49 protein-coding genes and 1 riboswitch (1 of these 50 cut by a window edge) are annotated in these 57671 nt (G+C 52.8%); of the genes, 32 read left to right on the top strand and 17 right to left on the bottom strand.

Going from position 1 to position 57671, the window contains the following annotated elements:
• On the top strand, window positions 1–183 hold the end of the coding sequence (gene yjeH / locus EVX52_RS15195) for an L-methionine/branched-chain amino acid transporter (RefSeq protein WP_129991609.1). 1068 nt of this gene lie to the left of the window's left edge; only the last 183 of its 1251 coding nucleotides appear in the window; its start codon lies off the left edge, out of view; the stop codon is at window positions 181–183.
• Window positions 184–248: 65 nt separating this feature from the next.
• Here the strand turns inward: yjeH and ubiK are convergent, their stop codons facing one another.
• The gene (gene ubiK, locus EVX52_RS15190; RefSeq protein ID WP_129954499.1) at window positions 249–521 is read right to left on the bottom strand and encodes a ubiquinone biosynthesis accessory factor UbiK; all 273 of its coding nucleotides are present in this window, start codon (window positions 519–521) and stop codon (window positions 249–251) included.
• A gap of 132 nt (window positions 522–653) precedes the next feature.
• Window positions 654–829, top strand: a riboswitch (FMN riboswitch).
• Window positions 830–961: 132 nt separating this feature from the next.
• Here ubiK and ribB point away from each other — a divergent pair.
• Both ribB and ygiD read left to right on the top strand, forming a co-directional pair.
• The gene (gene ribB, locus EVX52_RS15185) at window positions 962–1615 is read left to right on the top strand and encodes a 3,4-dihydroxy-2-butanone-4-phosphate synthase (protein ID WP_129991608.1); all 654 of its coding nucleotides are present in this window, start codon (window positions 962–964) and stop codon (window positions 1613–1615) included.
• Window positions 1616–1865: 250 nt separating this feature from the next.
• Window positions 1866–2654, top strand: coding sequence for a 4,5-DOPA dioxygenase extradiol (gene ygiD, locus EVX52_RS15175; RefSeq protein WP_129954631.1), 789 nt, complete (start codon window positions 1866–1868; stop codon window positions 2652–2654).
• Window positions 2655–2715: 61 nt separating this feature from the next.
• Here the strand turns inward: ygiD and EVX52_RS15170 are convergent, their stop codons facing one another.
• From EVX52_RS15170 to tolC, 3 genes are all read right to left on the bottom strand, one after another.
• A complete protein-coding gene (locus tag EVX52_RS15170; RefSeq protein WP_129991607.1) occupies window positions 2716–3876 on the bottom strand; it encodes a glutathionylspermidine synthase family protein in 1161 nt (386 codons plus the stop codon).
• A 9-nt stretch (window positions 3877–3885) separates the two neighbouring features.
• The gene (locus EVX52_RS15165; protein WP_129954505.1) at window positions 3886–4557 is read right to left on the bottom strand and encodes a DUF1190 family protein; all 672 of its coding nucleotides are present in this window, start codon (window positions 4555–4557) and stop codon (window positions 3886–3888) included.
• 185 nt (window positions 4558–4742) lie between these two features.
• Complete coding sequence (gene tolC / locus EVX52_RS15160) at window positions 4743–6239, bottom strand: outer membrane channel protein TolC (RefSeq protein WP_269154566.1); 1497 nt, start codon at window positions 6237–6239, stop codon at window positions 4743–4745.
• 224 nt (window positions 6240–6463) lie between these two features.
• Here tolC and nudF point away from each other — a divergent pair, with 224 nt between their 5' ends.
• The 6 genes from nudF to EVX52_RS15130 all read left to right on the top strand — a co-directional run bounded on the left by nudF (window position 6464) and on the right by EVX52_RS15130 (window position 11705).
• A complete protein-coding gene (gene nudF, locus EVX52_RS15155; RefSeq protein WP_129954510.1) occupies window positions 6464–7096 on the top strand; it encodes an ADP-ribose diphosphatase in 633 nt (210 codons plus the stop codon).
• Window positions 7096–7521, top strand: a complete 426-nt coding sequence (locus EVX52_RS15150) for a DUF1249 family protein (protein WP_015695861.1) — start codon at window positions 7096–7098, stop codon at window positions 7519–7521. Before nudF ends, EVX52_RS15150 begins: the two co-directional genes overlap by 1 nt.
• Before the next feature lie 27 nt (window positions 7522–7548).
• On the top strand, window positions 7549–8379 hold the full coding sequence (gene cpdA / locus EVX52_RS15145) for a 3',5'-cyclic-AMP phosphodiesterase (protein WP_129954512.1): 831 nt from the start codon (window positions 7549–7551) through the stop codon (window positions 8377–8379).
• Window positions 8376–8957 carry an esterase YqiA gene (gene yqiA, locus EVX52_RS15140; protein ID WP_129991606.1) on the top strand — a complete coding sequence of 194 codons (582 nt, stop codon included), beginning with the start codon at window positions 8376–8378 and terminating at the stop codon, window positions 8955–8957. The genes cpdA and yqiA overlap by 4 nt, the downstream gene beginning before the upstream one ends.
• Window positions 8958–9072: 115 nt before the next feature.
• A complete protein-coding gene (gene parE, locus EVX52_RS15135) occupies window positions 9073–10968 on the top strand; it encodes a DNA topoisomerase IV subunit B (RefSeq protein ID WP_129954516.1) in 1896 nt (631 codons plus the stop codon).
• Between the two features lie 125 nt (window positions 10969–11093).
• Window positions 11094–11705, top strand: a complete 612-nt coding sequence (locus EVX52_RS15130) for a hypothetical protein (protein WP_129954518.1) — start codon at window positions 11094–11096, stop codon at window positions 11703–11705.
• An 84-nt stretch (window positions 11706–11789) separates the two neighbouring features.
• Here the strand turns inward: EVX52_RS15130 and EVX52_RS15125 are convergent, their stop codons facing one another.
• Window positions 11790–12095, bottom strand: a complete 306-nt coding sequence (locus tag EVX52_RS15125) for a putative quinol monooxygenase (protein ID WP_129991605.1) — start codon at window positions 12093–12095, stop codon at window positions 11790–11792.
• Window positions 12096–12125: 30 nt separating this feature from the next.
• Entirely contained in the window at window positions 12126–12713 is a 588-nt protein-coding gene (locus tag EVX52_RS15120) for an NAD(P)H-dependent oxidoreductase (RefSeq protein ID WP_129991604.1), read from the bottom strand.
• Window positions 12714–13043: 330 nt separating this feature from the next.
• Between EVX52_RS15120 and parC the strand changes: the two genes are divergently transcribed.
• The 3 genes from parC (at window position 13044) to ftsP (ending at window position 17823) form a co-directional block, all read left to right on the top strand.
• Entirely contained in the window at window positions 13044–15317 is a 2274-nt protein-coding gene (gene parC / locus EVX52_RS15115; RefSeq protein WP_129954524.1) for a DNA topoisomerase IV subunit A, read from the top strand.
• Window positions 15318–15534: 217 nt separating this feature from the next.
• The gene (locus EVX52_RS15110) at window positions 15535–16272 is read left to right on the top strand and encodes a 1-acylglycerol-3-phosphate O-acyltransferase (RefSeq protein ID WP_129954525.1); all 738 of its coding nucleotides are present in this window, start codon (window positions 15535–15537) and stop codon (window positions 16270–16272) included.
• 135 nt (window positions 16273–16407) lie between these two features.
• Window positions 16408–17823 (top strand): cell division protein FtsP, encoded by a 1416-nt coding sequence (gene ftsP / locus EVX52_RS15105; protein ID WP_129954527.1) that lies wholly within the window; start codon window positions 16408–16410, stop codon window positions 17821–17823.
• Window positions 17824–17889: 66 nt separating this feature from the next.
• Here ftsP and dkgA read toward each other — a convergent pair whose 3' ends face one another.
• Window positions 17890–18714 (bottom strand): 2,5-didehydrogluconate reductase DkgA, encoded by an 825-nt coding sequence (gene dkgA / locus EVX52_RS15100; RefSeq protein WP_129954529.1) that lies wholly within the window; start codon window positions 18712–18714, stop codon window positions 17890–17892.
• Window positions 18715–18840: 126 nt separating this feature from the next.
• Window positions 18841–19881, bottom strand: coding sequence for an NAD(P)-dependent alcohol dehydrogenase (locus EVX52_RS15095; protein WP_129991603.1), 1041 nt, complete (start codon window positions 19879–19881; stop codon window positions 18841–18843).
• Window positions 19882–20187: 306 nt separating this feature from the next.
• On the opposite strand from EVX52_RS15095, the gene EVX52_RS15090 reads away from it, so the two are divergent.
• Entirely contained in the window at window positions 20188–21123 is a 936-nt protein-coding gene (locus tag EVX52_RS15090) for an AraC family transcriptional regulator (protein ID WP_129954632.1), read from the top strand.
• A 9-nt stretch (window positions 21124–21132) separates the two neighbouring features.
• Here the strand turns inward: EVX52_RS15090 and EVX52_RS15085 are convergent, their stop codons facing one another.
• The 5 genes from EVX52_RS15085 to EVX52_RS15065 form a co-directional block, all read right to left on the bottom strand.
• Window positions 21133–21792 (bottom strand): DedA family protein, encoded by a 660-nt coding sequence (locus tag EVX52_RS15085; protein WP_129954533.1) that lies wholly within the window; start codon window positions 21790–21792, stop codon window positions 21133–21135.
• A 213-nt stretch (window positions 21793–22005) separates the two neighbouring features.
• The gene (gene metC / locus EVX52_RS15080; protein WP_129954535.1) at window positions 22006–23199 is read right to left on the bottom strand and encodes a cystathionine beta-lyase; all 1194 of its coding nucleotides are present in this window, start codon (window positions 23197–23199) and stop codon (window positions 22006–22008) included.
• A 177-nt stretch (window positions 23200–23376) separates the two neighbouring features.
• Complete coding sequence (locus tag EVX52_RS15075; RefSeq protein ID WP_129954537.1) at window positions 23377–24669, bottom strand: TRAP transporter large permease; 1293 nt, start codon at window positions 24667–24669, stop codon at window positions 23377–23379.
• Between the two features lie 12 nt (window positions 24670–24681).
• Entirely contained in the window at window positions 24682–25194 is a 513-nt protein-coding gene (locus EVX52_RS15070; protein WP_129954539.1) for a TRAP transporter small permease, read from the bottom strand.
• A 56-nt stretch (window positions 25195–25250) separates the two neighbouring features.
• Window positions 25251–26228: a TRAP transporter substrate-binding protein gene (locus EVX52_RS15065; protein WP_129954541.1), complete on the bottom strand. Its 978-nt coding sequence runs from the start codon at window positions 26226–26228 to the stop codon at window positions 25251–25253.
• 522 nt (window positions 26229–26750) lie between these two features.
• Between EVX52_RS15065 and exbB the strand changes: the two genes are divergently transcribed.
• Together exbB and exbD are read left to right on the top strand one after the other, a co-directional pair.
• Window positions 26751–27677: a tol-pal system-associated acyl-CoA thioesterase gene (gene exbB, locus EVX52_RS15060; protein ID WP_240783478.1), complete on the top strand. Its 927-nt coding sequence runs from the start codon at window positions 26751–26753 to the stop codon at window positions 27675–27677.
• A 9-nt stretch (window positions 27678–27686) separates the two neighbouring features.
• Window positions 27687–28121: a TonB system transport protein ExbD gene (exbD, locus tag EVX52_RS15055; protein WP_129954545.1), complete on the top strand. Its 435-nt coding sequence runs from the start codon at window positions 27687–27689 to the stop codon at window positions 28119–28121.
• 71 nt (window positions 28122–28192) lie between these two features.
• Here the strand turns inward: exbD and garD are convergent, their stop codons facing one another.
• Window positions 28193–29764 (bottom strand): galactarate dehydratase, encoded by a 1572-nt coding sequence (garD, locus tag EVX52_RS15050; protein WP_129991601.1) that lies wholly within the window; start codon window positions 29762–29764, stop codon window positions 28193–28195.
• 550 nt (window positions 29765–30314) lie between these two features.
• On the opposite strand from garD, the gene EVX52_RS15045 reads away from it, so the two are divergent.
• The 5 genes from EVX52_RS15045 to EVX52_RS15025 all read left to right on the top strand — a co-directional run bounded on the left by EVX52_RS15045 (window position 30315) and on the right by EVX52_RS15025 (window position 36099).
• Window positions 30315–31661, top strand: a complete 1347-nt coding sequence (locus tag EVX52_RS15045) for an MFS transporter (protein ID WP_129991600.1) — start codon at window positions 30315–30317, stop codon at window positions 31659–31661.
• A 62-nt stretch (window positions 31662–31723) separates the two neighbouring features.
• Window positions 31724–32494 carry a 2-dehydro-3-deoxyglucarate aldolase gene (gene garL / locus EVX52_RS15040; protein ID WP_129954551.1) on the top strand — a complete coding sequence of 257 codons (771 nt, stop codon included), beginning with the start codon at window positions 31724–31726 and terminating at the stop codon, window positions 32492–32494.
• A 10-nt stretch (window positions 32495–32504) separates the two neighbouring features.
• On the top strand, window positions 32505–33416 hold the full coding sequence (gene garR / locus EVX52_RS15035; protein ID WP_255466764.1) for a 2-hydroxy-3-oxopropionate reductase: 912 nt from the start codon (window positions 32505–32507) through the stop codon (window positions 33414–33416).
• A gap of 118 nt (window positions 33417–33534) precedes the next feature.
• Complete coding sequence (locus EVX52_RS15030) at window positions 33535–34674, top strand: glycerate kinase (protein WP_129954555.1); 1140 nt, start codon at window positions 33535–33537, stop codon at window positions 34672–34674.
• A 117-nt stretch (window positions 34675–34791) separates the two neighbouring features.
• Window positions 34792–36099, top strand: coding sequence for an amino acid deaminase (locus EVX52_RS15025; protein WP_129991599.1), 1308 nt, complete (start codon window positions 34792–34794; stop codon window positions 36097–36099).
• A gap of 65 nt (window positions 36100–36164) precedes the next feature.
• On the opposite strand, the gene barA is transcribed toward EVX52_RS15025, so the two are convergent.
• Window positions 36165–38915 carry a two-component sensor histidine kinase BarA gene (barA, locus tag EVX52_RS15020; RefSeq protein ID WP_129954559.1) on the bottom strand — a complete coding sequence of 917 codons (2751 nt, stop codon included), beginning with the start codon at window positions 38913–38915 and terminating at the stop codon, window positions 36165–36167.
• A gap of 63 nt (window positions 38916–38978) precedes the next feature.
• Between barA and rlmD the strand changes: the two genes are divergently transcribed.
• The 5 genes from rlmD to eno all read left to right on the top strand — a co-directional run bounded on the left by rlmD (window position 38979) and on the right by eno (window position 46841).
• Window positions 38979–40349: a 23S rRNA (uracil(1939)-C(5))-methyltransferase RlmD gene (gene rlmD / locus EVX52_RS15015; protein WP_129991598.1), complete on the top strand. Its 1371-nt coding sequence runs from the start codon at window positions 38979–38981 to the stop codon at window positions 40347–40349.
• A 9-nt stretch (window positions 40350–40358) separates the two neighbouring features.
• Window positions 40359–42596 carry a GTP diphosphokinase gene (relA, locus tag EVX52_RS15010; protein ID WP_129954563.1) on the top strand — a complete coding sequence of 746 codons (2238 nt, stop codon included), beginning with the start codon at window positions 40359–40361 and terminating at the stop codon, window positions 42594–42596.
• 76 nt (window positions 42597–42672) lie between these two features.
• Window positions 42673–43476, top strand: a complete 804-nt coding sequence (gene mazG, locus EVX52_RS15005; RefSeq protein WP_129954565.1) for a nucleoside triphosphate pyrophosphohydrolase — start codon at window positions 42673–42675, stop codon at window positions 43474–43476.
• Between the two features lie 347 nt (window positions 43477–43823).
• On the top strand, window positions 43824–45461 hold the full coding sequence (pyrG, locus tag EVX52_RS15000) for a glutamine hydrolyzing CTP synthase (protein ID WP_013573994.1): 1638 nt from the start codon (window positions 43824–43826) through the stop codon (window positions 45459–45461).
• Between the two features lie 75 nt (window positions 45462–45536).
• A complete protein-coding gene (gene eno, locus EVX52_RS14995; RefSeq protein WP_129954567.1) occupies window positions 45537–46841 on the top strand; it encodes a phosphopyruvate hydratase in 1305 nt (434 codons plus the stop codon).
• A gap of 87 nt (window positions 46842–46928) precedes the next feature.
• On the opposite strand, the gene EVX52_RS14990 is transcribed toward eno, so the two are convergent.
• The gene (locus tag EVX52_RS14990; protein WP_205951610.1) at window positions 46929–47729 is read right to left on the bottom strand and encodes a MurR/RpiR family transcriptional regulator; all 801 of its coding nucleotides are present in this window, start codon (window positions 47727–47729) and stop codon (window positions 46929–46931) included.
• Window positions 47730–47933: 204 nt separating this feature from the next.
• On the opposite strand from EVX52_RS14990, the gene EVX52_RS14985 reads away from it, so the two are divergent.
• From EVX52_RS14985 to queE, 3 genes are all read left to right on the top strand, one after another.
• Window positions 47934–49487, top strand: a complete 1554-nt coding sequence (locus EVX52_RS14985; protein ID WP_129991597.1) for a PTS transporter subunit EIIC — start codon at window positions 47934–47936, stop codon at window positions 49485–49487.
• Between the two features lie 8 nt (window positions 49488–49495).
• A complete protein-coding gene (locus EVX52_RS14980) occupies window positions 49496–50185 on the top strand; it encodes an N-acetylmannosamine-6-phosphate 2-epimerase (protein WP_205951611.1) in 690 nt (229 codons plus the stop codon).
• A gap of 97 nt (window positions 50186–50282) precedes the next feature.
• A complete protein-coding gene (gene queE / locus EVX52_RS14975; protein WP_129954633.1) occupies window positions 50283–50954 on the top strand; it encodes a 7-carboxy-7-deazaguanine synthase QueE in 672 nt (223 codons plus the stop codon).
• Window positions 50955–51084: 130 nt separating this feature from the next.
• Here the strand turns inward: queE and queD are convergent, their stop codons facing one another.
• Window positions 51085–51444 (bottom strand): 6-carboxytetrahydropterin synthase QueD, encoded by a 360-nt coding sequence (queD, locus tag EVX52_RS14970; protein ID WP_113877448.1) that lies wholly within the window; start codon window positions 51442–51444, stop codon window positions 51085–51087.
• A 168-nt stretch (window positions 51445–51612) separates the two neighbouring features.
• Between queD and EVX52_RS14965 the strand changes: the two genes are divergently transcribed.
• From EVX52_RS14965 to EVX52_RS14950, 4 genes are all read left to right on the top strand, one after another.
• Window positions 51613–52608, top strand: coding sequence for a hypothetical protein (locus tag EVX52_RS14965; RefSeq protein ID WP_129991596.1), 996 nt, complete (start codon window positions 51613–51615; stop codon window positions 52606–52608).
• Between the two features lie 335 nt (window positions 52609–52943).
• Window positions 52944–54746 (top strand): NADPH-dependent assimilatory sulfite reductase flavoprotein subunit, encoded by a 1803-nt coding sequence (gene cysJ / locus EVX52_RS14960; protein WP_129991595.1) that lies wholly within the window; start codon window positions 52944–52946, stop codon window positions 54744–54746.
• Window positions 54747–54891: 145 nt separating this feature from the next.
• The gene (gene cysI / locus EVX52_RS14955) at window positions 54892–56628 is read left to right on the top strand and encodes an assimilatory sulfite reductase (NADPH) hemoprotein subunit (protein WP_129991654.1); all 1737 of its coding nucleotides are present in this window, start codon (window positions 54892–54894) and stop codon (window positions 56626–56628) included.
• A 24-nt stretch (window positions 56629–56652) separates the two neighbouring features.
• A complete protein-coding gene (locus tag EVX52_RS14950; RefSeq protein WP_129954579.1) occupies window positions 56653–57390 on the top strand; it encodes a phosphoadenylyl-sulfate reductase in 738 nt (245 codons plus the stop codon).
• Window positions 57391–57671: the final 281 nt, after the last annotated feature.

Genomic DNA, 57671 nt, shown 5'->3' with positions numbered 1-57671 from the left:
TTATGCATGCTGTCGGGTACCCGGATTCTGAAAGGGCGCTCAAAATGGATGGCGATGCTGGGTGCTGTATTGTGCTGCGGATTGCTGGCTATGGTCGGCTGGAAAGCACTGTACGCGGTCGTGGTGTTTGCAGGATTGTGGCTGTTATTACCCCGTGCTAAAACAGTATTCCGCATACAATAAACCCGATTTTACATAATGAAAGAGCCTGCCAGGCAGGCCCTTTCTGTTTACACAACTCGTAATAATCAGGCCGGATCTTGCGGTTTTTCCGCTTCTGCCTGTTTGCCTTCCAGCACGGACAGGCGTTGTTCCAGCGCGGCCAGTTTTTCACGCGTACGCAGTAAAACCTGGGTCTGAACGTCAAACTCTTCGCGATTGACTAAATCCATGCGGCTGAACTGCGCCTGCAATACCTGACGGATTTTCTTCTCGGCATCCTCACCAAACTCACGGATCCCTTTAGGCATTGATTCGTGAACCTGGCGGGCAATTTGTTCAATTTTTTTCGGGTCAATCATGTTATTTCCTTTTCTAGAAGGAGGTGCTTTTCCATAGTGTAATCGCTGAGGCCGTTTCTATAAACCTTCAGGGGCACTAATTGGCCAAACCGCAGGATTGCCCTGTTGATTTATTGGCGCTATAGTTGTTTTGCTTATTCTCAGGGCGGGGTGAAAGTCCCCACCGGCGGTAAACCACGGAATATCGGAAGCGTTATAATCCCTTCCATGTGGAAGCCCGCGAGCGCTCAATCCTTCGGGATTAGAGGTCAGCAGATCCGGTGTAATTCCGGGGCCGACGGTTAAAGTCCGGATGGGAGAGAGTAACGATTCAAGCCGGGCAAACATGCCCGCTGCGTTATTTTTTATAACTGTAGCACGCCTGATGGCTGCTGCAGCTAGCCTCCTCAAGACGCCCTGATTCTGGTAATCCACATACAGAACATGAGGTTATTTTTACCATGAATCAGACCCTACTTTCCGAATTCGGTACATCAGCTGAACGTGTTGAGCGTGCTATTGACGCCATGCGTAATGGCGTAGGTGTATTGGTACTGGATGACGAAGATCGTGAAAACGAAGGCGATTTAATTTTTGCCGCTGAAAATATGACCGTTGAGCAAATGGCGCTGACCATTCGTCACGGCAGCGGCATCGTGTGCCTGACCATGAACGAAGACAGCCGTAAACGGCTGGATTTGCCAATGATGGTTGAGAACAACTCCAGCCCGTTCCAGACGCCATTTACCGTGACTATTGAAGCGGCTGAAGGGGTAACTACTGGCGTTTCTGCGGCCGACCGTATTACGACTATCCGTGCGGCAATCAAAGACGGCGCGAAACCTTCTGATCTCAATCGCCCGGGGCATATTTTCCCGCTGCGTGCGCAGGCCGGTGGGGTGCTGACCCGTGGCGGTCACACTGAAGCGTCGGTAGATCTGGCAACGCTGGCGGGTCTGAAGCCTTTCGGCGTGCTGTGTGAACTCACTAATGATGACGGCACTATGGCGCACGCGCCGGAAGTGGTGGTGTTTGCCCGTCAGCATAATATGCCGGTAGTGACCATCGCCGATCTGGTGGCCTATCGCCAGGCGCAGACCCGTCAGGCAAGCTAAGCGACGGGTTATGCGTAACAGAAAAGGCCGCCTGTGCGGCCTTTTTGCTTTTTATTGTGAATTATTGCCAAAATTGTGCTTTGAAGAACACCATCCTCCCGCTTTCTTTTGATTTGACTCATCAAATTTATTGAACATCTCCTTCACGGTTACCCGGCTGTCACCGGCCATCAAAAAGAGTAACGTAGTGTTATTACGCGGCAGGTCACTCACCGGCCCGCTCTCTTTTATTTTGGGTAAGGAATTCATGATGACGACTCAACGTATGCCCGCACTCTTCTTAGGCCACGGCAGCCCGATGAACGTGCTGGAAGACAATATTTATACCCGTGCCTGGCATACGCTGGGTGAAACATTACCGCGGCCAAAGGCGATCCTGGCCGTATCAGCTCACTGGTTCACCCGTGGTACTGCGGTTACGGCGATGGAAAACCCGCGCACGATTCATGATTTTGGCGGCTTCCCGCAGGCGCTGTTTGATAAGCGTTATCCGGCACCCGGTTCACCGGCGCTGGCAAAGCGGGTTCAGGAATTACTTAGCCCGGTAAATGTGATTTCAGATACCCGCGAGTGGGGTTTCGACCATGGCACCTGGGGTGTGCTGATCAAGATGTATCCTGACGCGGATATTCCGGTGATCCAACTGAGTATTGATGGTACACAGCCGCCGGAATACCACTATGAATTGGGTAAGAAGCTGGCGGCGCTGCGTGACGAAGGCGTGATGATTGTTGCCAGCGGTAATGTGGTGCATAACCTGCGGATGGTGAAATGGGGCGGCGATACTGAAGCTTATCCGTGGGCGACGTCTTTTGAGACTTATGTGAAAGACAATCTGCGCTGGAAGGGTGAGGCGAAAGATCATCCTCTGGTGCAGTTTATGGAGCATGAAGGCGGCGCATTATCGAATCCGTCTCCGGATCACTATCTGCCATTGCTGTATGTTTTAGGCGCGTGGAATGGTATTGAGCCGATCACGCAGCCAACGGACGGGATCGTGATGGGATCGCTTTCGATGCTCTCGGTGCAGTTAGGTTAATAGCACTGTCAGCCCGAAATAAAAAGGATAATGAATTTCTTCATTATCCTTTTCTGGTTTTTCATCCGACAATCGTGTGCGGATAAAAACGTGACAGATCCTGGGTGATCAGCGCTTTATCTTCACGGATGCCGATCCCGCAGGGTTGATCATTGACCAGCCAGCTGCCGATCAGGGTGTAACTGCCTTCAAACACTGGCAGCGGATGGAACTGCTGCACGATCATGCCTTCAGCACCGTACGGGCCATCCACACGGGCGACTTCCTGGCCTTTCTCGATGACTTTAATGTTCGCGCCTTCGCGGGAAAACAGCGGCTTCACCACGTAGTGATCCAGTTCCGGATGCTGATCTTCGGCAAAATAAGCCGGTAACAGATTCGGGTGATCCGGGAACATTTCCCATAACAACGGCAGCAAAGCTTTATTCGACACAATGGCTTTCCAGGCCGGTTCCAGCCAGCGTACACCGGCATCTTCCAGCTTGGTCGCGAAGACTTCGCGGAACATGAATTCCCACGGATACAGTTTAAACAGGTTAGAAATCACCTGATCCTGCGTGTCGGTGAATTGCCCGCGTTCCCCCAGACCGATTTCCTCGATAAACAGGAATTCGCTGGCCAGTTCCGCTTCCAGCGCGCAGTCCTGCAAATATTGCACGGTGCCGCGATCTTCTTCGGTGTCCTGACAGCAGGCGATGTGCAGCAACGAGAAACCATGCTGGTTTTTAAGCCCGGCAAAACGTTCGATCAGCTTTTCCTGCAGGCTGTTGTACTGATCAGCATCCTGCGACAAATTGCCTGCCGCAATTTGATCTTCAAGCCATAGCCACTGGAAGAAGGCCGCTTCGTACAAAGAGGTCGGCGTATCGGCGTTATTTTCCAGCAGCTTCGGCGGATTGACGCCGTCGTAAGCCAGATCCAGACGTGAATACAGGGAAGGCTGTTGCGTGCGCCATGAACTGCGGACAAATTCCCAGACGTGTTTCGGGATCTGGAATTTCGCCATCAGTTTGTCGTCATTCACTACGCGCTCAACGACCTTCAGGCACATCTGATGAATGTCCGCCGTCGCCTCTTCGATCTCTTCAATCTGCGCCAGCGTGAACTGGTAATAAGCATCTTCACACCAGTACGGTTCGCCATACATGGTGTGGAAGTTGAAGCCAAACTCCGTGGCTTTTTCGCGCCAGTCCGGGCGCTCATTAATGGCTAAACGTTTCATCGGTATCTCTTAGCCACCCATGCTGCGGCCAGGGCTGCGTGGCGCCGCAGAGGAGCTGCGCTGCATTGAGGTTTGTTTTGCCACACTGTCGCCAAAACCGCCACGGGTGATGGTGTTGGTCACGGCAGGTTTCGGCGCCATCGCTGTTCTCGGAACGTTCATGGTACGACCGCCCGCTGTTGCGGGGCCGTAGTTTTTACCGGTCGCATCCACGAACTTACCGTTAGCCGGGCTGGCCGGGTTTTTTGAGCTGAACAATGGCTGTTGCGCGTAACCGCCACCGCTCATCATCCGGCCCATCATGTAACCTGCCATCAGCGGCATCCACATGCTGCCGCCGCTGCTCTGGTTTTCGGCCGTGGCGACGCCTGACTGTGCCGGAGCCTGAGTACACTGGCCTTCGCCAAATTCAGCGATACAGTCTTCTCGGCTGGCATATTTAGGTGCGGTTTTTGCCGCTTCCTTTTTCGCTGCATCATACGCTGCAACACATTGCGCACTGCCGGAAGGGTTGGCTTTCGAGCAGTCATCCGCATTCTGATACAGCGAAACGGTTTCGTCGGTTTTCTCGCAGCCGGCAAGCATAAAGACTGCGCTTATCGCCAGGGCGACAGGAGTAATTCTAGAGCTACGCCATGATTTACGGAAGGTAGCCAGGTTAACGTGTTGTGTCCGTTTCATCGTTCTTATCCCATGTTTAGGGCTTTTTTGCCCTTTCCCAGTAGGGTCTAAGAATAGGGGAAAGCGGGTGATTGTTAAAGCAGCGACAGGCAATTGTTACGAGACTTTACAGAGCGGCGTGACTCAGGCAAAAAAAAGCAGCCTTTTCAGGCTGCCTTGATGGAAATGCGGGGGACTTTTCAGAATCAATTCTGGAAAGGATTGCCACTTTTCTTCGGTGTTGCGGTTGCTGTTGTTGCGCTGGCTTTCTGAGCACGAGGCGCAGCTGCCGGGGTGCTTTTGCCGTAACCGTCTGCCGCAGCATCCTGATCAGGTGTTTCTGGTGCCACCTGATCCGGTGCGGTTGGGATGGGTTTACCCAGGGCACCGTTGAGTGCCAGCAGATCGCTTTCGTTCAGTGTACCCAGTGCTGATTTGATGTTCAGCTGATTAATCAGGTACGTATAACGCGCACTGGAAAGTTGCTGTTTGGCGTTATACAGCGTGGTGGTGGCATCCAGAACATCCACAATAGTACGGGTACCGACCTGATAACCGGCTTCCATCGCATCTAAAGAACTCTGAGCAGAAACAACGGCTTGTTTATACGCGTTGATGCTACTGATCGAGGCAGAGATGTTATTGAAGGAAGAACGAACGGTCTGCACGACGCTGCGGTGCGCGCTTTCAAGCTGCTCGCTGGCCCCGACAAAACTGTACTGTGCCTGTTTCACCTGAGAGGTGACAGAACCGCCACTGTACAATGGCAGGGAGAAGCTCAGCCCAATCTTGTTCTGGCCAGCATCGGCGTCCTGATAACTGGAAGAACCACCCGTTTTGTCGCCGTGATATTTGGTATTGCTGATACCGGTTGAGGCAGTCAGATCAACCGTAGGCATATGGCCGGTTTCCGCATAACGAATTTGCTCACGTGCCAGATCCTGTGACAGACGGGCAGACAGCAAGCTCAGGTTACGGCTTTCTGCTTCTTTCAACAGCGTGGCGACCGGTTGCGGGCGCGTGGTGTTGAAGTTATCGACATTCAGCGAAGACAGTTGCGGGTAATACATACCGGTAACCTGACGCAGGGACTCCAGCGCATTATCCAGGTTATTACGCGCAGTCACTTCGTTAGCCAGTACGGTGTCGTATTGTGAACGGGCGTTCTGCACGTCGGTAATCGCAACCAGCCCCACGTTAAAGCGCTGAGTGGTTTGATCTAACTGACGGTAAATAGCCTGTTTCTGTGCTTCGGTATACGAAAGCGAATCGATTGCACTCAATACGTTGAAATAAGCCGTTGCAGTATTGAGGATCAGAGATTGTTGATCCGTCTGGTAAGACACATCCTGAATACCGGCAGTTTTTTCCTGCAGTGTCAGGGCGCGCCATTTTGACATATCAAAGATGGTCTGCGTTAATTGCAGGCTGGCACTGCCAACGTCGCTGTTAACGCCATTCGCATCACGGTACCCATTGGTGTAATTGTAATCCGCACCCAATCCGAGTTGCGGTAATAAAGGACTGCGGCTTTCGTTAATTTTTTCGAATGCAGCATCCCGGTCAGCAGCAGATTTGCGCAGGTCCGGGTTACTTGTCCTGGCTTGCTGATAGACCTGCATCAGGTTTTCGGCCTGGCTTATCGTACTGAAGCCGCCCAGGCTGAGTCCGATGAGAAGGGGGAGCAGTTTCTTCATTTGCATTCCTTGTTGTGCAGCAATGTTGTTATGTATGGTGGCGCAGTCAAATTAACCCATAGACGCGGATTCTAGCAGAGTCAGGCTAGCGGGGCGGTTGGCTTAACGTGCCTTCCCGAGTGAATGAGCCTAAATCTATCACAAACAACCTTGATTATTATTAACGCATTTTCATCAAACTGACCTCAAAGGGCAATAAATTACCTCTGTGAGGGATAAGGAAACATTCCATGTCTTCATTTAAACGGTCACCGGTTACTTTCGGCAAAGATGATGTAGAAATTATTGCACGCGAGACACGATATAAAGGTTTTTTTTCTATTATTGCATATCGGTTTCGCCATCGGCTGTTTAATGGAGAAATGAGCGCAGAAGTCGTCCGTGAAGTTTTTGAGCGCGGCCACGCTGCGGTACTCTTACCTTATGATGCGAAAAGGGATGAAGTTGTGCTGATAGAACAGATCCGCATCCCTGCTTTGGATTCCAGTGATACTCCTTGGCTTCTGGAGATGGTCGCCGGTATCATTGAAGAGGGCGAGACAGTGGAAGATGTTGCCCGCCGCGAAGCACTCGAGGAAGCGAACATTGTGGTGAAACGCTGCAAACCGGCTGTGAATTACCTGGCAAGTCCGGGCGGAACCAGCGAGCGTCTTTCCATTATGGTCGGTGAAGTTGATGCCACGACGGCAGAAGGAATTCACGGTCTGGAAGCAGAAAATGAAGACATCCGGGTACATGTGGTCAGCCGTGAGCAGGCTTACCGGTGGGTGGAAGAAGGAGCGATAGACAATGCGGCGTCAGTGATTGCCCTGCAATGGCTGCAGCTGCACCATGAATCCCTGAAAAAAGAGTGGGCTAACTAATGATTAAGCGCTATACCCCTGACTTCCCTGAAATGATGAGATTGTGTGAAACAAATTTTGCACAATTGCGCCGTTTGATGCCACGCACCGATGAACCTGGTGAAACGGTGACATATCAGGTGAGTAGCGCAACGTATTGCCTGACGATCCTTGAATCAACACGTTATACATCCCTGATAGAAATCAAACAGACTGCGCCGGCCGTGAGTTACTGGAGCCTGCCTTCGCTCACCGTTCGCCTGTATCATGATGCGATGGTGGCCGAAGTGTGTGCGAGTCAGCAGATCTTTCGCTTCAAAGCACGTTATGATTATCCGAATAAAAAGTTGCATCAGCGTGATGAAAAGCATCAAATTAACCAGTTCCTTGCGGATTGGCTGCGTTATTGCCTTGCGCACGGAGCGATGGCAATTCCGGTTTGTTAGACAGACTTCAACAACAAAGGAAACGATTTGGAAAGCCTGTTTACACTGCCTTTGGTGAATGGGGCCAAAGTCAGGATTCTACAGATTACTGATACCCATCTTTTTGCCGGTGAAGATGAAACGTTGTTAGGCGTAAATACGTTTAACAGCTATCGCGCAGTGCTGGACGCCATCAAAGCGCAGCAGCGTGAAGTCGATATTATCGCGGCAACAGGGGACCTGGCACAGGATCAGTCGGTGGAAGCCTACCATCAGTTTGCCCGCGGTATCGGCGAGCTGACCGCGCCCTGCGTCTGGCTGCCGGGCAATCATGATTTCCAGCCTGCGATGGTCAATGCCTTGCAGGATGCGGGGATCAACCCTTCGAAACACGTTCTGCTTGGTGAACATTGGCAAATTATCCTGCTGGATACACAGGTATTCGGTGTGCCGCACGGCGAGCTGAGCGAATATCAGCTGGAATGGATGGAACGCTGTCTGAACGCGTACCCTGATCGTTTTACTTTGTTGATGTTACATCATCATCCGCTGCCTTCAGGCTGCACCTGGCTTGATCAGCACAGCCTGCGCAATGCGCATATGCTGGCGAATACCCTGGTGAATTACCCGAAAGTGAATACGCTGTTGTGCGGACATATTCATCAGGAGCTTGATCTTGACTGGTACGGACGCCGTCTTTATGCGACGCCGTCAACCTGCGTACAGTTTAAACCGCATTGCACCAATTTCACGATTGATACGGTTGCACCGGGCTGGCGTTACCTTGATTTATATCCGGACGGCCGTGTAGAGACTGAAGTCTTCCGTCTGGAAACCAGCGAGTTTCATCCTGACACGGAGTCGGACGGCTACGAATGAACACCTTACTTTACCTGCACGGATTCAACAGTTCTCCGCACTCAGCGAAAGCCACGTCATTAAAAAACTGGCTGGCGGTTAATCATCCCCATATCGATATGATTGTCCCGCAATTACCGCCTTATCCGGCTGACGCCGCGGAAGAACTTGAGAGTCTGGTCATTAGCAATGCGGGTAAAAAACTGGGTATTGTTGGCTCCTCGCTGGGGGGGTATTACGCCACGTGGCTGTCGCAATGTTTTGCCGTGCCGGCCGTGGTGGTGAACCCGGCGGTGAAGCCGTATGAGCTGCTGATCGACTTCCTCGGACAAAACGAGAACCCCTACACCGGCCAGCAATATGTGTTAGAGTCACGCCACGTTTATGATCTGAAAGTCATGCAGGTCGAACCGCTGGAGTCACCGGATTTACTCTGGTTGCTGCAGCAAACGGGCGATGAAATTCTCGATTACCGTCAGGCTGTGGCGTACTACACCACCTGTCGCCAGACGGTCGAACCCGGGGGGAATCACGCATTTGTCGGCTTTGAACGTTATTTTTCGCCGATTGTAGATTTCCTGGAACTGGCCGCAGACTAACATCGTCAGGGTGACTTTTACCCCGGATTTATAGCCTCTGCTTGCTGCCAGTGCTTCCACCCGCCCACATACTGTATCGTTAGCCCACAAACCTATGAGCCACGAATAATCAACGATGAGCCAATCAACTTATAACGCGGATTCCATAGAGGTCCTCAGCGGACTCGAACCGGTGCGCCGCCGTCCGGGCATGTACACCGATACGACCCGGCCAAATCATCTCGGTCAGGAAGTGATTGATAACAGCGTGGATGAAGCATTAGCAGGCCACGCCAAACGCATTGAAGTCATCCTTCACGAAGATCAGTCTCTCGAAGTCATTGATGACGGTCGCGGCATGCCGGTGGATATCCACGCCGAAGAAGGTGTTCCGGCGGTCGAACTGATCTTCTGCCGTCTGCACGCGGGCGGTAAATTCTCCAACAAAAATTACCAGTTTTCCGGCGGCCTGCATGGCGTAGGGATTTCAGTGGTTAACGCCTTATCCAAACGCGTCGAAGTGGCGGTAAAACGCGGCGGCGAAGTGTATGAGATGGCATTTGAAAATGGCGATAAAGTGCAGGACCTGCACGTTACCGGTACCTGCGGTAAGCGCAACACCGGTACCAGCGTTCATTTCTGGCCTGATGGCAGTTTCTTCGACAGTCCGCGTTTTTCGGTCAGCCGCCTCAGCCACTTGCTGAAAGCCAAAGCCGTACTGTGTCCTGGCGTAGAAATCCTGTTTAAAGACAAAGTGAATAACACCGAACAACGCTGGTGTTATGAAGACGGTCTGACCGATTACCTGATGGAAGCAGTCAATGGCCTGATTACGCTGCCAGAAAAAGCCTTTGTCGGGAATTTTGCCGGTGATACCGAAGCGGTTGACTGGGCACTGTTGTGGCTGCCGGAAGGCGGCGAATTGCTGACCGAAAGCTACGTCAACCTGATCCCGACCATGCAGGGCGGTACGCATGTTAACGGTCTGCGTCAGGGGCTGCTTGAGGCCATGCGCGAGTTCTGCGAATTTCGCAATATTCTGCCGCGCGGCGTGAAGCTGTCTGCGGAAGATATCTGGGAACGCTGCGCCTATGTGCTGTCAGTAAAAATGCAGGATCCGCAGTTCGCCGGTCAGACCAAAGAACGTCTGTCCTCGCGTCAGTGTGCGGCCTTTGTTTCCGGCGTGGTGAAAGATGCCTTCAGTCTGTGGCTGAACCAGAACGTTCAGGCCGCAGAACAACTGGCGGAACTGTGCATTTCCAGTGCCCAGCGTCGTTTGCGTGCAGCGAAAAAAGTGGTGCGTAAGAAACTGACCAGCGGCCCTGCGCTGCCGGGCAAACTGGCTGACTGTACATCACAGGATCTGAACATGACCGAACTCTTCCTGGTGGAAGGGGATTCAGCGGGCGGTTCTGCCAAACAGGCGCGCGATCGGGAATATCAGGCGATCATGCCGCTCAAAGGTAAGATCCTTAATACCTGGGAGGTCTCTTCCGATGAGGTCCTGGCCTCGCAGGAAGTGCACGATATTTCTGTGGCAATCGGTATTGATCCGGACAGCGAAGATCTGAGCCAGCTGCGTTACGGCAAAATCTGTATCCTGGCGGATGCGGACTCCGACGGTCTACACATTGCCACCTTGCTGTGCGCGCTGTTTGTCCGTCACTTCCGATCCCTGGTGCGTGGCGGCCATGTTTATGTGGCAATGCCGCCGTTATACCGTATCGATCTGGGTAAAGAAGTGTTCTATGCGCTGGACGAGCAGGAAAAAGAAGGCGTGCTGGAGCAACTGAAACGTAAGAAAGGTAAGCCGAACGTACAGCGGTTTAAAGGTCTGGGTGAAATGAACCCGCTGCAACTGCGTGAAACCACGCTCGATCCGAATACCCGTCGTCTGGTGCAACTGACCATCGATGAGGAGGATATCGATCAGACGCTGCGCATGATGGATATGCTGCTGGCGAAGAAACGGTCTGAAGATCGCCGTAACTGGTTACAGGAAAAAGGCGATACCGCCGAACTGGACGTTTAAGCATTCATTGTAAGAAGTCTCTGTAAGCCCGGAGAGGAATGATTCATCTTCCTGCCGGGCGTTTTACCATGTGGTTTTGATTGTTGAGGGCTGAATAGTCCCGTAAGTGAAGCTCAGGAGGAGCAATGCCATTACCTAAAACCGGCGATCTTATTTACGGTCTGCATACAGATTTTGGAAGAAAGCGTTATATGTACTCTGTTAAGGGATTTCAAAACGGGGTAATCACCGCAGATGTTTTTAAAGTCCTCAGGCATGACCAGCCTTGCCGACTTGCGGAACAGGCCTCGCTTGAGCATTTCATTTCATCACACATAAAGTATTGCTCAGCATTAAACGGTGAGCGAAATAATGAAAATTTACGCAGGAAATGCAAGGCCATCGTAGAATGGGCCGTGTCGAAAGGGCGAAATATTCATTTCGTGCTGGATGAATTGGATATTACCGCTGTCGCGAATAAATCATACCGTGGTATTAATCCGGATGAAAATAAACCTGAAAAAAACCGTTCAATTACGGGATCTGAATTACGGCATATTTACCGGAACTGGCAAAAATTTAAAAATAACGTTTATTTCTGGTTTGAGCAGACGCCTGTTTCTCCCCCTTGGGAGCAGGACATTGTCATGGACACCCTGATAAAGAAAAACAGACGGCTACAATTGAGCACTGTCGTTCATCGTAAAGAAGTGTGGGCCGCTTATAATGCAACGGTGGGGCTTAGCCGAAATCGCTAGGTTACGTCGCGCTATAACGTGTCTTATAACGATGCGATGAAAATTGCCGGGCTACATTCCGGCGATTTTCATCAGGCAGTAAACTCAGGCTTTCTCAATAATGTGGATCACCACATCCAGAACGTCTGCTTTAATATTTTCGCGGTGCTTATCCATATGATCAGCCTGCTGATGCGCTTCGAGATGCGCCAGACTTTCCCAGTCTTCCAGCATGAAAATGGAGTCAGGTACTGTTTTACGCCAGGGGATCTGGCCGTTGAAATCAACATAAGGTTCATAACGGTGACAGCCCTTCTCTGCCAGAACGCTCGGCAGCAGGGCGGTGATTTTTTCCATGACCGAATCGCGACGGCCTGGTTTGACTTTGATTTCAGCAATAACAATGATCATAAAAACCTCTTTCCCGGGTGACCCTCAACCTTAAGCCTGGCCGAAAGCATTTTCAAGATGGGCACGGTAGCGCGCAAAATCACCTTCTACATCAGGCTGTTTGATCACATCGTTACACATAAAAGTCGGCAATGTATCAAGGCCGATGAACTGGTTGGCTTTGTGCTGTGCCATGTACACGCCGTCAACGCCGACGCCATGGAAAAATTGTTCTTTATCTTCGAACGCCTCTAAAGGTGCGTTCCAGGTTACGGACAACATATAACATTTACCGTGCAGCAGACCGCCTGAACCGTATTTTTTCGAGGCATCGGAGTGTGTACGGCCATCGCTGGCGTACAGTTTGCCATGGCCTTCGGTGAACACTTCATCGATGTATTTTTTCAGCGTCCATGGCATGCCCATCCACCAGCCCGGTTGCTGATAAATGATGGCGTCAGCCCACAGATAGCTTTCGATTTCAGTCTGCACGTCATAACCGTCTTCCAGCACGGTCACACGCACTTCATGACCTTTATCGCGCAGAAAAGAGGTCGCGACATCGGTCAGGCTATTGTTCAACGCGCCTTTGGAATGGGCAAAGGTCTTACCGGCATTGATAATCAGGATATTGCTCATGTTTTTCCTTATCGGGAATTCTTCAATTCTGGTGGTCAGGCTGTTATCACGTAGTGTACTCAACTCTGCATGACAGAAAAATGTGAGATTACGCACAATACTACTGACTCAAATGCAATAATCGAAGGGACAACGCGGTAATTTAACCATTTTGTGAGGAAATAATTGTTTAAAAATAAGGCAGAAACACAGCAACTGTGACAGTCATACGGCAGATGATGTACTATCGCGGACATCATTGCCTCGCGGCAGCGGACATCACGCGCCTGCGGATGCAAGCTTCCTTAATTTCCAAAACGATAACGCCACGGGTCTGAGGATTAAACATCAATGAGCGAAATGACTCATGACGGAACAGAGCGTTTAGCCCTGCATACGTTTACTGAGAACGCCTATCTCAACTATTCCATGTACGTCATCATGGACCGCGCGCTGCCGTTTATCGGTGACGGGCTCAAGCCGGTGCAGCGCCGTATCATTTACGCGATGTCAGAGCTGGGCCTGAGTAATAACGCCAAATTCAAAAAATCCGCGCGTACCGTTGGTGACGTGCTGGGTAAATATCATCCGCATGGTGACAGTGCCTGCTACGAAGCCATGGTACTGATGGCGCAGCCGTTTTCTTACCGCTATCCGCTGGTTGACGGCCAGGGGAACTGGGGGGCGCCGGATGATCCGAAGTCCTTCGCCGCGATGCGTTATACCGAATCGCGTCTGTCCAAATATGCCGAAGTGTTGCTGCGTGAATTAGGTCAGGGCACAGTCGATTATGTGCCGAACTTTGACGGCACGATGCAGGAGCCGAAAATGCTGCCTGCGCGTCTGCCGAATATTCTGCTTAACGGAACCACCGGCATTGCAGTCGGGATGGCGACCGATATTCCGCCGCACAATATTCGCGAAGTGGCCGCTGCTGCGGTGGCATTGCTTGAGAAACCGAACAGCTCGCTCGAAGACCTGCTGGAATTCGTGCAGGGGCCTGATTTCCCGACAGAAGCAGAGATCATCACGCCGCGTCATGAAATCCGCAAAATGTACGAATCGGGTAAAGGCTCAGTGCGTATGCGTGCGGTCTGGCACAAAGAAGATGGCAGTGCCGTGATCACTGCGTTACCGCATCAGGTTTCCGGCGCGAAAGTGCTGGAGCAAATCGCCAGCCAGATGCGTGCTAAAAAGCTGCCAATGGTTGAAGATCTGCGTGATGAGTCCGATCACGAAAACCCGACCCGTCTGGTGGTCGTGCCGCGCTCCAACCGTATCGATCTGGATCAGGTGATGAATCACCTGTTTGCGACCACCGATCTGGAACGCAGCTACCGCATTAACATGAACATGATCGGTCTTGATCACCGTCCGCAGGTCAAAGGACTGGTTGAGATCCTGAAAGAATGGCTGGATTATCGCCGCGATACCGTTCGTCGTCGTCTGAATTTCCGTCTCGATAAGGTGCTGAAACGTCTGCATATCCTGGAAGGTTTGCTGATCGCGTTTCTCAATATCGATGAGGTGATCCACATCATCCGTACTGAAGATGAGCCGAAACCGGTACTGATGCAGCGTTTTGAACTGTCAGACACGCAGGCTGAAGCTATTCTGGAGTTGAAATTACGTCATTTGGCGAAACTCGAAGAAACCAAAATCCGCGGTGAACAGGATGAACTGGCGAAAGAGCGGGATCAATTGCAGGCATTACTGGCGTCTGAGCGGAAACTGAGCACGCTGATCCGCAAAGAGATACAGGCGGATGCCGAAGCTTTTGGTGATGAGCGCCGCTCACCGATCACTGAGCGCGAAGAAGCGCGGGCGATGAGTGAGCACGATTTTATTCCGTCTGAGCCGGTGACTATTGTGTTGTCAGAATCAGGTTGGGTACGCAGCGCTAAAGGCCATGACATTGATGCTTCCGGCCTGAGCTATAAAGCCGGTGACAGTTTCCGCGCTGCGGCCAAAGGCAAAAGTAATCAGCCCGTGGTGTTTATGGACTCCACCGGTCGCAGTTATGCGCTTGATCCGACCACGCTGCCGTCCGCACGCGGACAGGGTGAACCGCTGACCGGCAAACTGACACCACCGCCGGGCGCAACCATCGAGCATGTACTGATGGCGGCGGACGACCAGAAACTGCTGATGGCATCGGATGCCGGTTATGGTTTCGTTTGTACCTTCAACGATTTAGTGGCTCGTAACCGTGCAGGCAAAGCGATGATCACTTTGCCTGATAACGCCAAGGCCTTCCCGCCAATGGAACTTCATGGCGATGAGGATATGCTGTTGTCGATTACGGCCGCAGGACGGATGTTGCTGTTCCCGGTAGCGGATCTGCCGCAGTTGTCGAAAGGCAAGGGTAACAAAATTGTCTCAATACCGGCTGCACAGGCGGCCAGTGGCGAAGATAAACTGGCATGGTTACTGGTTCTGCCACCGCAAACTTCGGTCACGCTGCATGTCGGTAAACGTAAGCTGGTTCTCCGTCCGGAAGACCTGCAGAAATTCCGTGCTGAACGTGGTCGTAAAGGCACGCTTCTGCCGCGCGGGCTGCAACGTATCGATCGTGTTGAAGTCGATTCCCCTGTACGCGCCAGTGGCGGTGGAAGCGAAGAATAAGTCTGCCACTGACCGGCAAAAATCAGGGCACATTGGTGCCCTGAAATCTTTTGATAGGATTCAGTGGCCTGAGACTGTCGTGCAGTGCAAAAATTTTACATTTGTATTAATAAAACCGTTGTGCGGTGTTGAATGAGGCTTGAGAATAGTTCACCGCACAGGGAGCGAAACTGCACAGGTTTCTTACCGGCTTCGGCTGTAGTTTTAAGAGGATGTTATGTTATTTATTTTGCGTCTGATTATCGTGGTAGTTTACTCGATTCTGGTCTCTGTCTTTGGTTGCATCTACTGCCTTTTCAGCCCGCGTAATCCGAAACATGTGGCGACATTTGGTAAGTTGTTTGGCCGTCTCGCCCCGGTATTAGGCCTGCGTGTTGAAAAACGTATTCCGGCAGATGCCGTGAATAATGGCAACTGTATTTATATTGCCAACCATCAAAACAATTACGATATGGTGACGGCATCATCGGTCGTCATGCCCGGCACCGTCACCGTGGGCAAAAAAAGCCTGGCCTGGATCCCGTTCTTTGGTCAGTTGTACTGGCTTACCGGTAATCTGCTGATTGACCGTGATAACCGCGCCAAAGCGCACGGCACCATTGCGCAGGTCGTGAGTCAGATTAAGAAAAAGAACCTGTCGATCTGGATGTTCCCGGAAGGTACCCGCAGCCGTGGACGTGGTCTGATGCCGTTCAAAACCGGCGCATTCCACGCGGCGATAGCGGCCGGTGTGCCCATAGTGCCGATTTGCGTATCGAACACCAGCAATAAGGTGAAGCTAAACCGCTGGTCTAACGGGCTGGTGATTGTCGAAATTTTGCCACCGATCGACACCAGCGGTTACACCAAAGATCGTTTGCGTGAATTGTCCGAACATTGCCGTCAGATCATGGCGGATAAAATCGCCGAGCTGGATGCTGAAGTTGCGCAGCGTGAAGCCGCCGCAAAAAAATAATACTACCTATAAATCCGAAAAATATTCCGAGCAGTCAACGGATCTGTCATGTGAATTACGATGCGGATTATTCCCGCTGCCATTGATGGCGGCGGCGTTCAATACAGTTTATGTTTTTGTTTTCATGGAGAAGATATGTCACTCAGTCGTCGCTCGTTCCTGCAGGCCTCCGGCGTAGCTCTTGCCGCAGGTGCTCTGCCTTTAAAAGCAGAAGCGAGTGGTTCGCAACCGGCATTACCTGTTCCCCCGCTGCTTGAATCGCGCCGTGGGCAACCGCTGTTTCTGACATTGCAGGCAGCGCACTGGTCATTCCTTGGCGGCGCAAAGGCACCGGTCTGGGGCATTAATGGAATGTACCTCGGTCCGACAGTTAAAGTGCACAGCGGCGATGACGTTAAACTCATTTACAGCAACCGTCTGGCCGAACCGGTTTCCATGACCGTGAGCGGTTTGCTTGAGCCTGGAACCTTAACCGGTGGCGCAGCGCGTCTGATGCAACCGGGTGTCGACTGGTCACCGGTGTTGCCAATCCGTCAGGCTGCCGCGACCTGCTGGTATCATGCCAATACGCCTGACCGTATGGCGCCGCATGTTTACAACGGTCTGGCGGGCATGTGGATTGTCGAAGATGAAGTCAGTAAGAACCTGCCATTACCGAATCATTACGGTGTAGATGATTTTCCGCTGATTATTCAGGACAAGCGTCTGGATGGTTTCGGCGTACCGCAATATGATACGCCGGCATCAGGCGGATTCTTCGGTGACACCATGCTGGTAAACGGTGTGCAAAGTCCTTACGTCGAGGTTTCGCGGGGCTGGGTGCGTTTGCGCTTGCTGAATGCATCCAATGCCCGTCGTTACGAACTGAGCATGACTGACAACCGTGCGTTTCACGTCGTGGCTTCTGATCTGGGTTTCCTGCCTGCGCCAATGACCGTTAAACGTTTGTCGCTCGGGCCGGGAGAACGCCGCGAAGTGCTGGTGGATATGTCGCAGGGCGAGGATGTCTCGATTACTGCCGGTGAAGCCGCGGGGATGATGGACCGATTACGTGGCCTGTTTGAGCCCTCGAGCATTCTGGTGTCAACTATTGTTCTGACGCTGAAACCCACAGGTCTGTTGCCTCTGGTGACAGATAATCTGCCGATGCGTTTGCTGGCCGATCAGATCCTTTCCGGTAACGTTGTCCGTACCCGGGATTTGCGTCTCGGTGACAGTGAACCGGGGATCAACGGCGCGATGTGGGATATCAACCGTATCGATCTGACCGCGCAGCAGGGGACATGGGAACGCTGGACTGTTCATGCGGATATGCCGCAGACCTTCCATGCAGAAGGTGTGTCTTTCCTGGTGAAAAGCGTCAACGGTGCTGCTCCGCTGGTTGAAGATGCCGGTTTCAAAGACACGGTCTGGGTGGATGGCGATGTCGAACTGCTGGTGTATTTCAACCAGCCTTCGTACGATCATTTTCCGTTTGTTTACCGCAGCGGCGCGCTGGAACTGGCTGACCGCGGCTCAGCGGGAAATATGCTGGTTCAGCCATCGGTGTAACCCTGTTTTGTCTAATAAAAAACCCGCCGTGGCGGGTTTTTAGTTTTAAAGCATGAAAGGAACGATTTACAGCCCTTTTTCCGGATCCGGCCCCAGACGGTGTGCTTTATCCAGTTTGGTCACTTCCGCCAGTTCCTCCTTCTCCAGTTTAAAATCAAACACGTCGAAGTTTTCACGGATACGTTTTGGCGTCACCGATTTCGGAATAACAATCAGCCCGTTATCCAGATGCCAGCGGATGACTATCTGCGCGGGGGTTTTGTCGTATTTTTCCGCCAGTTTCTGGATCAGGGGCTGATCGAATACGCCTTCGCCACCCTGCGCCAGCGGGCTCCAGGACTCAGTAGCGATGGTGTGGGTAGCATTCCAGGCGTGCAACTGGCGCTGTTGCATCAGCGGGTGTAACTCAATCTGATTGACCACAGGGAAAATACCGGTTTCGTCTTTCAGCTTCTGTAAGTGTTGCAGCGGGAAATTACACACGCCGACACTTTTTGCTAACCCTTGTTCTTTCAGTTTCAGCAGGGCTTTCCAGGCATCGACGTAATGACCCTGTGCCGGTTGTGGCCAGTGGATCAGATACAAATCGACATAATCGGTTTTCAGCTTTTTAAGGCTGGTTTCCAGCGCCTGTGGCGCGTTTAGCTGATCGTCATTCCACAGTTTGGTGGTGATAAACAGCTCTTCACGCGGAACAAGGTTAGCGGCAATCGCTTCGCCGACGCCTTCCTCATTTTTGTAAATGGCGGCGGTGTCAATGTGGCGATAGCCGGTTTCAATCGCCGTTTTCACCGCGCTGGTGGCTTCCTGATTACTGGCTTTCCATACGCCAAGTCCTAACTGAGGCATCAGGTTGCCATCGTGAAGTTTGATGATGGGTTGCGTTGCCATGAGTTTCTCCTTTCAGGGCAGAGTGCCGGCCGGAATGCGCGGGCACCGTGTAGGGATTGCCGTTAAGTCTAGTTAACGAAACGGCATCTTGCTGAGCAGGCTAGCTATTTTATGTGAAAAAAATGCCTAAGCATGCATATCCAGTACCACGCGGTAGCGCGCTTTCCCTTCATGCAGATGTTCGATGGCATCATTAATTTTACTCAGCGGGAAGTGCTCAACCTGCGGCGTGATTTCATGACGGGCGCAGAACGCCAGCATGTCGGCAAGACGGGAAGGAGAACCGGTCGGTGAACCGGAGATTTCTGCCTGTTTGCTGATAAGCGCCATGACATGCAGCGGTACAGCTTCCGGCACCACGCCCACAAAATGCAGACGGCCTTTCGGTGCCAGCGCGCCGATAATGGCGTCCCAGTCCAGCGAAGCATTGGCAGTCACCATAATAAAGTCCAGCTGACCGGCGATTTTCTTCAGTTCTCCGCTGTCACGGGTGGCGATAACGCGGTGCGCACCGAGTGACAATGCTTCATCACGTTTGGCCAGTGATGATGTAAACGCGGTGACTTCGCAGCCCCACGCATTCAGGAAGCGCAGCGCCATGTGGCCTAAACCGCCGATACCAATCACGCCGACGCGGTGAGTAGGCAGTACGCCAAATTGCAGCAGCGGGTTGAAGACGGTAATACCTCCACAGAACAACGGACCGGCGCTGGTGATATCCACGCCTTCCGGCAGCGGGATCGCCCACGCCCAGTGGCTGCGGATGCGGTCAGCAAAGCCGCCGTGATGGCCGATGATGGTGGCTTCCACGTCATGACAAAGGTGCTGATCGCCGGACATGCAAGGGTGGCAATGCATACAACTGCCACGGTTCCAGCCCACGCCGACAACCTGGCCGACTTTCAGCCCTTTGTTTTGCGCATGGTTACCTATTTTGACGATTTTGCCGACCACTTCATGGCCCGGTACGAACGGATACTGCGTGATTCCCCAGTCGTTGTTGAGCATCGACAAATCCGAATGGCAAACACCGCAGTAATCAATGGCGACTTCAATTTCTTCATCGCCAATCGGGCCGGCATCGAACGGGAAAGCTTCAAGTGGCTGATTCGGGCCTGCAGCGGCCCAGGCGTTAAAGGTATTCTCAGCAGCGGTAGGTGCAGACATAATATCCTCCGAAGTCTCGGGTTAGATGAATAGTGAATTGAAATAAGAAGTTATCAGAAAAAAGAGCCGGTGACCGAAGGTCGCTCACAATCAGCGAATGAAAAGTGCGTTCATACAGACTAGCAGTTCATCGCATTTATGCAGGGGTATCCCGCTGTGGAAGGCGACATTAACTGTAAGAGAAAATTGGCGGCAGCAAGATGCCCATTTCTGCCGGAGTCTTGCCTGATTCTGCTTGTCTCTGTAGGAAATTAGGGTGTTATGGCAGAATCACTGCCAGTTTATTGAATATGGGGAAGCAGAATGATGGAAAACGTGAACAGTCTGTGCGCCCGCATGGCAGCCAGAGTTGCGCAACTCAGCGGTGATAAAAACCTGACGCCGTCGGCAGTACCGCAGGTAACGCTGATGTACACCACGCGTTACCATCCGCGCCAGCCGGTTCTCTATAATCCCGGTATCGTGATCCTTTTTCAGGGGCGGAAAGTCGGATATCTGGGCAAGAAAACCTTTTCTTACGACCCGCACAATTATCTGATGCTGACCGTACCGCTGCCTTTCGAATGTGAAACCTTCAGCAGTCCCGGGGAGCCGCTGGCCGGTATTCAGATCAGTATTGATAACCTGATGTTGCAGGATTTACTGATGGATATGGGCGACGAAAGCGTGGTGCGTCAGAAAGAGCCTTCCACCGGTATCAATTCCGGCGTACTGGATGGCGATATTTTATGTGCCACAGAGCGACTGCTGGATGTAATGGATAAGCCGTTGCATGCCCGCATTCTCGGGCCAAAGATTATTCGCGAGATCCTGTTCTTTATTCTGACCAGTGAGAATGGCGGGGCGTTACAGGCGCTGGTTAACCGCCACACACATTTCAGCCAGATAGCCAAATCCCTGCGCCGGATAGAAGCGCAGTACGCCGATAATCTGAGTGTGGAAGCGCTGGCCAGCGAAGTGAACATGAGTGTTTCTGCGTTTCACCATAACTTCAAAGCCGTGACCAGCACCTCGCCGTTGCAGTACCTGAAAACCTATCGTTTGCACCGGGCGCGGACGCTGATGATTTTTGATGGCGTGAAAGCCAGCGTAGCGGCATTACAGGTCGGGTATGAAAGCGCCTCACAATTCAGTCGTGAATTTAAGCGTTACTTTGGCGTCACGCCGAGTGATGAGATGGCGCGTCTGCGTGAAGGGAGTTCCGGAGTGCTGGCGTTAGCGGATGTGGCGTTTAAAGCCTGAGCAGTACGCTCAGGCACGACATTTGCGTTTCTTCCATACCACCACCAGCCCACCAACCAGCCCCATCACCAGCAACAGAAGCGGTAAAATCATCAATCCCGCCATGACCTGATCTTCATGGCGTTTGACCAGCGGAATGTGGCTCAGCGCGAACCCGAGAGTGATCACCACACCGACCCACAGAATGGCGCTCAGCCAGTTAAAGAACTGGAAGCGGGCATTGTTCAGTCCGGAGATGCCCGCCATGGTAGGCAGCAGGGTGCGGACAAACGCCAGAAAACGGCCAACCAGCAGTGCCATCAGCCCGTGTTGAGTAAACATATGATGTGCGCGCTGATGATAGTGCGCAGGAAGTTGCAGCAGCCAGCCTTTCACCAGGCGGGTATGACCGAGCCAGCGGCCCTGAATATAGCTCAGCCAGCAGCCCAGACTGGCAGCGGTGACCAGAATAATCAGGGTCGGCACGAAGCTCATGACACCTTTGGCAATCAGCGCGCCGGTCAGCAGCAGCAGGCTGTCACCGGGCAGGAAAGAGGCGGGAAGCAGCCCGTTTTCAAGAAAAAGCGTGGCGAACAGAACAGCGTAAATCACCCAGAGAAGTTTCGGGTCGGCGAGCATACTGAAATCATGCTGCCAGAGCGCATGAAAAATGTCGCAAATAACGGCCATATTCTGTCCTGTTTCTGTTCATTAAAAACTGTCGCTTACCAGTGTATCGCGATTTACGCCAGAAGACGTTGATCTGAGGCTCCTGGGAAAAAGACAGAATGCCCCGGCAGAGGTGACCGGGACTCCTGAGAGCTTACAGATTATTCTCATTTTGCGAACGAAAATACGTCAGACACCTTACCGATCTGCGCGGTGTGTCGCAATCTCTGCGGATCAGGATGTCGCAATCCGTTCAAAGGCTGTTGAAAGATCGGCGATCAGGTCGTCACAATTTTCCAGCCCGATATGCAACCGTACCAGCGTACCGGTGAAATCGACGGTTTCTGCCGGGCGTATCGCCTGGATTTCTTCCGGCTGATTGGCTAAAACCAACGATTCAAACCCACCCCAGGAATAGGCCATACTGAAATGCTCGAAGTGATCGAGATAATCGGAAAGTTGCTGTTTGCTCAGGCGCTGTTTCAGTACAAAAGAGAACAGGCCACAGCTGCCGGTGAAATCACGTTTCCAGAATTCATGGCCTTTGCTGCCGGGTAATGCGGGATGATTAACTACCGCCACTTCGGGCCGTTCTGCCAGCCATTGCGCAATGCGGATACTGCTTTCTGCATGTTGTTTAAGCCGCACACTCAGGGTGCGCAAACCGCGACTCGCGACGTAAGCGGTATCAGCATCCGCCATCTGCCCCATCAGATACGACTGCTCCCGCAGTTGCTCCCAGCAGCGTGCGTTCGATACAGCGGTGCCGATCATGGCATCAGAATGACCGACGATATATTTGGTGCCTGCCTGAATTGAAATATCGATATCGAATTCCAGCGCTTTAAACAAAATACCTGCCGCCCAGGTATTGTCGATCATGATGACAACCTCCGGGTTCACTGCCCGCACGGCTTTCACCATTGCCGGAATATCGGGGACTTCCAGGGTGATTGAGCCTGGTGATTCCAGAAATACTACTTTAGTGTCGGGCTGCATCAGCGAACCTAACCCCGCGCCGATATTGGCTGGAAAATAGGTCGTGGATACGCCAAGTTTTTTCAGTACTTTTTCACAGAAATCCTGGGTGGGTTCGTAAGCCGAACCCGCAACCAGAATGTGGTCGCCGCTGCTGACAAATGAAAGCACCGCGTTACTGACTGCCGCTGCGCCACAGGGATAGAGCGCACAACCCTCGCCCCCTTCCAGTTCCACCATCGCTTCCTGGAAGGAGAAATGCGTCAGGGTGCCCCGGCGTCCGTAAAACAACTCGCCATTGGCGCGGTTAGCAGTGGCATGTTTTTTATCCGCCACGGTTTCAAACACCAGTGATGAGGCGCGTTGTATCACGGCATTCACTGAACCCTGCGTAAATTTCTTGTTCCGTCCGGCGCTGACCAGTGTGGTTTCAATTTTTTTTGACGACATAATCCGTATTTCACCCTGTTTTGTTGCGCGGTGTGCTCTGGCATCCGCGGATATGCAATTAACTTAACATGATGAATTTATGGGGTCAGGCTTTTGGCAGATGGATGAGAAAATTTCAGCCAACTGTGCAGAAAAAAGCCCGTCATGACGACGGGCAAGGGAGAAACCGGTTTGGCGTCAGCCGGTATAGACGCCAAACAGTTTGGGCAGGAACAGCGAAATAGTGGGGATGTATGTCACCAGCATCAGCACCATAAACAGCATGCAATAGAACGGCATCATGGCTTTGACGACATGCTCAATGCTTTGCTTGCTCACCGCGCTGGCGACAAACAATACCGAGCCGACCGGCGGGGTGATCAGGCCAATGCCCAGGTTCACCAGCATGATCATGCCAAAATGCACCGGGTCGATGCCGAGCGATAACACCACAGGTAACAGCACCGGCGTCAGGATCAGAATGATCGGTGCCATGTCCATCAGTGTGCCGATCACCAGCAGCATGATATTGATCCACATGAGGATCACGTACTTGTTGTCGGAGATCGAAGTGAAGAATTCGGTGATGCGCATCGGCAATTGCATGTAGGTCATGACCGCGCCAAAGCTGGCAGCAAACCCTATCAGGATCATCACGATACTGACGGTTTTCACCGTGCGATACAGCAGCTTGGGCAGCTCATTCCATTTGTAATCGCGATAGATAAACATGGTGACGAAGAACGACCACAAACACGCAATCGCTGCGGATTCCGTCGCGGTAAATATTCCGCTGAGAATACCGCCCATGATGATGACTACGGTCATCAGCCCCCACAGCGTGTCGATAAAAATCTTCAGCGCCTGGCGGAACGGCACACGTTCGCCTTTCGGATAGCCGCGCTTGTGCGCGAACATTACGCACATCACCATCAGCGTCAGGCTGAGCAGTAAACCGGGCAGAATACCGGCAATGAACAGCGCGGCAATCGACACCGTACCGCCGGTCGCCAGCGAGTAAATCACCGAGTTATGGCTGGGTGGCGTCAGGATCGCCTGTACCGAGCCGCTGGCAGTGACGGCCGCCGCAAAGTCACGCGGATAGCCCTTTTTTTCCATTTCCGGGATCATCACCGATCCGATCGAGGCAGTATCGGCCACTGAGGAACCAGAGATCGCACCGAAAAATGTCGAGGCCACGATATTCACCAGCGACAGCCCGCCGCGGATAAACCCGACAAAGATGTAGGCAAAACTGACCAGCCTGCGGGCGATCCCTCCCTCGGCCATGATCGCGCCCGCCAGAATGAAAAACGGGATCGCCAGCAGGGAAAATTTGTTCACGCCGTTGGTGAGCTGGATCATCAGGGCTTCAAACGGCAGGTCAATCCACCAGGCACCGACCAGTGCGCTCAGACCGACGGCGTAGGCGACCGGCACGCCAATCGCCAGCATTACCGCCAGCGTTAACAACAAGATTATCGCGTCCATAACAGGCTCCGGTCAGGCGTCAGAGTTGCCCAGTATCACTACAGGCCGCTGATGTTGCGGGCCGGCAATGATCTGCTCAATGATGAATAACAGCGTCAGCGCAGAACCGAGAGGCAGAGGCAGATAGGTTTGCCCGGCAGTCAGCAACGGAAATTCCGCCACCGGCTGCTGCCAGAGTTCGCTGCATAATTGCAGGCTGTACCAGAAAATAAATACGCTGATCGCCAGCATCATCAGATCAGAAAGCAATGCGGCAAATTTTTTCAGCACGGGCGGCAGCCGGTCAGTGACCATGGCGACGACAATGTGCGAACCGGCACGGTAACTGACGGCGGCACCAATAAACGTGAAGGTCACCATGCACATAATCGCGATCGGTTCCGGCCACGACAGGGCGTTGTTCATGACGTAGCGGGCAAAGATCCCAATGGGGATCACCGCCACCATCAGCAGCAAAGCGATACCCGCCAGCCACATCGCGCAGCGGTAAAGAATGTCCATCAGGGTGTGATAACTCGAAACCATAAATCCCCCGGTGAATGATCAGAAAGAGGCAGTCCGCAGACTGCCAGTGTCAGGGTTTACTTCACGTCAGCGATTTGCTGCATCAGATCCTGATGATCTTTACCGAATTCATCGCGCACGGATTGTGTGGCTTTGACGTAGGTTGCAGGGTCAATTTCATAGAATTTCACGCCGCCTGCTTTCATGGTGGCGAGGGCTTTCTCGTTATAGGTTTTCCACAGTTCGCGTTGTTCATCCTGCGCCTCTTTTGCCAGTTTGAGGATTAACTGCTGGTCTTCCGGTTTCAGCTTGTCCCATTTCACTTTTGAATACAGGAACAGTTCAGGGATGATGAAATGGCGGCTGTAGGTGTAGTTTTTCACAACCGGCAGGTAATTATGGGCGACAAAAGTGGGCGGGTTGTTTTCAGTGCCGTCGATGACGCCGGTCTGCATACCGCTGAACACTTCACTGACACCCATCGCCACCGGATTTGCGCCCATCGCTTTCAGCGTTGCCAGTGCAATAGGGCTGCCCTGTACGCGGATTTTCATGCCATGCAAATCTTCCGGTTTCACCACCGGCTGTTTGGTGATCAGGTTACGTGTTCCGCCATCCATCCATCCAAGAAAGACCAGCCGTGAATTCGGGTTGTTAGTGATCTTATCGCCGATCTCTTTACCGATCTGACCGTCGAGTACTTTATGCATATGATTTTCGTCGCGGAAAATGTAGGGCAGGGTGAAAACATTAATTTCCGGCAAAATCGAGGCAACCGGTGTCATTGACACACGGATAATATCCAGCGCACCAAGCTGTGCCTGTTCAATTTCCTGCTTTTCATCACCCAGTACGCCACCCGGGAACGTTTTAATCTCGAGGCGTCCGTCCGTTTGCTTTTGCAGTTTTTCGCCCATGTGCTGGACAGCGACTACGTTGGGATAGCCTTGCGGATGTACATCAGCGGCTTTGAGCGTTTGTGCTGCCACGCCATGGGTAAATAAGAGGGTCGCGGAACTCAGGCAAAGGCTGAGAAGTGCTTTTTGCATTTTCATCAGTTTGTCTCCAGGGTACTCAGTAAGGGAAAGATAAATGAGAGCAAGCGTCGAACACGGTGTACCCGGGGGGTGCAACCTGTCCATGTTAAAAATGACTAAATAAGCTTGTAAATTAAAAGGATACATAGGGTGCCGGTGTGTGGTCTTCCCCAGTAGAAGCACATTACCTTATTTTTTGTTGCGCGGTATTTGAGCGTTATCACAAACTTATAACAAATATAAAAAGCCGTTGCTTAATATTTAAAACGTTGTTTTGACTTGGTTAATAAGCGTCAGATGATTGATTAATGGTGTAATTCTTCCGGAAAATGTGACGGAGATTAAATTGTTCATCCTTTGTGCAAAAAGGAAAAACCTTGTGATCAGTCAATGACACGCAGGTCGCCAGGCGGGATAATGTAAATAATAATGAGAACGACTATCAATTAGGTGTTTTTTTTTGATATCATCCGACGTTATTCATTCTTTCTACATACTGATTCTGGCTGGAGGCGACGCGTGAAAACGGCTCGCAATAAGATGAAAGAGGCGACCTCATTACTGATGTCGTTAATGTTGGTTGCTGGCCTGAGTGGCAACGCGATGGCGGCACCGGCGACGCCGGCTGGACAAGCCGTCAGTTCTGCTGCAACTCAACCTGCAACGGCGGATACCCCAGCATCGGCAACCCGTGACGCAACGGCGGCTCCGGTGATGCAACCCGCACCAACGGATACCGCACCTGTCATTCCAACCGATTTGTCTGTTATGGGCATGTACCATCATGCTGATGTGGTGGTGAAAACCGTCATGATCGGTCTGTTGCTGGCTTCTGTGGTCACCTGGGCGTTGTTATTCAGCAAGGGGGCAGACGTCTTCACCGGCAAACGCCGTATGCGCCGTGAATTTGACGCGTTGTCTTCTGTTCGTACGCTGGATGAAGCTGCCGAGCAGGCTGAAAGTTTTGCCGCCAGCAGCATCAGCGCGCAGATGATCCGTGATGCCCAAAACGAGCTTGAACTCTCTGCAGGATCAACTGACAACAACGGTATTAAGGAGCGGACGGGTTTCCGCCTTGAGCGCCGCGTCAGCGCTGCCGGCCGCCACATGGGCCGTGGCAATGGTATTCTGGCGACCATCGGGGCAATCTCTCCGTTCGTCGGCCTGTTCGGTACTGTATGGGGCATCATGAACAGTTTCATCGGTATCGCACAGACGCAGACCACCAATCTGGCGGTCGTGGCACCGGGTATTGCCGAAGCCTTACTGGCGACGGCTGTGGGCCTGATTGCGGCCATCCCTGCGGTGGTGATCTACAATATTTTCGCCCGTACTATCACCTCTTATCGTCATCAGGTCGGCGATGTGGCGGCGCAGATAATCCTGTTACAGGGCCGTGATTTGGATCTGGCTGCCAGCAAAAGCAATACGCCACGCGGTCAGACAGGTCAGTTACGTGTAGGGTAAGAACAGATTATGGCTATTCGGTTAAACGATGATATCGACGAAAGTGGTGAAATGCATGACATCAACGTCACGCCTTTTATCGACGTCATGCTGGTATTGCTGATCATTTTCATGGTGGCAGCGCCGCTGGCTACCGTAGATGTGCGGGTAGATTTACCGGCTTCGACGGCAAAACAACAGCCGCGTCCGGAGAAACCGATTTTCCTGTCGGTAAAAGCTGATAAGCAACTGTTTCTCGGTGATACACCGGTCAACAGCAGTAATCTGACCGCCATGCTGGATGAGCGTACTCAGGGCAATAAACAGAGTACGATTTTCTTCCGTGCGGATAAGAGTGTGGATTACGAAACGCTGATGAGTGTGATGGATAACCTGCGTAAAGCCGGTTATCTGAAAGTCGGGCTGGTCGGTGCAGAACAAGCCGGTGCCGCAGCGGCGCAGTAGGTTTTTCTTCAGTGCAGAAACATCAAAAGGCCAGCATTTGCTGGCCTTTGGTTTATCGGAGGATCGGTGACTCAGGTCACGGGGGCGGGGTTAAACACCGCCAGTGCATTGTGGATGCCCCAGGTATCTGACCAGGTTTTCTTGCGCCCGCTGGCGATGTCCAGAATGAAATGGAACAGTTCCCAGCCCACATCCTCAATAGTGGCATCACCCGTTGCGATTGTCCCGGCGTTGATGTCCATCAGGTCATGCCAGCGGTTTGCCAGTGTGGTGCGTGTGGCCATTTTAATCACAGGCACGGCGAGCAGACCGTATGGCGTACCGCGTCCGGTAGTGAATACCTGAACGGTAATCCCCGAAGCCAACTGCTGGGTTCCGCAGACAAAATCACTGGCAGGTGTGGCGGCGTAAATCAGGCCTTTTTTGGTCGGACGCTGTCCGGGTGACAACACTTCAGAAATCGCACTGGTACCGGATTTAGCAATGGAGCCCAGCGCTTTTTCAACCACATTAGCCAGCCCCCCTTTTTTGTTGCCCGGAGACGGATTAGCGCTGCGGTCAGTCTGGCCCATCGACAAATAATTATCGTACCAGGCCATTTCTTCCAGCAGACGCTTACCCACGTCGACGTCCGCAGCGCGAGGCGTCAGCAAATGGATGGCGTCGCGTACTTCTGTCACTTCCGAGAACATCACCGTTGCGCCGCAGCGCACCAGAAGGTCTGATGCATAACCTACCGCCGGGTTGGCGGTTACGCCTGAGAAAGCATCGCTGCCGCCACACTGCGTGCCCACCACCAGATCTGAAGCCGGGCAGGTTTCGCGCTGACGACGGTTCAGGCGTTCCAGATGAAATTGTGCGACGGTCAGGATATCGTCCACCATCGACTGGAAACCGACATGTTGCTCATCCTGCAAACGCACAATGTGTGTGTCATCGAGTGAGATTGCCTGCACATCCGGCGTGCCTTCCAGTAACCGCTCTGGTTGTAATTTTTCACAACCCAGACCGACTACCATCACTTCGCCACCAAAATTTGGGTTCAGCGCCAGGTTATGGATGGTGCGGATCGGCACAATCGCCGCAGGCGCATTAATCGCCACACCGCAGCCGTAAAGATGGTTCAACGCCACGACACCGTCGACATTGGGGAATTTAGGCAGTAAATCACGCTCAATGATTTTCACCACGTAGTCTACGACGCCCGCCACGCAGTGCACACTGGTCGTGATCCCCAGCAGGTTTTTGGTGCCGACGCTGCCGTCGGCATTACGGTAACCTTCAAAGGTATAACCTTCCAGCGGTGGCAGTTCCGGCGGTACACGGGTGGCCAGCGGCAGGCTGTCAAGTTCAGGCGCGACCGGTAATTCTACCAGTGATTCGTCGATCCATCCGCCCTGCGCAATATCCCGTACTGCATAACCAATGACTTCTCCGTAACGGATAATATCGCCGCCTTTGGCAATCGGCTCTAGTGCCACTTTATGGCCTTGCGGAATATGCTCAATTAATTCCAGACCATTAGCAAATCGGGTGCCGGCCTTTAAACCGTTGTCATTCACAATAATTGCTACGTTATCGCTTTCATGAACTTTAATAAAAAGCGCTTCGGTAGCGTGTTCTTTATCTTTATTACGTGACATAACTGTCTCCGCGTTTATTAAACATCCCAGAATAATATATCCCGGTTAATTCTCTGAAGTTGACGCTCAATAAGACTCTTGTAAACATACTCGGGTAATACAGGATATGGAATCCATTATAAGGCAGTCTTCAGGGAACCTCATTGTGCAACTGACCAGCTTTTTGCCTGTTGGATGTCATTCTGTGTGGCAGGTGACAGAATCAATGTGATGCTAATCACCCTTTTGTTGGCGCGGTTATCGCCTTTGCACAATCTGTGAGTCTCCTCCCACACCGATGTGTGTATGCAAAAGAATAGTCACAATCAGCGGGGGTATTCTTGGGCGAATGCACAATGTTATTTTGGAACCTCTTTTTTATACTGTATTGGCCCTCTGAAGGTGATGTTGAAAGTAATACAGGTAAATGTCAGGCGATCATAAATAAAACGTTTGTTGCCTGTTTCGAATGAAGAAACTGTACGGCGAATAACCACAGGTGAATGTAAAACGTTATTTCGATAACGGTAATTTCCCTGAAATTTTTCGCATTATGATAATGAGGGTCACCATGAACATTGAATCTCAGTCCAGGACAGTCGTGCAAAGTAAGGTACGTACGCACATACGTTACTATATTTTGCTGATTATCTTTTTAATCACGGCGGTCAATTACGCTGACCGCGCAACGCTTTCTATCGCGGGTACTGAGGTCGCGCGTGAGCTGGGTCTGGATGCTGCCGACATGGGACAAATCTTTGCAGCATTCGGCTGGGCTTACCTGATTATGCAATTACCCGGCGGCTGGCTGCTGGACAGATTTGGCTCCAAAAGAGTGTATACCTACAGTTTGTTCTTCTGGTCGCTGTTCACCCTGTTGCAGGGGTTTGTGGGCTGGTTCCCGCTGGCTTACGGTGCACTGACACTGTTCATGCTGCGCTTCATGCTCGGCTTTTCAGAAGCGCCGTCTTTTCCGGCAAATGCCCGTATCGTGGCAGCCTGGTTTCCGACCACTGAACGCGGCACGGCTTCCGCAATTTTTAACTCCGCCCAGTATTTCTCCCTGGCACTGTTCTCACCATTACTGGGCTGGCTGACCTACGCCTGGGGCTGGGAACATGTTTTCATCGTCATGGGCGTGATTGGTTTTGTGCTGACGCTGGTGTGGATCACATTCATTCACAACCCGCCGGAACATCCGCATATTTCTAAAAGCGAGCTGGAGTATCTGAAAGACGGCGGTGCGGTGGTGGACATCGACCACAAGAAAACCGGCAGCGCGAAAAGTGGTCCGAAATGGAGTTACGTCCGTCAGATGCTGAGCAGCCGCATGATGCTCGGGATCTTCTTCGGTCAGTACTTCATTAACAGCATTACGTGGTTCTTCCTGACCTGGTTCCCGATTTATCTGGTTCAGGAAAAGGGTATGTCTATTCTTAAAGTCGGGATGATTGCCGCCATCCCTGCGCTGTGTGGTTTTGCGGGCGGTGTGCTGGGTGGCGTGTTCTCGGATTTCCTGATCAGACGTGGTTACTCGCTGACCGTGGCCCGTAAAATTCCTATCGTACTGGGCATGTTATTAGCCACCAGCATCATCTTGTGCAATTACACCGACAATAATGCGCTGGTCGTTACCCTGATGGCGCTGGCCTTCTTCGGTAAAGGCTTCGGGGCGCTCGGCTGGCCGGTGATTGCCGATACCGCACCGAAAGAAGTCATCGGCTTGTGCGGCGGCATTTTCAACGTATTCGGTAATGTCGCCTCTATCGTGACGCCGCTGGTGATCGGCTACATCGTGAAAGGTCTGCACTCTTTCAATATGGCATTAATTTTTGTGGGTTGTTCAGCACTGATGGCAATGCTTTGCTATCTGCTGGTGGTCGGCGATATCAAACGGCTGGAACTTAAGAAACAGTAAATTGTGATGCGGGGCATTCCGGATATCCGGCTCTGCCCCTTTGATGAGGTCAGATATCAGATATGAGTAATCAAATGATTCCAAATCAGTTTCGTCAGGATTTGTTGCAAGGGAAAACCCTGATTGGATGTTGGTCAGCATTATCCAGCCCGATTTCAACCGAGGTGCTGGGTGTGGCGGGTTTTGACTGGCTGTTGCTTGATGGTGAGCATGCACCCAACGATGTCGGTACTTTTGTGCCGCAGCTGATGGCGCTGAAAGGCAGCCGCAGCGCACCGGTGGTCCGTCCGCAATTTAATGATCCGGTGGTGATTAAACGCCTGCTGGACATCGGTTTTTATAATTTTCTGATCCCGTTTGTAGAAACACAGGAACAGGCAGAACTGGCCGTAGCATCAACCCGTTATCCGCCCGCCGGGATCCGTGGCGTTTCCGTTTCACACCGCAGCAATATGTTCGGCACCGTGCCGGATTACTTCACCCGCATCAATGACAACATTGCGGTGATGGTGCAAATCGAAAGCCAGCAAGGCGTCGACAATCTGGATGCCATTGCTGCTGTTGATGGCATCGACGGTATTTTCGTCGGCCCGAGTGATCTGGCCGCCGGCATGGGACATCTTGGCAACGCCGGGCACCCGGACGTGCAGGCCGCTATCCGTCACATTTTTGCGCGTGCAAAAGCGCATGGCAAACCCAGCGGTATTCTGGCTCCGGTTGAAGCCGATGCCCGCCGTTATCTGGAATGGGGCGCGACCTTTGTGGCGGTCGGCAGTGATTTAGGCGTTTTCCGCGCAGGTACACAGGCGCTGTGCGATCGCTTCACCCAGTGATCTGCTCTCAATACATCATTATAAAGAGGATACCCGAATGAAAATTGGCTTTATTGGTTTAGGCATCATGGGCAAGCCTATGAGCAAAAATCTGCTGAAAGCAGGTTATGAGCTGGTCGTCATGGACCGCAATCTGGATAACGTAAGTGAAATCGTAAAACTCGGCGCAACGGCCGCCGACACGCCAAAAGCGGTTGCCGCCGTTTCCGATGTGATTATCACCATGTTGCCAAACTCACCGCAGGTGAGAGAAGTGGCACTGGGTGAAAACGGTCTGATTGAGGGTGTGCGTCCGGGTAGCATTCTCATCGACATGAGTTCAATCGCCCCGCTGGCAAGCCGTGAAATCAGTGAAGCACTGGCCGCCAAACACATCGCGATGCTGGATGCTCCGGTCTCAGGCGGAGAACCTAAAGCCATCGACGGTACGCTGTCCGTAATGGTCGGCGGCGACAAAGCGGTGTTCGATAAATGCTATGAAATCATGAAGTCTATGGCCGGTTCCGTTGTGCATACCGGGGATATCGGGGCGGGCAACGTGACCAAACTGGCGAACCAGGTGATCGTGGCGCTGAACATTGCTGCGATGTCAGAAGCGCTGGTGCTGGCAACCAAAGCGGGCGTCGATCCGGATCTGGTTTTCCAGGCTATCCGTGGTGGTCTGGCGGGCAGTACCGTGCTGGAAGCGAAAGCGCCGATGGTGATGGATCGCAACTTCAAACCGGGCTTCCGTATTGATTTACACATCAAAGATTTAGCAAACGCACTTGATACCTCCCACAGCGTCGGCGCACAACTGCCTCTGACCTCGCTGGTCATGGAAATGATGCAGGCTCTGAAAGCGGATGGTCACGGGCAATCTGACCATAGCGCCATTGCGCGCTATTATGAAACCTTAGCGAAGGTTGAAGTTACCCGTTAGTCTGCGGCGGACGCGCGGCGCTAATGAACACGGTGGCGCGCGACCCTTCAGGCAGGATGCAAAACTGACAGGGCGCTTTCCCACATCGGCGCACGCAGTTTATGAAGGTAATGACTTTATGAAAATAGTGATCGCACCGGATTCATACAAAGAAAGTTTGTCAGCTTTGGATGTGGCAAAAGCCATTGAGAGCGGGTTCCGTGAAATTTTTCCCGACGCGGAGTACGTCAAGTTACCGGTTGCCGATGGCGGCGAAGGCACGGTGGAAGCGATGGTTGCAGCCACCGGCGGACGGGTGGTGAAGGTGAATGTGACCGGACCACTGGGCACGCCGCTGGAAGCATTCTTCGGGCTTTCAGGTGATGAGAAAATCGCTTTCATCGAGATGGCGGCGGCCAGCGGGCTGGAAAGTGTTCCCCCTGCGCAACGCAATCCGCTGAAAACCACGTCGTACGGCACAGGTGAACTGATCCATTCTGCCCTTGGCCACGGCGTAAAACACTGCATTATCGGGATCGGGGGCAGTGCCACCAATGATGGCGGAGCAGGCATGATGCAGGCACTGGGCGCGAAGCTGCTGACCAAAGAGGGCAAGCCGATTGGCCAGGGCGGCGGCGAGCTGGAAAAACTGCATCGCATTGATATCAGCGGGCTGGATCCGAGAATTAAAACATGCCGCTTCGAAGTGGCCTGCGACGTCACGAATCCGCTGACCGGTAAGGATGGCGCTTCTGCCATCTTCGGGCCGCAAAAAGGCGCGACACCGGAGATGATCCAACAGCTTGACGGCTATCTGCACCATTACGCCCGGGTGATCAAACAAGATCTGGGTATTGACGTTGAGTATGTTCCCGGAGCCGGTGCGGCCGGAGGCATGGGTGCTGCACTTTACGGGTTCTGTCATGCTGAGCTGCGCCAGGGTATTGAGATTGTCACCGACGCGCTGGGGCTGGATGAACTGGTGAAAGACGCCACGCTGGTGATCACCGGCGAAGGGCGGATTGACAGCCAGAGCATCAACGGCAAAGTGCCGATCGGTGTGGCGCGGGTGGCTAAACGTTACAATAAACCGGTGATTGGCATCGCCGGCAGTCTGACAAAAGATGTTGATATTGTTTATGACCATGGGCTGGATGCTGTTTTCAGCGTGCTCTACAGCATTTGTACGCTTGATGATGCCCTGAAAAACGCCGCAGACAACCTGCGTAAATCTGCACGAAATATTGCCGCGACGGTTAAGCTATCGCAAAAGCTTTAACCGACAGCTGTCAGGATAAAAAACCGGTGTTCAGGCTCCGCCTGCGCCGGTTTTTGTATTTTATTTGCAGCAGTTTTACGTTAGGTTTTAAAGACATTCGCCAATGAGAAAACACGTATGTCAGAGACTGATTTTTCACAGCAGCCGGTTAATACACACACGAAAGGTCTGGGGCCGTTGCGCGCCGGTGCACGTATGGGCGATATCCGTGAACAGGGCTGGAATATCCTGCGTGAAGATGTCAGCCTGCCGGTGGCCGTACTGCTCGAAGAACGAATCGAACACAACCTTGCCTGGATGCGTGAGTTTATCCAGCGCTATCAGTTGAAACTGGCACCTCATGGCAAAACGACCATGAGCCCTGAACTGTATCAGATGCAGCTGGAATTCGGCGCTTGGGGTATCACGCTGGCGACACCTCCCCAGGTCAGCGCGGCGTTTGCTCACGGCGTGCGTAAAATCATTATGGCGAATCAGCTGGTGGGGAAAGGCAACATGGCGATAATCGCCGGTCTGATGCGTGCAGACACTGCCTTTGATTTTACCTGTATTGTGGATTCGGCCGAAAATGCCGACGCGCTCGGGCATTACTTCTCCAGCAATCAGTTGAAACTGCGGGTGATGTTTGAATACGGTATCGCGGGCGGGCGTACCGGTATCCGGACAGAACAGCAGGAAGCCGACGTGCTGGCGGCGGTAAAACGCTGGCCGCAATCGCTGGCGCTGGTGGGCGTCGAGCTTTATGAAGGCGTGAGCAATGATGAAGCGGTGATCCGCGGCTTCCTGCGTCACGTGATGGCGCGCACCGAAGCGCTGGCAAAGGCCGGAGAATTTGCCGAGCCACGGGTTATTTTAACCGGCGCAGGTTCTGCCTGGTTTGATGTGGTGGCGGAGGAACTGACACGAAAAGAAACGCATCTGGATGCTGAAAAACGCTACACGCTGGATATTATTCTTCGCTCAGGCTGTTATGTGACGCACGATGTTGGCGCGTATCAGGCCGCGCTGGAACGCATGCAAACCAGCAATCCTGTCGCGCGTGAAATGAACAGCAGCTTACAGCCGGCGTTGCAGGTCTGGGCGGCCGTGCAGTCTTTGCCGGAACCGGGCAGGGCGATTATCGCGCTCGGCAAACGTGATGCCGGTTATGACGCCGGATACCCGAAAGCCGCCGGACATTTTCGTCCGCGCAGTGCCACGCAGGCAGGATACACCACGGTAGTGCCGGCACCTGACGACTGGAAAGTGTTCGCGATGATGGATCAGCATGCGTTTATGTCGATCCCGGAAGGGGCAGATTTGAAAGTCGGCGATATGCTGGTGTTTGATATCTGCCATCCGTGCCTGACTTTTGACAAATGGCGTCATCTGCTGCTGGTGAACGAACAGTGGGATGTCACGGGCGCGGTAACGACCTGGTTCTGAGGAACATCATCTGACAGTCTGTAAAAACGCCCGGGCCGGGCGTTAATCTTGTTACTGTCGTATTGCTAGCGGGGTAAATAGGCCACTGCCGCACGCTTGACGTTGTCAATTTCATCAAGCAATTCAAACCATTCCGGTTCGAGTATTTCCACGCTGACACCCTGACGCAGCTGTTGTTCAATGTAGAAACACAGTTGCTTAAGGCGCGGCACACCGCTGTAGCTGCAACTGCCATGAAGCTTATGGATCAGCGCCAGAATATCGTTGTCCGGTTCGCCGCGGGTGACGGCTTCCACCCGTTCTGCCACCTGGGGCAGGAATTCCACCAACATTTGCAACAAATCCTGAGCCAGCGCAACTTTATTGGCTGACTGACTCAGCGCCAGTTGCCAGTCGAGCGTGCTGATCGGCGCGAGTGACTCGCTGGCCTGTAACGGTGAATCCAGTTGTGTCTGATGCTGATGGTGGCGTGACAGGACATTTTTCAGCATGCTTTCATCAATGGGTTTAGACAGATAATCGTCCATGCCCAGTTTCAGTAACTGTTCACGTTCGCCGCTCAGCGAGTGCGCAGTGACTGCCACGACCGGTGTGTTGGTATGTCTTGCCATCTGGTGGATGATTTCGCTGGCACGGATGCCGTCGATATCCGGCATCTGAATATCCATCAGAATAATGTCGAGATCGGTATGACGGGCAACCTCGATGGCTTCTTCACCACTGTGGCAAAGCACGGTGGTTTCCACCAGTTCTTCCAGCAAGGCGCCAATCAGTTTAAGGTTTGCCGGATTGTCATCCACCGCCATGGCGGTCAGCGGCAGGCGCGAGGTCTTGTCTTCATCATTGCCGATCACCCTGACGGAAGGCTGCTGTTGGTGCAGCAACAACGGCAGCAGGCGGATGCTCGACATCGGTTTAATCAGACAGGCCTGAACGCCACGTCTTTTCAATTCTTCGGCATTCACCTGGAACTGACTCGGCAACGCCAGCAGAAGATGCTGTGTCATGCCCAGCACTTTCTGTAATTTACCGTCGTAGTCTGCGGGAACCTGATCCTGTTTGACCGGAATGCTGCACAACATGATGTCATACCACGGATCAGGGAGCGCAGTCAGCGTGGTGCGATGCGTAACGTCCAGGGGGGTGGCCTGCAGGATTTCCATCGTGGCTTTCGCCGCCGCCGGGTTGGCTTCAACATAGGCCAGACGTTTGCCTTCAAGATGACTCATGGAGACCGGCGTGATATGACGGTTTTCATTCAGCTCAAGTGTCACGTGGAACCAGAAGGTCGAACCGCGGTTTATCTGGCTATAGAAACTGATGTCTCCGCCCATTTCTTTCACCAGACGCTGGGTGATCACCAGCCCTAATCCGGTGCCGCCATGCCGGCGCGAAATGCTGGCATCTGCCTGACGGAAAGCCTGGAACAGTTGTGACTGCTGACGTTCGGAAATCCCGATGCCGGTGTCGTGGATTTGCACTTCCAGTTCCACCTGCAAATTGTTCTGCGAACGCAGTTCGACATTAATGTCGATGTTGCCGGTTTCGGTAAATTTAATGGCATTTCCCAGCAAGTTAGTCACAACTTGCTGCATGCGCATCGGATCGCCCAGCACGTTTTCCGGCACGTTGTTGTGGACGTTCAGCGTCAGTTCCAGACCTTTATCATGCGCGGTATGCGCCAGCAAAATAACCACTTCATCGAGCATTTCACGCAGCGAGAACGGAATATGTTCCAGCACCAGTTTGCCGGCTTCCAGCTTGGAGAAATCCAGCACGTCATTAATGATGGTTAGCAGATGATTCGCGGAACGCTCAATGGTTTGCAGATAGTCTGCCTGTGTTGGCGAAAGCGGTGTTTTCAGTGTCTGGCGGGTAAAACCGATCACGCCATTAAGCGGTGTACGCAACTCGTGGGACATGTTCGCCAGGAATTCAGATTTGATACGCGCCGCTTCCTGTGCGCGTTTCTTCGCCAGATCCAACTCGACGTTCTGTATTTCCATCTGCTCCAGCGTTTCGCGCAGGTCTGACGTAGCCTGATCGATATTCTGTTGTACTTCTTCATGATAGGCCGTCAGTGACATCGCCATCGAGTTAATGCCGTTTTTCAGCATACTCAGTTCGCCCGGCATGTTGCCTTCCACGCGGCTGTCGAGTTGCCCGCGGCGGATACGGTCAACGGTATTCACCATATTACGGATCGGCCCTGTCACGTCGCGCATCAGGCGGTAAGCGAACAGCGTGGCAATACCCAGACACAGCAACAACAGCATGGTGGAAACGAACGCTTCCTGATATTGCGCCAGTTTTACCGAACGTAAATCCAGTTCAATAGCAATGTAACCCAGACGATTGTCCGGCGAGGCGCTGAACGTCTCATCATCGGCTTCTGTATGATTTTCGGCCTGAATAGGCGTGCGCAGGATCAGTACATCGCCGGAGCGGGTTTTCGTCAGCTCACGGGGAATGTCTTCGACGCGTTTTACCTGCAACGGACTGCCGTCATGCTGGCTGGTCGAACTGGCAAACAGTTTGTTCGCGCCATCAAATACACTGATGCTGCGTACAATATCAGAATGATTGCGGTGCAGGCGGCTGATCAGCCGTTTGACCGGTTCGCGTTCCCGGAACGTCATGCCATATTCGCTTGCGACTGCCAGAGGCTCGATAATGCTGGCTCCGGCTTCTGTCAGCTGGTTTTGCAACTCGTTGTAGCGGTGCACCACGAAGAAGGTGCTGAGCAGCAAACCGATCATTAAGGTCGGTGCCAGGATCAGGATCATCATCCGTGCGCGAAGGCTATATTTGGTCATGAGGTTCCAATGTGGGAGAATTAGCTAAAGTAAGCTTAATAAACCAGCGTGTAATCGACAATAATGGCTCAATTCTACTCTCCGAACCGTCGTGTGACGACCCGGCAAACGATAACTGTGACCGCTACCGACCTGGATGCTTTCGGGCAAGGTGTGGCGCGTCACAATGGCAAAGCCGTATTTGTCAGTGGCTTACTGCCCGGTGAACAGGCAGACGTCACTTTAACAGAAGATAAAAGTAAGTACGCCAAAGGTAAGCTGAAGCGTTTGCTGACCACCAGCGATGATCGGGTAAAACCGGTGTGTCCGCACTATGCGACCTGTGGCGGATGTCAGCAACAGCATGCCAGCGAAGCGCTGCAACAGCGCAGTAAATCGGCGGCGTTATTACGTCTGATTTCACGGGAAACCGGTATTGAGGCACAACCGCAACCGGTGATTGCGGGCCCGCAATACGGTTATCGCCGCCGTGCGCGTCTCGGATTGCAAATCGCGGGCGTTAAGCCCGGGCGTAAAGCGGGTCCGGCAAATGGCACGCTGATAATGGGGTTTCGTCAGGAAGGCTCAAACGATCTGGTGGCGGTGACCCGTTGTCCGGTGCTGCGGCCTGAACTGGAGCAACTGCTGGTACCGGTGCAGGCATGTTTGTCGTCATTATCGGCGGCGAAGCGTCTCGGACATCTGGAAATGGTGCTGGCGGATAACGGCCCGCTGTTGGTGCTGCGTCATCTTGATCCGCTCAGTGAGGCCGATCGCGCGCGCCTGACGACGTTTGCGGTGCAACATCAGTTAACGATTTTTCTGGCCCCTGACAGTGAGAGGCTGGAGCTTTTGTGCGGGGAGACACCTTATTATCAGATTGAGGGTCTGGATCTGAAATTTGGCCCGCGCGATTTTATTCAGGTAAATGACGTCGTTAACCAGCAAATGGTGGCGCAGGCCCTGGCGTGGCTGGAACTGACGCCGGAAGATCGCGTGCTGGATTTGTTCTGCGGGATGGGGAATTTCACCCTTCCGCTGGCAAAAAGAGCTAAGCAGGTTGTCGGCGTCGAAGGTGTTGCTACACTGGTGGCGAATGGGCAAGATAATGCCCGGAATAATGGATTACTTAATGCGTCCTTCTTTCATGAGAATCTGGAAGATGATGTCAGTAAACAACCCTGGGCGGCACAAGGTTTCAATAAAATCTTGCTGGATCCTGCCCGTGGTGGCGCTGCTGGCGTCATGACGCATATCGTTAAGCTTGCCCCGGCGCGTGTGGTGTATGTGTCATGCAATCCCACAACATTGGCGCGGGACAGTAAAATTTTGTTGGAGGCGGGTTATCGCTTGGCTCAGGTGCGTATGCTGGATATGTTCCCGCACACCGGGCATCTTGAATCGATGGCTCTGTTTATCAACCCGTCTGACACAGGTGTTGTGTCAGAAACGTAGGGAGAGGGTATGGTTGCGGTAAGAAGTGCACATCTGAATACGGCTGGCGAGTTCGCGCTCGACGACTGGATCAGCAGTTTAGGACTGTCCAGCCAGCAATCATGTGAGCGTTTAGCCGAAACCTGGCGCTACTGCGAGCAACAAACGCAGGGCCATCCTGACGCTTCGTTGCTGCTGTGGCGCGGTCTGGAGATGGTTGAAATCCTCTCGACCCTCAGTATGGATAACGACAGTATGCGCGCGGCGCTTCTGTTCCCGCTGGTTGATGACGGCATCATCGACGAAGATACTCTGACTCAACAGTTCGGCAAGGGCATTACTGATCTGGTACACGGCGTACGTGACATGGACGCCATCCGCCAGCTGAAAGCCACGCAAAACGACTCTATGGCCTCCGAGCAGGTGGATAATGTCCGCCGCATGCTGCTGGCGATGGTGGAAGATTTCCGCTGCGTGGTGCTGAAACTGGCTGAGCGTATCGCCCATCTGCGCGAAGTGAAAGATGCACCGGAAGAAGAGCGCGTACTGGCGGCCAAAGAATGTACCAATATTTATGCGCCCCTGGCCAACCGTCTGGGTATCGGTCAGCTAAAGTGGGAGCTGGAAGACTTTTGCTTCCGTTATCTGCACCCTGACGAATACAAGCGTATTGCCAAACTGCTGCACGAGCGTCGTATTGATCGTGAGCAGTATATCGACGATTTTGTGTCGACCGTTAAAAACGCGATGGCCGAAGAGGGCATTAAAGTCGATGTTTACGGACGCCCCAAGCATATCTACAGCATCTGGCGCAAGATGCAGAAAAAATCGCTGTCCTTTGACGAACTCTTCGACGTGCGCGCCGTGCGTATCGTGGTGGAGCGCTTACAGGATTGCTATGCCGCGTTAGGGATTGTACACACCCATTTCCGCCATCTGCCGGATGAGTTCGACGATTACGTCGCCAACCCGAAACCGAACGGTTATCAGTCGATTCACACCGTGGTGTTAGGGCCGCGCGGGAAAACGCTGGAAGTGCAGATCCGCACCCGTCAGATGCATGAAGATGCTGAACTGGGCGTCGCAGCGCACTGGAAATACAAAGAAGGCACCGCCGTCGTCGGTGGCCGCAGCGGGGGCTACGAAGGTCGTATTGCCTGGCTGCGTAAACTGATTGCGTGGCAGGAAGAGATGGCCGATTCGGGCGAAATGCTCGATGAAGTGCGCAGCCAGGTCTTCGACGACCGTGTGTACGTGTTTACGCCAAAAGGCGACGTCATCGATCTGCCGATGGGTTCCACGCCGCTCGATTTTGCTTACCACATCCACAGCGATGTCGGTCACCGGTGTATCGGGGCGAAAATCGGCGGCCGCATTGTGCCGTTTACCTATCAGTTGCAAATGGGCGATCAGATTGAAATCATCACCCAGAAGCATGCGAACCCAAGCCGTGACTGGCTGAATCCGAGCCTCGGTTATGTTACGACCAGCCGCGGACGTTCGAAAATTCAAAACTGGTTCCGTAAACAGGATCGCGATAAGAATATTATTGCCGGTAAGCAAATCCTCGATGACGAACTGGACCGGCTGGATATCAGCATCAAAGATGCCGAGAAACTGCTGCTGCCACGCTATAACGTTAACTCGCTCGATGAAGTGTTGGCGGCGATCGGGAACGGCGATATCCGCCTGAATCAGATGGTGAACTTCCTGCAATCGCAGCTGAAAAAGCCGAGTGCGGAAGAACTGGACAAAGAAGCGCTGCGCCAGCTGACGCAGAAAACCACGCCGCCACCGACCCGCAGCAAAGACAATGGCCGCGTGGTGGTTGAAGGTGTGGGCAATCTGATGCACCACATTGCACGCTGCTGCCAGCCGATACCGGGCGACGAAATCGTGGGTTACATTACTCAGGGACGCGGAATTTCAATCCACCGTGCCGATTGTGATCAACTGGAAGATTTACGCTCAAATGCCCCGGAACGCGTGGTTGATGCAGTGTGGGGCGAAAGCTATTCCAGCGGGTATTCACTGGTCGTGCGTGTCGTCGCCAATGACCGCAGCGGTTTGCTGCGCGATATCACCACCATTCTGGCCAATGAAAAAGTGAATGTTCTCGGCGTGGCCAGCCGCAGCGATACCCGTCAGCAACTGGCAACTATCGATATGGATATCGAGATCTACAACCCGCAGGTTCTGGGGCGTGTGATTGCCAAACTGAACCAGTTGCCGGATGTGATTGAAGCCAAACGACTTCATGGCAGTTGATTACCTGCTTCTAAGGCCCGTTCGACGGGCCTTTTCTTTTTTGCTTCTGACAACCTTTTAAAAACGGACAGATCTTATGACCGAATCTTCTTTGCAACGCCTGCTCACCATTATGAAAACCCTGCGCGACCCGCAAGCGGGTTGTCCATGGGATAAAGAGCAAACTTTCGAGACGATCGCCCCGTACACGCTGGAAGAAACCTACGAAGTGCTGGATGCCATTGCCCGCAAAGATTACGACGATGTGCGCGACGAACTGGGCGATTTACTGTTTCAGGTGGTGTTTTACGCACAGATGGGCAGTGAACAGGGGTTGTTTGAATTTGACGATATCTGCAATGCCATTTCAGATAAATTAGAGCGCCGTCATCCGCAAATTTTTGGGCAGGAAGCAGCCTGGTCGAAAGACGCCAGCAGCAAAGACGTACTGGTCAAATGGGAGGCGCGCAAGGCGCAGGAGCGGGCGGAGAAATCCCTGCATTCAGCGCTCGATGATATTCCTTCCGCCCTCCCTGCGCTGATGAAAGCGCACAAAATCCAGAAGCGCTGTTCGAATGTCGGCTTCGACTGGACGACGCTCGGACCGGTTCTCGACAAAGTGTACGAAGAAATCGATGAAGTGATGTTCGAAGCGCGTCAGGTGGTGATTGATGAAGAAAAGCTCGGCGAGGAAATAGGGGATTTGCTGTTTGCGACCGTTAATCTCTCACGCCATTTGGGTCATAAAGCGGAAGATGCATTGCAGGCGGCCAACCGCAAGTTTGAGCGCCGTTTCAGGCAGGTCGAGGAAATTATCCGTGAAAAAGGCTTAAACATGGAGGAGGCGACGCTTGAACAGATGGAAGCCGCCTGGCAACAGGTGAAAAAGCGGGAAGGCTGAGTTCCACAAGGGACTTTGATCGGAAACAATATCTGCACAAGCTGAAACGGTTAAGCTCAGTACTCTGGACGGCTTAACCGGCTGATCTGCGGCAGTAAAGTCCAACAAATTGAAATCTAAGATGTTTTAGCATGTCATGCGAGCAACACAGCACTTTTAATAAGGTAACTGGTTGTTTTTGAAAGAATGAAAGAACAGGGCCGGCAGGGTTAACCCTGGTGAACGGACGGTAAGGAAAACGATGATGGACAGCAAAACGTTTATTTGTGGCGCACACAAGGTTCCGGTATACTGTTTTCCCGTCTTGGTTACTCCATCATCTTTAAACCTAACCTCTCAGGTTCAGCATGACAACTAATTATATTTTTGTGACCGGCGGGGTCGTATCCTCTCTGGGTAAAGGCATTGCCGCAGCCTCTCTGGCGGCTATTCTTGAAGCCCGTGGCCTCAACGTGACCATCATGAAACTGGACCCGTATATCAACGTGGATCCGGGTACGATGAGCCCAACTCAACACGGCGAAGTCTTTGTTACCGAAGATGGCGCTGAAACCGATCTCGATCTGGGTCACTACGAGCGTTTCATCCGTACCAAGATGACTCGCCGCAACAACTTCACCACGGGCCGTATTTATTCTGACGTGCTGCGCAAAGAGCGCCGCGGCGATTATCTCGGCGCAACCATTCAGGTTATCCCGCACATCACCAACAACATCAAAGAACGGATCATTGAAGGTGGCGAAGGACACGATGTTGTGTTGGTTGAAATTGGCGGTACTGTCGGTGATATCGAATCCCTGCCGTTCCTGGAAGCGATTCGTCAGATGGCGGTTGAAGTCGGCCGTGAGCACACATTGTATATGCACCTGACGCTGGTGCCTTACATGGCCGCTGCCGGTGAAGTGAAAACCAAACCGACTCAGCACTCAGTGAAAGAATTGCTGTCTATTGGTATTCAGCCAGACGTGCTGATCTGCCGCTCTGATCGCGCTGTGCCTGCCAACGAACGTGCAAAAATCGCGTTGTTCTGTAACGTGCCGGAAAAAGCGGTTATTTCTCTTAAAGATGTTGATTCTATTTATAAAATACCGGCGCTCTTGAAATCTCAGGGGCTGGACGATTATATTTGTAAACGTTTCAGCATCAATGCGCCGGAAGCCAACTTGTCCGAATGGGAACAGGTGGTTTACGAAGAGGCCAATCCGGGCGGTGAAGTCACTATCGGTATGGTGGGTAAGTACATTGAGCTGCCAGATGCGTATAAATCTGTGATTGAAGCGCTCAAACACGGCGGCCTGAAAAATCGACTGACCGTGAATATCAAACTTATTGATTCACAAGATGTCGAAACCCGTGGCGTCGAAGTGCTGAAAGGTCTGGATGCTATCCTTATCCCGGGTGGCTTTGGTTACCGTGGTGTTGAAGGAAAAGTAGCCACAGCGCGTTATGCACGTGAAAATAACATTCCTTATCTGGGCATTTGTCTGGGTATGCAGGTTGCACTGATTGAATTCGCCCGTAATGTCGCGGGTATGGAGAATGCCAACTCTACCGAATTTGTGCCAGACTGTAAGTTCCCGGTGGTTGCTCTCATCACCGAATGGCGCGATGAAGAAGGTAACGTTGAAGTGCGTTCCGAAGACAGTGATTTAGGCGGTACCATGCGTGTAGGTGGGCAGCAATGTCACCTGAACGACGGTAGCCTGGTTCGTGAGATGTACGGCGAGCCGACAATAGTTGAACGCCATCGTCACCGTTACGAAGTGAACAATATGCTGCTGAAACAAATCGAAGCCGCAGGTTTACGCGTAGCCGGTCGCTCTGGCGATAAGCAACTGGTGGAAATCATTGAGCTGCCGAATCATCCATGGTTTGTCGCTTGCCAGTTCCATCCAGAATTTACGTCAACGCCGCGTGATGGTCATCCGTTGTTTGCAGGCTTTGTGAAGGCTGCCGGTGAGTATCAGAAGCGTCAGGTAAAATAAAATACCGGGGAAACGACGTGTCTCAGGCACGTCGTTTAACTGAAGCTTTAGTTAACTTGTACTGAGGAAATCCTAATGTCCAAAATCGTTAAAGTCATCGGTCGTGAAATCATCGACTCCCGTGGTAACCCGACCGTAGAAGCTGAAGTTCATCTGGAAGGCGGTTTTGTTGGTCTGGCTGCTGCGCCATCTGGTGCTTCTACCGGTTCCCGCGAAGCGCTGGAACTGCGTGACGGTGACAAATCCCGTTTCCTGGGCAAAGGCGTACTGAAAGCCGTTGCTGCTGTAAACGGTCCTATCGCTCAGGCTGTAACCGGTAAAGACGCTAAAGACCAGGCTAACATCGACAAGATCATGATTGATCTGGACGGTACCGAGAACAAATCTAAGTTCGGTGCTAACGCGATTCTGGCTGTTTCCCTGGCTGCTGCTAAAGCTGCTGCTGCTTCTAAAGGTCTGCCACTGTACGCACACATTGCAGAACTGAACGGCACTCCGGGCAAATATTCTATGCCACTGCCTATGATGAACATCATCAATGGCGGCGAACACGCTGACAACAACGTTGATATTCAAGAGTTCATGATCCAGCCTGTTGGCGCCAAAACGCTGAAAGAAGCTATCCGCATGGGTTCAGAAGTGTTCCACACTCTGGCTAAAGTGCTGAAATCTAAAGGCATGGGTACTGCTGTAGGTGACGAAGGTGGCTATGCGCCAAACCTGGGTTCTAACGCCGAAGCTCTGGCTGTTATCGCTGAAGCGGTAAAACAAGCAGGTTACGAGCTGGGTAAAGACGTGACTCTGGCAATGGACTGTGCGGCATCTGAATTCTACAAAGACGGTAAATACGTTCTGGCCGGCGAAGGCAACAAAGCTTTCACCTCTGAAGAATTCACTCACTTCCTGGAAGAGCTGACCAAACAGTATCCAATCGTGTCTATCGAAGACGGTCTGGACGAATCTGACTGGGATGGTTTCGCTTACCAGACTAAAGTTCTGGGCGACAAAATCCAGCTGGTGGGCGACGATTTGTTCGTAACCAACACCAAGATCCTGAAAGAAGGTATCGATAAAGGCATCGCTAACTCCATCCTGATCAAATTCAACCAGATCGGTTCTCTGACCGAAACTCTGGCTGCGATCAAAATGGCGAAAGACGCTGGCTACACTGCCGTTATCTCTCACCGTTCAGGCGAAACTGAAGATGCTACCATCGCCGATCTCGCGGTGGGTACTGCTGCAGGCCAGATCAAAACCGGTTCTATGAGCCGTTCTGACCGTGTTGCTAAATACAACCAGCTGATCCGTATCGAAGAAGCGCTGGCGGCTGCGGGTACTCCTGCTCCGTTCAACGGTCTGAAAGAAGTGAAAGGTCAGTAATTACTGCGCCTGTAACGCTTTCTTAAAACCCGCTCCGGCGGGTTTTTTTATGCCTGTAATTCAGGGGAAAGTGCGGAAATCGCTGGCTTAGAGCAATAAGGAAAGCGTGGCACTCGCACTGTGTTCGCTGGCCTGCAGGTAATCCGGGGAGAGGGTTAGCAGCTGATTTATCAGTATTTCCACCAGCAACATTCCGCCGACTTTTGATGTTAATAATCCCGCTGTCAGTGGGCCTTCAGGTTTGGCGGCCACCAGTAATATATCGGCCAGCGAGGAAAGCGGGCTGTGCAGCGTATTGCTGATGCCGATGACCGTGGTGCCCTGACGCTTCGCCAGCGCGGCGGCGTGCAAGACATCTTTCGTTGAACCTGAGCTGGAAATGACCACCACAACATCCTGACCGTCCAGACTCACCGCATTCATCGCAGCGCGGTGCATATCGGCGAAACATTGCGACGCTTTGCCCAGGCGCAGCAGCTTGTAACCCAGATAGTCGGCCACGATAGCGCTGGCGGCGACACCATACACCTGCACGGAGCGTGCATGATGAATGTGCGATGCGGCGCCCGCCACCACCTGACGATCGAGCAGCTTTCCGGTATCACGCAGGGCGGTGATGCTGTCTTCGATAAGTGTCTGAATATCATCATTGCCTTCAGCCGGGTGCAATGCCGGAGTTTGGCGCGTCTCAAGTGCGAGACCCATCTTAAATTCAGTAAACCCTTTGCAACCCAGCTGGCGGCAAAGCCGCGTGACACTGGCTTCACTGGTATCACTCTCCCGCGCCAGTTCAGTGATGGTCAGGTAAAGCACGCGCTGCGGCTGTTCCAGCACAAAACTGCCCAGCTTGTGCAGTGTGGGGCTGTAATTCTCCAGCCCCTGACGCATGCGCAGTAACAGCGTGCCTGTTTCCTTGGTCTGACTCACTGTGTTCTCCTCAGAATAATTGACCTGACTAGTTTGGCTGATGTGACGCCGTTAACGCCAGAAGAATTCCGTATTGATCACCGGGCACATTAGATGGTAATTATTATTTTATTTATATAGTGTGGTGAAAATAATTATCACAACAACACAACGCGGAGTCATCTCATGTCAATATTCAATGGTTCAGGGGGCGGGGCCTGGTTCGAAAGAGCCCAAAAGTTTGGCAAGTCTTTCATGTTGCCTATCGCTATTTTGCCCGCTGCCGGATTGCTGTTGGGGATTGGCGGGGCACTTTCTAATCCCAATACGTTAACGGCGTATCCGTTTTTGAATATCCCGGCCTTGCAGGCGATTTTCACCGTCATGGCCAGTGCCGGATCGATCGTCTTTGCCAATCTGGCTGTGCTGTTTGCCGTCGGTGTCGCCGTCGGACTGGCCCGCAGTGATAAAGGAACTGCCGGTTTGTCCGCACTGCTGGGGTATCTGGTGATGAACGCGACCATCAACGCCATTTTGATCCTCAGGGGGCAACTCGCGACCAGCAATCTGAGTGCGGCAGGGCAGGGGATGGCGCTCGGTATCCAGACGCTGGAAACCGGCGTGTTTGGCGGTGTGGTGATTGGGCTCGTGACGTGGTGGCTCCATCACCGTTATAACAAAATCGAATTACCGCAGTTTCTCGGCTTTTTTGGCGGTTCCCGCTTTGTGCCGATCATCAGCTCCGTCGCGGCTATTGTCGTTGGAGCGGTAATGTTCTTCATCTGGCCACACTTCCAGAAAGTGATTTTTGGCATGGGCGGGCTGGTGGATGCGACGGGTTACCTCGGCACCTTCATTTACGGTTTTGTGCTGCGTATGCTTGGCCCGTTCGGCCTGCATCATATTTTCTATCTGCCTTTCTGGACCACCGCACTTGGTGGCACCGAAGTGGTCAACGGACATCTGGTGGAAGGCACGCAGCGGATCTTCTTTGCCCAGCTGGCAGACCCCAATACGCAGCAGTTTTATATCGGTACTTCACGGTTTATGTCCGGGCGCTTCATTACCATGATGTTTGGCCTGGTGGGTGCCTGTCTGGCGATGTATCACACGGCGCGGCCTGAGAATAAAAAGCGCGTCGCCGGGCTGCTGCTTTCGGCGGCACTGACCTCATTCCTGACCGGGATCACCGAACCTATCGAGTTTTCGTTCCTGTTTGTCGCACCAATGCTGTATGTCCTGCACGCGGTGTTCGATGGTCTGGCATTTATGATTGCCCACATTTTGCAGATCACCATCGGACAGACTTTTTCCGGTGGCTTTATCGATTTCATTCTGTTCGGGGTCTTACAGGGGGAAAGCAAAACTCACTGGATGTATGTCCCGCTGGTCGGCGTGCCGTGGTTTGCCCTTTACTACTTCTCTTTCCGTTATCTCATCAGGCGCTTCAACTTGAAAACGCCGGGGCGTGATGAGGCTGAAATTCAGCAGGACAACGTCGTGACCGATCGCGCCGGGATCATTATTGAAGCACTTGGCGGCGCGTCCAACATCGCGGAGCTGGATTGTTGTGCAACGCGTTTACGCATTAGCGTCCGTCAGGCCGCTAAAGTGGATGAAAAGATGCTGAAGGCCAGCGGTGCGCGTGCCGTGCTGATGCGCGGGAACGGTATTCAGGTCATCTACGGGCCGCATGTCACGATTATTAAAAATGAAATTGAGGAGATGTTGGGAGTATGAATCAGTCAATGTTAACGACCGTCAGGGGACAGTTGATCGTGTCCTGTCAGGCGCTGGATGACGAACCGCTGCACAGCGATTTTATTATGAGCCGCATGGCGCTTGCCGCTCTGCAGGGCGGCGCAGCGGGGATCCGGGCTAACAGTGCCACGGATGTGAAAGCCATTCGCGCCACTGTTCCGCTGCCGGTTATCGGCATCATTAAGCGTGATTATCCGGCAAGCGATGTCTACATTACCGCCACCCTGGCGGAAGTGCGCGAGCTGATGGCCGTTGCACCGGATATGATCGCGATGGATGCCACTACCCGTCAGCGCCCGGGGGACATGCAACTTGCGGCGCTGGTGCATCGTATTCGTGAGGAGTTCCCGGCGCTATTGCTTATGGCGGATATCTCAACCTTAGAAGAAGCGCTGAACGCGCAGACTTTAGGTTTTGATTGTATCGGCACAACATTGCATGGCTATACTCAGGAGACACAGGGTCATAAACTCTGGCATGACGACTTCGCCTTCCTGCGACAAGTGCTGGCGCGGTGCAGGACGCCGGTCATTGCCGAGGGAAACGTGGAAACACCTGAAATGGCGGCACGGTGTTTAGCACTTGGCGCGCATGCTGTTGTGGTCGGGGGGGCAATCACCCGCCCGCAGCAGATCACGCAACGCTTTACTGACGCTATTCACTCTCCGGGCCGATAAACATTTTTACAGACACTCCCGCTGCGCCCTCTGTTTGGCGCAGCGCCTGTGATCTGCGATAATGCGTGCTGACTTTTTTGAGATGGCTGAGAAACTGATGCAGTACCCGATTAATGAGATGTTCGAAACCCTGCAAGGGGAAGGCTATTTTACCGGTGTGCCGGCGATTTTTGTGCGCCTGCAAGGCTGTCCTGTAGGGTGCAGCTGGTGCGACACCAAACACACCTGGGATAAAATTGCCGATCGGGAAGTCGATATGCAGCGCATTTTGATCAAAACCGAAGAAAGTGATGCCTGGGGCAATGCTACCTCAGAACAATTGCTTGAGGTTATCACACAGCAAGGTTACACCGCCCGCCATGTGGTGATCACCGGCGGCGAGCCATGCATTTATGATCTCACCGGACTGACGTCATTGCTGGAAAAAAACGGTTTCAGTTGCCAGATTGAAACCAGTGGCACGCATGAAGTGCGTTGTTCAGTGAATACCTGGGTGACCGTTTCGCCGAAAGTGAATATGCGCGGGGGGTACGACATTCTGCCGCAGGCACTGAAACGTGCAGATGAAGTGAAACATCCGGTGGCGCGTCAGCGTGATATCGACGCACTGGATGCCTTGCTTGAAACACTGACTGACAGCAAAGCGCGTATTATTGCCTTGCAGCCGATCAGTCAAAAAGAAGACGCCACCAAACTTTGCATCGCAACCTGTATTGCTAGGAACTGGCGACTGTCGATGCAAACGCACAAATATTTAAATATCGCCTGATACCCAGCATCCTTCGCACTACCTCTGCGCTGGCTGCTTTCATTCACCCCAGTCATTGACGATTGTCAGCGCCGGGGGAATCATTCAATTGCCGCGCGGACATCGCACGAAGGATTGTGGGTATCCTGCGTTAGCCTTTATAAACGCAGCCTGCTGTGCAGGTTTCTTTGACGCGCACGGCGCTGAGCAGTGGCAGCTTAGGTTTCATCTCGTTCCAGATCCACGCGGCCAGCACTTCGCTGGTCGGGTTTTCTAAACCCGGAATGTCGTTCAGATTATAGTGATCGAGACGATCCAGCGTCGGATTAAACGCAGCTTTCAGATCGGCGAAATCCATCACCCAGCCAGTATGCGGATCCACTTCACCGGTGATTTCTAAACGGACGGTGAAAGAGTGGCCGTGTAGCCTTCCGCACTTATGCCCGGCAGGCACATGGGGTAAATGGTGGGCGGCTTCAAACTGAAAATCTTTAAACAATGTGGTGGTCATAAGGCAGTCTCGTTGCTCGAAAAAACGCGGCATAGTACCGGAATACCCGCTTACGTGCCATGACTTAACTGCGCTTTTCTTCACCAAATCCTGACTTCTCCTCTCTTTACTCTACCCGCATTGCTGGCTTACAGTGAGCCAGTAGAAACTAACCTGTTGAGATAGTGAATGATTACTGTGCTTCGTTGCGCTGTTCTGGCGCTGTTGTTCTCTGCCGGTGTACGGGCAGAAACCACGGTGCCTGCTCAGGAGCCCGCGTCTGCTGCGGCTAAACCGGTGGTGAAAACCTCTCAGGTTGTCAAAACTCCGGTCAGTAAAGCGCCTCTGATTTTCCCGCCAGGATCCGGGGTGATGCATATCGCACTGGCACCGGGCAAAAAGCCGCTGGACGTTTTCACCTATCAACCGGTCGGTGCGGATGAGACGACGCCGGTAGTCATGGTCATGACCGGCGTTGACCGTAATGCAGCCACGTATCGCAATGACTGGATGACCGTCGCCGATCAATATCATTTGCGCGTCATCGTGCCACATTTCAGCGAGCAGGATTTCCCCGGTGCGGCGGGATATAACCTGGGCAACCTGACGGACAGCAAAACGCATCGTCGCCTGCCGAAATCGCAGTGGGCGTTCAGTATTGTCGATAATCTGTTTACGACGCTGCAAAAACAGGGCATCACCCGCCAGAAACAGTACTATTTGTTTGGTAACAGTGCGGGCTGCCAGTTTGTCCACCGTATGCTGACGCTGTTGCCTGAGCCGAATGTCAAAGCTGCAGTCTGTGCCGCCGCGGGCTGGTGGACATTGCCGGATACCGATCAGCGCTGGCCTTACGGTTTACGTGAAGCGCCGGTAGTGGTCAGTCAGCAGCAACTTAATGATTATTTTGCCAAACCGGTGCTGATTGCCGTCGGGGCTGAAGACGATGATCCTGAGAATCATCTGCTGCGTAAATCCAAGCAGGCGATGGCGCAAGGCACTAACCGGCTGGAACGCGCCGAGAGTTATTTCACCACGTCCCAGCAACGCGCTGAACAGAACAACACGCCGTTTAACTGGCACTTTATGGATTTGTCAGACATCGGTCACAGCGGCAGTAAAATGTCGGTATTTGCCGCAGGTCAGTTTGCGTGGTTTGAGCAGCACAATGCTTTCCATCTTTAAAAAGTCTTCAATCCTGAAAAAAATTCATCACCCCGCTCCGGCGGGGTTTTTCTTTATGTATCCGGCACTTTGCAGAGAGCCTGAGAACAGCGAAGAAAATTTTTAGCGATTTCAGTATGATAAAAATCGTCGCTTACCACTTTTTCAGATAGACCTTACCTCTAAATCCTCTTAGTCATTTTGGTTATTTATTATTTCCATCACTTCTTTAATTGTTATTATCCGCCTCGTTAACCTACATCCTCTGAAAGGTCTTTCCCGCGCGAAAACACACTGTAAAAGGCGCAGGGGGCCGGATTGATGACTTGCTTTTGCATAAGGGAATTCGTACCGCGATGACGACTCAGGCTCCTCCAACTTCACTGCTCCCGCTGACCCCCGAGCAAATGGCCCGCCTTCAATCGGCGATTGGTGATTACTCACCGACTCAGATGGCCTGGCTGTCCGGATATTTCTGGGGCAGGGTGAATCAGCAACCGGGCGCGGTTGCAGCGCCTGCTCCGGCACAGACTGCCGCGTCGGTAACCCTGATTTCCGCCTCGCAAACGGGTAACGCCCGCCGTGTTGCCGAGCAACTGCGTGATGACCTGATCGCCGCGAAAATTAACGTTAATCTGGTGAATGCCGGTGACTATAAATTCAAACAAATCGGCCAGGAAAAGCTGCTGCTGATTGTGGCCTCTACTCAGGGCGAAGGCGAGCAGGCGGAAGAAGCGGTCGCGCTGCATAAATTCCTGCAATCCAAAAAAGCGCCAAACATGAAAGACACCGCCTTTGCGGTGTTTGCGCTGGGTGATACCTCTTATGAATTCTTCTGTCAGGCGGGTAAAGACTTCGATACCCGTCTGGGCGAACTGGGGGCAGAACGCCTGTTAGACCGCGTTGATGCTGACGTTGAATATAAAGAAGCCGCCGAAAACTGGCGTAAACGTATTGTCGATGTGCTCAAACAGCGCGTACCGGCTGACACTGCGGCGCAGGCGGCTCCGACGCTGGCAGGCAGTGTGAATCAGGTCGACAGCAGCCCTTATACGAAAGAAGCGCCGCTGACCGCGACACTTTCCGTTAATCAGAAAATTACCGGCCGCGATTCTGACAAAGACGTTCGTCATCTGGAAATTGATCTCGGCGATTCCGGTCTGCGTTACCAGCCGGGCGATGCGCTGGGGATCTGGTTTGAAAACGATCCGCAACTGGTGCAGGAAATCGTTGAACTGCTGTGGCTGAAAGGCGATGAAATCGTTGAGGTGAACGATAAAAAACTGCCGCTTTCACAGGCCCTGCAACATCACATTGAACTGACCCAGAACACGACACCGATTATTGAAAAATACGCCGCGCTGTGCCGCGACGAACATCTGACCGGTTTACTGGCCGATAAACCTGCGCTTCAGCAATACGCACAGACCGTACCGTTTGCTGACATGGTACGCCGCGCACCGACGGAGCTGGATGCACAGCAACTGGTGGATTTACTGCGTCCGCTGACACCGCGCCTGTATTCGATTGCCTCCTCGCAGGCTGAAACCGAAACAGAAGTGCATATTACCGTGGGGGTGGTGCGTTACGAAATCGACGGGCGTTCACGCTCCGGTGGCGCTTCAGGTTTCCTGGCCGATCGCCTGGAAGAAGACGGCGAAGTGAAAGTTTTCATCGAGCATAACGACAACTTCCGCCTGCCAGCGGATCCTGAAAAGCCGGTCATTATGATCGGGCCGGGCACCGGTATTGCGCCGTTCCGCGCTTTCATTCAGCAGCGAGATAACGACGGAGCTACCGGCAAAAACTGGTTATTCTTCGGTAACCCGCACTTTACCGATGATTTTCTCTATCAGGTTGAATGGCAACGTTACGTCAAGGACGGCCTGCTGACGAATATCTCCCTGGCATGGTCACGCGATCAGGCTGAAAAAGTATACGTACAGGACAAACTGCGTGAGCAGGGAGCCGAAGTCTGGCAATGGTTGCAGGAAGGCGCGCATGTGTATGTTTGTGGCGATGCCAACCGTATGGCGAAGGACGTCGAGCAGGCATTACTGGAAATCATTGCGCAATATGGCGAAATGGATCTGGAAACGGCCGACGAATATCTCAGTGAATTGCGCCTTGATCGCCGTTATCAGCGTGATGTGTACTAATGCCCTGCATCCTTCAAATTACAGGGGTGTTGGCTTCCTTCAATCACCCGATGAACTGACTTGAGTCAGTTCATCGGGATTCCTTCAGTTGCCGCCTACCTGCAACTCGAATGATTTTGGGCATAATGTTATGAGTGAAAAAATGATGAGCAATAAGTTGTGGAGTGAACTCAATCCCGGCCCCGGCCCGCTGATCGTCGATGCCCCGCTGGCTGACGCTGAACGTCTGAAGAAGGAAAGTAATTTCCTGCGCGGGACGATTGCCGATGATTTAAAAGACGGCCTGACCGGCGGCTTCAACGGTGACAACTTCCTGCTGATCCGCTTCCACGGCATGTATCAGCAGGATGACCGTGATATCCGTGCTGAACGCGCTGAACAGAAACTGGAACCGCGCCACGCCATGATGCTGCGTTGCCGCTTGCCGGGCGGAGTGATGACACCTGCGCAGTGGCTGGGGATCGACAAATTTGCCGAAGACAGCACGCTGTATGGCAGCATCCGTATTACTAACCGTCAGACATTCCAGTTCCACGGCATCCTGAAACCGAACGTTAAACCGGTGCATCAGTTGCTCAATAAACTCGGACTGGATGCGCTGGCGACCGCCAATGACGTTAACCGTAACGTATTGTGTACGTCTAATCCGGTGGAATCTGAACTGCATCAGGAAGCGTATCAGTGGGCGAAGAAAATTTCCGAGCATCTGCTGCCGCGCACCCGTGCTTACGCTGAAGTGTGGCTGGATCAGGAAAAAGTTGAAACCACCGATGAAGAGCCGATTCTGGGTGCGACTTATCTGCCACGTAAGTTCAAAACAACGGTCGTGATCCCGCCACAAAATGACGTGGATTTGCACGCCAACGACCTGAACTTCGTGGCGATTGCGGATAACGGTAAACTGGTCGGTTTCAATGTGCTGGTCGGCGGCGGGCTTTCTATCGCCCATGGTGATAAAGCCACTTATGCGCGTACGGCCAGCGAACTGGGCTTTATTCCGCTGGAGCACACGCTGGCCGTGGCCGAAGCCGTGGTGACCACGCAACGTGACTGGGGTAACCGCACCAACCGTAAAAATGCCAAAACCAAATACACGCTGGAACGCGTCGGCGTACCGGTATTCAAAGCCGAAGTTGAAAAACGCGCCGGTATTCAGTTTGCTGATATCCGCCCTTACGAATTCACCGATCGCGGCGACCGTATCGGCTGGGTAAAAGGTATCGACAACCAATGGCATCTGACGCTGTTTATCGAAAATGGCCGTATTCTCGATTACCCGGGCAAGCCGCTGAAAACCGGACTGGCAGAAATTGCTAAGATCCATAAGGGGGATTTCAGGCTTACTGCTAATCAGAATCTGATCGTGGCCGGTGTGGCTGAAAAAGACAAAGATGCGATCGAAACTCTGGCACGTAATCACGGCCTGATTGACGACAGTGTCACTGAGCAACGTAAAAACTCGATGGCCTGTGTGTCTTATCCGACCTGTCCGCTGGCGATGGCGGAAGCGGAACGTTTCCTGCCTGAATTTGTCACCAAAGTGGAAGGCATCATGCACGGACACGGTGTGGGCGATGAACACATCGTTCTGCGCGTGACCGGTTGTCCGAACGGCTGTGGCCGTGCGCTGCTGGCGGAAATTGGTCTGGTAGGGAAGGCGTTGAACCGTTACAACCTGCACCTCGGCGGTAACCGTGCAGGAACACGTATTCCGCGTATGTATCGTGAAAATATTTCTGATGCAGAGATCCTGAGCATCATTGACGAACTGGTCGGTCGCTGGTCGAAAGAGCGCGAAACCGGTGAAGGCTTTGGTGACTTCGTGATCCGCGCCGGGATCATTAAGCCGGTGCTGGATCCGGCACGCGACTTTTATGACTAAGCGCGATAACCGACTGGAGGCAATATGAGTTTGCTGAATCTTACTCTGGCTGAACTGAATGACATGCCGAAGTCCGGACAATCTATGGCGCTGGCGGAAATTAATGTCAGCCTGGAGAAACTGTCCGCGCAGGAGCGTGTGCAATGGGCGCTGGAAAACATGCCCGGCGAATTCGCGCTGTCTTCCAGCTTCGGCATTCAGGCGGCGGTCTGTCTGCATTTAGTCACTCAGCAAAAACCGGACATTCCGGTGATCCTGACCGATACCGGTTATCTGTTTCCGGAGACGTATCAGTTTATTGATACGTTAACTGAACAGCTAAACCTGAACCTGCAGGTATTCCGCGCTGAACACTCGGCTGCCTGGCAGGAAGCGCGTTACGGCAAACTGTGGGAGCAGGGCGTTGAGGGTATCGAAAAATACAACCACATCAACAAAGTCGAGCCAATGAATCGGGCGATTCAGACGCTGGGTGTGCAGACCTGGTTCGCCGGTCTGCGTCGTGAGCAATCCGGCAGCCGTGCGCATCTGCCGGTGCTGGCGGTACAACGTGGGGTGTTTAAAATCCTGCCAATTATTGACTGGGATAACCGTCAGATTTTCCGTTATCTGCAAGACAACGGCCTGAGCTATCACCCGCTGTGGGATCAGGGCTATCTTTCCGTCGGTGACACGCATACGACGAAAAAATGGGAAGAAGGGATGAAGGAAGAGGATACGCGATTCTTCGGACTCAAACGCGAATGCGGCCTGCACGAATAAATCCCCGTCATACTTCGGGTTGCAGATGCGTTGGCTGCGTTCAGTCGCCCGAATCACTGACTCATGTCAGCTCATCGGGACTTCTTCGCTTGCCGCCTGCCTGCAACCCGAATTATTTAGGGGATTCCTGTTATTAGCGTCTCAACTCCCCCTATTCGGGTTGCAGATGCGTTGGCTGCGTTCAGTCGCCCGAATCACTGACTCATGTCAGCTCATCGGGACTTCTTCGCTTGCCGCCTGCCTGCAACCCGAATTATTTAGGGGATTCCTGTTATTAGCGT

It is taken from the genome of Rahnella sp. CFA14(1/10), from assembly GCF_004195095.1.
GTDB classification, from domain to species: domain Bacteria; phylum Pseudomonadota; class Gammaproteobacteria; order Enterobacterales; family Enterobacteriaceae; genus Rahnella; species Rahnella perminowiae.
Note: the sequence above shows the minus strand (reverse complement) of the source record. Positions and strands in the feature narration are given on the sequence as shown.

Excerpts from the sequence above, each read along its gene's own strand:
- ubiK (WP_129954499.1), bottom strand. The coding sequence starts at position 521 with ATGATTGACCCGAAAAAAATTGAACAAATTGCCCGCCAGGTTCACGAA.
- ribB (WP_129991608.1), top strand. The coding sequence starts at position 962 with ATGAATCAGACCCTACTTTCCGAATTCGGTACATCAGCTGAACGTGTT.
- ygiD (WP_129954631.1), top strand. The coding sequence starts at position 1,866 with ATGACGACTCAACGTATGCCCGCACTCTTCTTAGGCCACGGCAGCCCG.
- EVX52_RS15170 (WP_129991607.1), bottom strand. The coding sequence starts at position 3,876 with ATGAAACGTTTAGCCATTAATGAGCGCCCGGACTGGCGCGAAAAAGCC.
- EVX52_RS15165 (WP_129954505.1), bottom strand. The coding sequence starts at position 4,557 with ATGAAACGGACACAACACGTTAACCTGGCTACCTTCCGTAAATCATGG.
- tolC (WP_269154566.1), bottom strand. The coding sequence starts at position 6,239 with ATGCAAATGAAGAAACTGCTCCCCCTTCTCATCGGACTCAGCCTGGGC.
- nudF (WP_129954510.1), top strand. The coding sequence starts at position 6,464 with ATGTCTTCATTTAAACGGTCACCGGTTACTTTCGGCAAAGATGATGTA.
- EVX52_RS15150 (WP_015695861.1), top strand. The coding sequence starts at position 7,096 with ATGATTAAGCGCTATACCCCTGACTTCCCTGAAATGATGAGATTGTGT.
- yqiA (WP_129991606.1), top strand. The coding sequence starts at position 8,376 with ATGAACACCTTACTTTACCTGCACGGATTCAACAGTTCTCCGCACTCA.
- parE (WP_129954516.1), top strand. The coding sequence starts at position 9,073 with ATGAGCCAATCAACTTATAACGCGGATTCCATAGAGGTCCTCAGCGGA.
- EVX52_RS15130 (WP_129954518.1), top strand. The coding sequence starts at position 11,094 with ATGCCATTACCTAAAACCGGCGATCTTATTTACGGTCTGCATACAGAT.
- EVX52_RS15125 (WP_129991605.1), bottom strand. The coding sequence starts at position 12,095 with ATGATCATTGTTATTGCTGAAATCAAAGTCAAACCAGGCCGTCGCGAT.
- EVX52_RS15120 (WP_129991604.1), bottom strand. The coding sequence starts at position 12,713 with ATGAGCAATATCCTGATTATCAATGCCGGTAAGACCTTTGCCCATTCC.
- parC (WP_129954524.1), top strand. The coding sequence starts at position 13,044 with ATGAGCGAAATGACTCATGACGGAACAGAGCGTTTAGCCCTGCATACG.
- EVX52_RS15110 (WP_129954525.1), top strand. The coding sequence starts at position 15,535 with ATGTTATTTATTTTGCGTCTGATTATCGTGGTAGTTTACTCGATTCTG.
- ftsP (WP_129954527.1), top strand. The coding sequence starts at position 16,408 with ATGTCACTCAGTCGTCGCTCGTTCCTGCAGGCCTCCGGCGTAGCTCTT.
- dkgA (WP_129954529.1), bottom strand. The coding sequence starts at position 18,714 with ATGGCAACGCAACCCATCATCAAACTTCACGATGGCAACCTGATGCCT.
- EVX52_RS15095 (WP_129991603.1), bottom strand. The coding sequence starts at position 19,881 with ATGTCTGCACCTACCGCTGCTGAGAATACCTTTAACGCCTGGGCCGCT.
- EVX52_RS15090 (WP_129954632.1), top strand. The coding sequence starts at position 20,188 with ATGGAAAACGTGAACAGTCTGTGCGCCCGCATGGCAGCCAGAGTTGCG.
- EVX52_RS15085 (WP_129954533.1), bottom strand. The coding sequence starts at position 21,792 with ATGGCCGTTATTTGCGACATTTTTCATGCGCTCTGGCAGCATGATTTC.
- metC (WP_129954535.1), bottom strand. The coding sequence starts at position 23,199 with ATGTCGTCAAAAAAAATTGAAACCACACTGGTCAGCGCCGGACGGAAC.
- EVX52_RS15075 (WP_129954537.1), bottom strand. The coding sequence starts at position 24,669 with ATGGACGCGATAATCTTGTTGTTAACGCTGGCGGTAATGCTGGCGATT.
- EVX52_RS15070 (WP_129954539.1), bottom strand. The coding sequence starts at position 25,194 with ATGGTTTCGAGTTATCACACCCTGATGGACATTCTTTACCGCTGCGCG.
- EVX52_RS15065 (WP_129954541.1), bottom strand. The coding sequence starts at position 26,228 with ATGAAAATGCAAAAAGCACTTCTCAGCCTTTGCCTGAGTTCCGCGACC.
- exbB (WP_240783478.1), top strand. The coding sequence starts at position 26,751 with ATGAAAGAGGCGACCTCATTACTGATGTCGTTAATGTTGGTTGCTGGC.
- exbD (WP_129954545.1), top strand. The coding sequence starts at position 27,687 with ATGGCTATTCGGTTAAACGATGATATCGACGAAAGTGGTGAAATGCAT.
- garD (WP_129991601.1), bottom strand. The coding sequence starts at position 29,764 with ATGTCACGTAATAAAGATAAAGAACACGCTACCGAAGCGCTTTTTATT.
- EVX52_RS15045 (WP_129991600.1), top strand. The coding sequence starts at position 30,315 with ATGAACATTGAATCTCAGTCCAGGACAGTCGTGCAAAGTAAGGTACGT.
- garL (WP_129954551.1), top strand. The coding sequence starts at position 31,724 with ATGAGTAATCAAATGATTCCAAATCAGTTTCGTCAGGATTTGTTGCAA.
- EVX52_RS15030 (WP_129954555.1), top strand. The coding sequence starts at position 33,535 with ATGAAAATAGTGATCGCACCGGATTCATACAAAGAAAGTTTGTCAGCT.
- EVX52_RS15025 (WP_129991599.1), top strand. The coding sequence starts at position 34,792 with ATGTCAGAGACTGATTTTTCACAGCAGCCGGTTAATACACACACGAAA.
- barA (WP_129954559.1), bottom strand. The coding sequence starts at position 38,915 with ATGACCAAATATAGCCTTCGCGCACGGATGATGATCCTGATCCTGGCA.
- rlmD (WP_129991598.1), top strand. The coding sequence starts at position 38,979 with ATGGCTCAATTCTACTCTCCGAACCGTCGTGTGACGACCCGGCAAACG.
- relA (WP_129954563.1), top strand. The coding sequence starts at position 40,359 with ATGGTTGCGGTAAGAAGTGCACATCTGAATACGGCTGGCGAGTTCGCG.
- mazG (WP_129954565.1), top strand. The coding sequence starts at position 42,673 with ATGACCGAATCTTCTTTGCAACGCCTGCTCACCATTATGAAAACCCTG.
- pyrG (WP_013573994.1), top strand. The coding sequence starts at position 43,824 with ATGACAACTAATTATATTTTTGTGACCGGCGGGGTCGTATCCTCTCTG.
- eno (WP_129954567.1), top strand. The coding sequence starts at position 45,537 with ATGTCCAAAATCGTTAAAGTCATCGGTCGTGAAATCATCGACTCCCGT.
- EVX52_RS14990 (WP_205951610.1), bottom strand. The coding sequence starts at position 47,729 with ATGCGTCAGGGGCTGGAGAATTACAGCCCCACACTGCACAAGCTGGGC.
- EVX52_RS14985 (WP_129991597.1), top strand. The coding sequence starts at position 47,934 with ATGTCAATATTCAATGGTTCAGGGGGCGGGGCCTGGTTCGAAAGAGCC.
- EVX52_RS14980 (WP_205951611.1), top strand. The coding sequence starts at position 49,496 with ATGTTAACGACCGTCAGGGGACAGTTGATCGTGTCCTGTCAGGCGCTG.
- queE (WP_129954633.1), top strand. The coding sequence starts at position 50,283 with ATGCAGTACCCGATTAATGAGATGTTCGAAACCCTGCAAGGGGAAGGC.
- queD (WP_113877448.1), bottom strand. The coding sequence starts at position 51,444 with ATGACCACCACATTGTTTAAAGATTTTCAGTTTGAAGCCGCCCACCAT.
- EVX52_RS14965 (WP_129991596.1), top strand. The coding sequence starts at position 51,613 with ATGATTACTGTGCTTCGTTGCGCTGTTCTGGCGCTGTTGTTCTCTGCC.
- cysJ (WP_129991595.1), top strand. The coding sequence starts at position 52,944 with ATGACGACTCAGGCTCCTCCAACTTCACTGCTCCCGCTGACCCCCGAG.
- cysI (WP_129991654.1), top strand. The coding sequence starts at position 54,892 with ATGAGCAATAAGTTGTGGAGTGAACTCAATCCCGGCCCCGGCCCGCTG.
- EVX52_RS14950 (WP_129954579.1), top strand. The coding sequence starts at position 56,653 with ATGAGTTTGCTGAATCTTACTCTGGCTGAACTGAATGACATGCCGAAG.